Source organism: Nostoc sp. NOS(2021), from assembly GCF_017115025.1.
Lineage (GTDB): Bacteria > Cyanobacteriota > Cyanobacteriia > Cyanobacteriales > Nostocaceae > Nostoc.
Map to the genome: position 1 here is coordinate 1 of NZ_JABXKM010000088.1, position 57,671 is coordinate 57,671.

Annotated in this window: 49 protein-coding genes and 3 pseudogenes (1 of these 52 running past the window's edge); 18 read left to right on the forward strand and 34 right to left on the reverse strand. The window is 42.3% G+C overall.

Going from position 1 to position 57,671, the window contains the following annotated elements:
- The first annotated feature begins 432 nt into the window (after window positions 1–432).
- Window positions 433–1,374, forward strand: coding sequence for an N-acetylmuramoyl-L-alanine amidase (locus HWQ41_RS10790; RefSeq protein WP_292762391.1), 942 nt, complete (start codon window positions 433–435; stop codon window positions 1,372–1,374).
- A gap of 461 nt (window positions 1,375–1,835) precedes the next feature.
- Here HWQ41_RS10790 and HWQ41_RS10795 read toward each other — a convergent pair whose 3' ends face one another.
- The 18 genes from HWQ41_RS10795 to HWQ41_RS10880 all read right to left on the reverse strand — a co-directional run bounded on the left by HWQ41_RS10795 (window position 1,836) and on the right by HWQ41_RS10880 (window position 18,176).
- Window positions 1,836–3,485 carry a mechanosensitive ion channel domain-containing protein gene (locus tag HWQ41_RS10795; protein ID WP_292762394.1) on the reverse strand — a complete coding sequence of 550 codons (1,650 nt, stop codon included), beginning with the start codon at window positions 3,483–3,485 and terminating at the stop codon, window positions 1,836–1,838.
- 228 nt (window positions 3,486–3,713) lie between these two features.
- The gene (gene cas6 / locus HWQ41_RS10800) at window positions 3,714–4,859 is read right to left on the reverse strand and encodes a CRISPR-associated endoribonuclease Cas6 (protein ID WP_292762397.1); all 1,146 of its coding nucleotides are present in this window, start codon (window positions 4,857–4,859) and stop codon (window positions 3,714–3,716) included.
- Between the two features lie 330 nt (window positions 4,860–5,189).
- Complete coding sequence (locus HWQ41_RS10805) at window positions 5,190–5,585, reverse strand: hypothetical protein (protein ID WP_292762399.1); 396 nt, start codon at window positions 5,583–5,585, stop codon at window positions 5,190–5,192.
- Between the two features lie 25 nt (window positions 5,586–5,610).
- The gene (locus HWQ41_RS10810; protein ID WP_292762402.1) at window positions 5,611–6,090 is read right to left on the reverse strand and encodes a hypothetical protein; all 480 of its coding nucleotides are present in this window, start codon (window positions 6,088–6,090) and stop codon (window positions 5,611–5,613) included.
- A complete protein-coding gene (locus HWQ41_RS10815; protein ID WP_292762405.1) occupies window positions 6,087–6,311 on the reverse strand; it encodes a hypothetical protein in 225 nt (74 codons plus the stop codon). The genes HWQ41_RS10810 and HWQ41_RS10815 overlap by 4 nt, the downstream gene beginning before the upstream one ends.
- A gap of 414 nt (window positions 6,312–6,725) precedes the next feature.
- Complete coding sequence (locus tag HWQ41_RS10820; protein ID WP_292762408.1) at window positions 6,726–7,367, reverse strand: hypothetical protein; 642 nt, start codon at window positions 7,365–7,367, stop codon at window positions 6,726–6,728.
- Window positions 7,368–7,369: 2 nt separating this feature from the next.
- Window positions 7,370–8,434, reverse strand: a complete 1,065-nt coding sequence (locus HWQ41_RS10825; RefSeq protein WP_292762411.1) for an RAMP superfamily CRISPR-associated protein — start codon at window positions 8,432–8,434, stop codon at window positions 7,370–7,372.
- A gap of 2 nt (window positions 8,435–8,436) precedes the next feature.
- Window positions 8,437–8,874 carry a hypothetical protein gene (locus tag HWQ41_RS10830; protein WP_292762413.1) on the reverse strand — a complete coding sequence of 146 codons (438 nt, stop codon included), beginning with the start codon at window positions 8,872–8,874 and terminating at the stop codon, window positions 8,437–8,439.
- Window positions 8,871–9,845, reverse strand: a complete 975-nt coding sequence (locus tag HWQ41_RS10835) for an RAMP superfamily CRISPR-associated protein (protein ID WP_292762416.1) — start codon at window positions 9,843–9,845, stop codon at window positions 8,871–8,873. Before HWQ41_RS10835 ends, HWQ41_RS10830 begins: the two co-directional genes overlap by 4 nt.
- A 31-nt stretch (window positions 9,846–9,876) precedes the next feature.
- Window positions 9,877–10,497, reverse strand: a complete 621-nt coding sequence (locus HWQ41_RS10840) for a hypothetical protein (protein WP_292762419.1) — start codon at window positions 10,495–10,497, stop codon at window positions 9,877–9,879.
- Window positions 10,498–10,507: 10 nt separating this feature from the next.
- Entirely contained in the window at window positions 10,508–11,383 is an 876-nt protein-coding gene (gene csx7, locus HWQ41_RS10845; protein ID WP_292762422.1) for a CRISPR-associated RAMP protein Csx7, read from the reverse strand.
- Between the two features lie 2 nt (window positions 11,384–11,385).
- Complete coding sequence (locus HWQ41_RS10850; protein WP_292762425.1) at window positions 11,386–12,522, reverse strand: putative CRISPR-associated protein; 1,137 nt, start codon at window positions 12,520–12,522, stop codon at window positions 11,386–11,388.
- Between the two features lie 22 nt (window positions 12,523–12,544).
- Window positions 12,545–12,967 (reverse strand): hypothetical protein, encoded by a 423-nt coding sequence (locus tag HWQ41_RS10855; RefSeq protein WP_292762428.1) that lies wholly within the window; start codon window positions 12,965–12,967, stop codon window positions 12,545–12,547.
- Window positions 12,964–14,187, reverse strand: a complete 1,224-nt coding sequence (gene csx10 / locus HWQ41_RS10860; protein WP_292762431.1) for a CRISPR-associated RAMP protein Csx10 — start codon at window positions 14,185–14,187, stop codon at window positions 12,964–12,966. Before csx10 ends, HWQ41_RS10855 begins: the two co-directional genes overlap by 4 nt.
- Window positions 14,187–14,894: an RAMP superfamily CRISPR-associated protein gene (locus tag HWQ41_RS10865; protein ID WP_292762437.1), complete on the reverse strand. Its 708-nt coding sequence runs from the start codon at window positions 14,892–14,894 to the stop codon at window positions 14,187–14,189. Before HWQ41_RS10865 ends, csx10 begins: the two co-directional genes overlap by 1 nt.
- Window positions 14,891–17,260: a type III-B CRISPR-associated protein Cas10/Cmr2 gene (cas10, locus tag HWQ41_RS10870; protein WP_292762438.1), complete on the reverse strand. Its 2,370-nt coding sequence runs from the start codon at window positions 17,258–17,260 to the stop codon at window positions 14,891–14,893. The genes HWQ41_RS10865 and cas10 overlap by 4 nt, the downstream gene beginning before the upstream one ends.
- A gap of 2 nt (window positions 17,261–17,262) precedes the next feature.
- On the reverse strand, window positions 17,263–17,865 hold the full coding sequence (locus tag HWQ41_RS10875) for a hypothetical protein (protein ID WP_292762442.1): 603 nt from the start codon (window positions 17,863–17,865) through the stop codon (window positions 17,263–17,265).
- 5 nt (window positions 17,866–17,870) lie between these two features.
- Window positions 17,871–18,176, reverse strand: a complete 306-nt coding sequence (locus HWQ41_RS10880) for a CRISPR-associated protein Csx3 (protein ID WP_292762445.1) — start codon at window positions 18,174–18,176, stop codon at window positions 17,871–17,873.
- A 102-nt stretch (window positions 18,177–18,278) separates the two neighbouring features.
- Between HWQ41_RS10880 and HWQ41_RS10885 the strand changes: the two are divergent.
- Window positions 18,279–18,386 (forward strand): annotated as a pseudogene (locus tag HWQ41_RS10885) (NAD(P)-dependent alcohol dehydrogenase); the annotation flags it as partial.
- 356 nt (window positions 18,387–18,742) lie between these two features.
- Here HWQ41_RS10885 and HWQ41_RS10890 read toward each other — a convergent pair.
- The 3 genes from HWQ41_RS10890 to HWQ41_RS10900 form a co-directional block, all read right to left on the reverse strand.
- Window positions 18,743–20,974 (reverse strand): EAL domain-containing protein, encoded by a 2,232-nt coding sequence (locus tag HWQ41_RS10890; RefSeq protein ID WP_292762448.1) that lies wholly within the window; start codon window positions 20,972–20,974, stop codon window positions 18,743–18,745.
- A gap of 437 nt (window positions 20,975–21,411) precedes the next feature.
- Window positions 21,412–25,719: an ATP-binding protein gene (locus tag HWQ41_RS10895; protein ID WP_292762451.1), complete on the reverse strand. Its 4,308-nt coding sequence runs from the start codon at window positions 25,717–25,719 to the stop codon at window positions 21,412–21,414.
- A 355-nt stretch (window positions 25,720–26,074) separates the two neighbouring features.
- Entirely contained in the window at window positions 26,075–27,265 is a 1,191-nt protein-coding gene (locus HWQ41_RS10900) for a transposase (RefSeq protein ID WP_292762454.1), read from the reverse strand.
- Window positions 27,266–27,317: 52 nt separating this feature from the next.
- On the opposite strand from HWQ41_RS10900, the gene HWQ41_RS10905 reads away from it, so the two are divergent.
- On the forward strand, window positions 27,318–27,512 hold the full coding sequence (locus HWQ41_RS10905; protein WP_292762457.1) for a hypothetical protein: 195 nt from the start codon (window positions 27,318–27,320) through the stop codon (window positions 27,510–27,512).
- Between the two features lie 26 nt (window positions 27,513–27,538).
- Here the strand turns inward: HWQ41_RS10905 and HWQ41_RS10910 are convergent, their stop codons facing one another.
- The 3 genes and pseudogenes from HWQ41_RS10910 to HWQ41_RS10920 all read right to left on the reverse strand — a co-directional run bounded on the left by HWQ41_RS10910 (window position 27,539) and on the right by HWQ41_RS10920 (window position 29,132).
- On the reverse strand, window positions 27,539–27,802 hold the full coding sequence (locus HWQ41_RS10910; RefSeq protein WP_292762459.1) for a helix-turn-helix transcriptional regulator: 264 nt from the start codon (window positions 27,800–27,802) through the stop codon (window positions 27,539–27,541).
- A gap of 199 nt (window positions 27,803–28,001) precedes the next feature.
- On the reverse strand, window positions 28,002–28,577 hold the full coding sequence (locus HWQ41_RS10915) for a TMEM175 family protein (RefSeq protein ID WP_292762462.1): 576 nt from the start codon (window positions 28,575–28,577) through the stop codon (window positions 28,002–28,004).
- Window positions 28,578–28,796: 219 nt separating this feature from the next.
- Window positions 28,797–29,132, reverse strand: a pseudogene (locus HWQ41_RS10920) (XisI protein).
- A gap of 81 nt (window positions 29,133–29,213) precedes the next feature.
- On the opposite strand from HWQ41_RS10920, the gene HWQ41_RS10925 reads away from it, so the two are divergent.
- A complete protein-coding gene (locus HWQ41_RS10925; protein WP_292762465.1) occupies window positions 29,214–29,990 on the forward strand; it encodes a DUF1877 family protein in 777 nt (258 codons plus the stop codon).
- 133 nt (window positions 29,991–30,123) lie between these two features.
- Here the strand turns inward: HWQ41_RS10925 and HWQ41_RS10930 are convergent, their stop codons facing one another.
- Genes HWQ41_RS10930 through HWQ41_RS10940 form a run of 3 tightly spaced genes read right to left on the reverse strand, consistent with a single transcriptional unit; the run spans window position 30,124 to window position 31,375 of the window.
- Complete coding sequence (locus HWQ41_RS10930; protein WP_292762468.1) at window positions 30,124–30,759, reverse strand: transaldolase family protein; 636 nt, start codon at window positions 30,757–30,759, stop codon at window positions 30,124–30,126.
- 11 nt (window positions 30,760–30,770) lie between these two features.
- A complete protein-coding gene (locus HWQ41_RS10935) occupies window positions 30,771–31,091 on the reverse strand; it encodes a type II toxin-antitoxin system RelE/ParE family toxin (RefSeq protein ID WP_292762472.1) in 321 nt (106 codons plus the stop codon).
- Window positions 31,088–31,375, reverse strand: a complete 288-nt coding sequence (locus HWQ41_RS10940) for a type II toxin-antitoxin system Phd/YefM family antitoxin (RefSeq protein ID WP_292762475.1) — start codon at window positions 31,373–31,375, stop codon at window positions 31,088–31,090. The genes HWQ41_RS10935 and HWQ41_RS10940 overlap by 4 nt, the downstream gene beginning before the upstream one ends.
- 303 nt (window positions 31,376–31,678) lie before the next feature.
- Between HWQ41_RS10940 and HWQ41_RS10945 the strand changes: the two genes are divergently transcribed.
- Together HWQ41_RS10945 and HWQ41_RS10950 are read left to right on the forward strand one after the other, a co-directional pair.
- Window positions 31,679–34,204 carry a cyclic nucleotide-binding domain-containing protein gene (locus tag HWQ41_RS10945; RefSeq protein WP_292762477.1) on the forward strand — a complete coding sequence of 842 codons (2,526 nt, stop codon included), beginning with the start codon at window positions 31,679–31,681 and terminating at the stop codon, window positions 34,202–34,204.
- A 141-nt stretch (window positions 34,205–34,345) separates the two neighbouring features.
- Window positions 34,346–34,684, forward strand: a complete 339-nt coding sequence (locus tag HWQ41_RS10950; RefSeq protein ID WP_292762480.1) for a hypothetical protein — start codon at window positions 34,346–34,348, stop codon at window positions 34,682–34,684.
- A 166-nt stretch (window positions 34,685–34,850) separates the two neighbouring features.
- On the opposite strand, the gene HWQ41_RS10955 is transcribed toward HWQ41_RS10950, so the two are convergent.
- The gene (locus HWQ41_RS10955; protein WP_292762482.1) at window positions 34,851–35,720 is read right to left on the reverse strand and encodes an Rpn family recombination-promoting nuclease/putative transposase; all 870 of its coding nucleotides are present in this window, start codon (window positions 35,718–35,720) and stop codon (window positions 34,851–34,853) included.
- 312 nt (window positions 35,721–36,032) lie between these two features.
- Here HWQ41_RS10955 and HWQ41_RS10960 point away from each other — a divergent pair, with 312 nt between their 5' ends.
- Window positions 36,033–39,122, forward strand: coding sequence for a HEAT repeat domain-containing protein (locus tag HWQ41_RS10960; RefSeq protein WP_292762485.1), 3,090 nt, complete (start codon window positions 36,033–36,035; stop codon window positions 39,120–39,122).
- 601 nt (window positions 39,123–39,723) lie between these two features.
- Here HWQ41_RS10960 and thrS read toward each other — a convergent pair.
- Window positions 39,724–41,574 carry a threonine--tRNA ligase gene (thrS, locus tag HWQ41_RS10965; protein WP_292762523.1) on the reverse strand — a complete coding sequence of 617 codons (1,851 nt, stop codon included), beginning with the start codon at window positions 41,572–41,574 and terminating at the stop codon, window positions 39,724–39,726.
- A gap of 573 nt (window positions 41,575–42,147) precedes the next feature.
- On the opposite strand from thrS, the gene HWQ41_RS10970 reads away from it, so the two are divergent.
- The 6 genes from HWQ41_RS10970 (at window position 42,148) to HWQ41_RS10990 (ending at window position 44,379) form a co-directional block, all read left to right on the forward strand.
- Window positions 42,148–42,465, forward strand: a complete 318-nt coding sequence (locus HWQ41_RS10970; protein WP_292762487.1) for a DUF2605 domain-containing protein — start codon at window positions 42,148–42,150, stop codon at window positions 42,463–42,465.
- Between the two features lie 324 nt (window positions 42,466–42,789).
- Window positions 42,790–43,119: a DUF2973 domain-containing protein gene (locus tag HWQ41_RS10975; RefSeq protein WP_292762490.1), complete on the forward strand. Its 330-nt coding sequence runs from the start codon at window positions 42,790–42,792 to the stop codon at window positions 43,117–43,119.
- 163 nt (window positions 43,120–43,282) lie between these two features.
- The gene (locus tag HWQ41_RS10980) at window positions 43,283–43,507 is read left to right on the forward strand and encodes a hypothetical protein (RefSeq protein WP_292762493.1); all 225 of its coding nucleotides are present in this window, start codon (window positions 43,283–43,285) and stop codon (window positions 43,505–43,507) included.
- A 37-nt stretch (window positions 43,508–43,544) separates the two neighbouring features.
- Window positions 43,545–43,745 carry a type II toxin-antitoxin system RelE/ParE family toxin gene (locus tag HWQ41_RS34280; RefSeq protein ID WP_366931654.1) on the forward strand — a complete coding sequence of 67 codons (201 nt, stop codon included), beginning with the start codon at window positions 43,545–43,547 and terminating at the stop codon, window positions 43,743–43,745.
- 237 nt (window positions 43,746–43,982) lie between these two features.
- Window positions 43,983–44,105: a hypothetical protein gene (locus HWQ41_RS10985; protein WP_292762495.1), complete on the forward strand. Its 123-nt coding sequence runs from the start codon at window positions 43,983–43,985 to the stop codon at window positions 44,103–44,105.
- Window positions 44,095–44,379, forward strand: coding sequence for a hypothetical protein (locus tag HWQ41_RS10990; protein ID WP_292762497.1), 285 nt, complete (start codon window positions 44,095–44,097; stop codon window positions 44,377–44,379). The genes HWQ41_RS10985 and HWQ41_RS10990 overlap by 11 nt, the downstream gene beginning before the upstream one ends.
- A gap of 92 nt (window positions 44,380–44,471) precedes the next feature.
- Here the strand turns inward: HWQ41_RS10990 and HWQ41_RS10995 are convergent, their stop codons facing one another.
- The 3 genes from HWQ41_RS10995 to HWQ41_RS11005 form a co-directional block, all read right to left on the reverse strand.
- A complete protein-coding gene (locus HWQ41_RS10995; RefSeq protein ID WP_292762499.1) occupies window positions 44,472–45,215 on the reverse strand; it encodes a hypothetical protein in 744 nt (247 codons plus the stop codon).
- A 349-nt stretch (window positions 45,216–45,564) separates the two neighbouring features.
- On the reverse strand, window positions 45,565–45,762 hold the full coding sequence (locus HWQ41_RS11000; RefSeq protein ID WP_292762500.1) for a hypothetical protein: 198 nt from the start codon (window positions 45,760–45,762) through the stop codon (window positions 45,565–45,567).
- A gap of 637 nt (window positions 45,763–46,399) precedes the next feature.
- Complete coding sequence (locus HWQ41_RS11005; protein WP_292762501.1) at window positions 46,400–48,691, reverse strand: amylo-alpha-1,6-glucosidase; 2,292 nt, start codon at window positions 48,689–48,691, stop codon at window positions 46,400–46,402.
- An 882-nt stretch (window positions 48,692–49,573) separates the two neighbouring features.
- On the opposite strand from HWQ41_RS11005, the gene HWQ41_RS11010 reads away from it, so the two are divergent.
- The 3 genes from HWQ41_RS11010 (at window position 49,574) to trpE (ending at window position 53,969) form a co-directional block, all read left to right on the forward strand.
- The gene (locus tag HWQ41_RS11010) at window positions 49,574–51,583 is read left to right on the forward strand and encodes a DICT sensory domain-containing protein (RefSeq protein ID WP_292762502.1); all 2,010 of its coding nucleotides are present in this window, start codon (window positions 49,574–49,576) and stop codon (window positions 51,581–51,583) included.
- A 130-nt stretch (window positions 51,584–51,713) separates the two neighbouring features.
- Window positions 51,714–52,136, forward strand: coding sequence for a photosystem I reaction center subunit II PsaD (locus HWQ41_RS11015; RefSeq protein ID WP_292762503.1), 423 nt, complete (start codon window positions 51,714–51,716; stop codon window positions 52,134–52,136).
- A gap of 318 nt (window positions 52,137–52,454) precedes the next feature.
- Window positions 52,455–53,969: an anthranilate synthase component I gene (trpE, locus tag HWQ41_RS11020; RefSeq protein ID WP_292762525.1), complete on the forward strand. Its 1,515-nt coding sequence runs from the start codon at window positions 52,455–52,457 to the stop codon at window positions 53,967–53,969.
- Window positions 53,970–54,501: 532 nt separating this feature from the next.
- Here trpE and HWQ41_RS11025 read toward each other — a convergent pair.
- Window positions 54,502–54,741 (reverse strand): hypothetical protein, encoded by a 240-nt coding sequence (locus HWQ41_RS11025; protein ID WP_292762505.1) that lies wholly within the window; start codon window positions 54,739–54,741, stop codon window positions 54,502–54,504.
- A gap of 121 nt (window positions 54,742–54,862) precedes the next feature.
- Window positions 54,863–55,012 (reverse strand): annotated as a pseudogene (locus HWQ41_RS11030) (high light inducible protein); the annotation flags it as partial.
- A gap of 682 nt (window positions 55,013–55,694) precedes the next feature.
- Here HWQ41_RS11030 and HWQ41_RS11035 point away from each other — a divergent pair.
- Both HWQ41_RS11035 and HWQ41_RS11040 read left to right on the forward strand, forming a co-directional pair.
- On the forward strand, window positions 55,695–56,657 hold the full coding sequence (locus HWQ41_RS11035; RefSeq protein ID WP_292762507.1) for an orange carotenoid protein N-terminal domain-containing protein: 963 nt from the start codon (window positions 55,695–55,697) through the stop codon (window positions 56,655–56,657).
- Between the two features lie 507 nt (window positions 56,658–57,164).
- Window positions 57,165–57,671, forward strand: partial view of a hypothetical protein gene (locus HWQ41_RS11040; protein ID WP_292762509.1) — the 5' portion only. Its footprint extends 186 nt past the window's final position; 507 of the gene's 693 nt are visible here — the first part of the coding sequence; its start codon is at window positions 57,165–57,167; its stop codon lies beyond the right edge, outside the window.

Sequence of the window (57,671 nt, forward strand, 5' to 3'; positions counted from 1 at the left end):
TCTTGTACCTTACTCAAGCGAGAACCGCTATACCATCTCAATTAACCAGACAAGTAGCTCAGAGCAACTGGTTAAAGGTAGGCAAACTTCCCCCACAGTGTACTAGGTACATTTGTCAGCGTTATTATCTGAATAATGGAGGCAATTGCTGCATTTCAATTTATTGCAAAAATTAACTGGTTATTCCCGATTTTGATAAATTATAATGGTTGTGTTTTTGGTGACAATATACCTTTGAATTAGGGGATTTTACCACATGAAATTTGCTGTTCAGGTTCGCACAAAAACTTATTTTGTCTACCAGCGTAGTAATGCTTAAAATAATGCGGACATTGCCAACAAGTACTTCAACAAATTTATCAACAAAACTTTGTCTCTATAATTGAAAGAGATTGGAACTAGTGTAAAAATAAGTAAATTGAGGATGAAATCATGAAATTTGGAATTGATAGCGGGCATAATTGTCCACCAGACACAGGAGCCAACGGGATTAAATTTGAGGATAATTTAACTCTAGATGTCGGTAATAGAGTTATAGCCAAGTTAAGGGCTTTGGGAAACGAAGTCGTAGTATGTAGACCAAGTAGTGCTCGTACAGTAACTGAATCGCTTTCAAAAAGATGTTCTACAGCTAATGGGAGTAAAGTAGATATTTACGTCTCGATTCATTTTAACTGCTTTAACGGACAAGCTAACGGCACAGAAGTATATGCGAATAGCGATACTGGGAGAAAAATCGCTAAACCTGTACTAGATGAAATCATCAAGTTAGGATTTTTTAATCGCGGCGTTAAGAGTGGTTCCCACTTGTATGTTCTGAAAAACACAGATATGCCTGCGATTCTGGTAGAAGGTTGCTTTGTCGATTCGGCAAAAGATATGAATCTTTATAATCCAGAAGCAATAGCTAATGCGATCGTCAAAGGCTTAACTGGTAAAGTGCCAAGTGTTCCTGTTAACCCCGTACCAGATGAAGAGGAGAATGTAGATACCACTATTCTCAGACTGCAAAAAGCCTTAAATAGACTCAAAATAACTGATAAAAATGGTAAGCCATTAGTGGAAGATGGCTTCACCGGAGATAACACCAAATCTGCTGTAGGAAAATTTCAGACTATTGTCGCGGTTCAGGCGACTGGAATTGCTGATGATGCTACATGGAATGCCATAAATCTAATTTTGGCAAAACGAATTATCAGACCAAACCATGCTGGTGGTGCAGTTGTCAGATACTTGCAATACCGTTTAGGTGTTGATAATGATGGCGTATACGGGCCGCAAACAGAGGTTGCAATTAAGAACTTTCAAAAGCAAAATGCTTTAGATGCCGATGGGATTGTCGGGCCTACTAACTGGCAGAAATTAATTGGTTAGGTTGATAGAGAATTGCTCATCTGGATTATAAAACTATAGCGATCGCAGATGTAAATTTCTGCATCCTATAGCTATTTTTCAGATAGGGGGCCAACTGCACCAAGCAAAAAGCTCCCTCCCAGCATCTACATCTTGATGGTCAAAATTGCTCAAAAAAAATTTGATATTGACCTAAATAATTAAAACAAATAAGCAGGGCGTAGGAAGTCACCTATGCTGCTCACAGGAATATGTTCAGCTTAACCAGGTTGGCGTTTGATAAGTATCAATCGCACTTGGTCACAAGTAATTTCCTATCGCTCTGGTGCATTTTTGGCGGTGAAGTTTCGCCAAAAGTATAAAAGTAAAGGGCTTTTCAAGCCTATAACAATTGTTACTACTTAGTTGTATAAGTGGACACAATTTTTCTGGGTTTCAAATTTATTTCCGATGTCATCAAATTATTTGATACCTGAAATTCATCATCCTAGTGTGTAGATATAAGCTAGTCTTAACCGCCGTACCATCTCTCGACGCACCTCATTTTGGATGCGGTTTCCACGCCGCCAGTGTTCTAACTGAATATTATCAACGTAGAACCTCACAGAAAATTGCATACCAGAGCCTTGGATATCAGTTAGCTGAACTTGTGGTTCTTTCCAGGCAGTATTAGACTCTTTAAAACTATCATGTAGCCATTCAACAAATTTTAATGAGTAGTCATCTAATCTGGTTTCATCTACTCCTGGATTTGAGATTTTCTGAAATAATTTATTCAGTTTAATTTTCAAAAGTTCAATTTTTTGCTCCCATTCGTCTGGTAAAAGATGTTGGTCTTCAAGCACTAAATCAGGATCTTTTAACCAAGTTTTATACCATTGGCGAATCAAGCTAATCAGAGTTGGTTTCTCAGTTTGCTCTTGTTCTTCTAGCCGCGATCGCAGACGTTTACCCTTACGTTCTGTGATGACTACCAGCCCCACAATGTTCAATATTTCTAGATAGTTTTTCTGGAGAATTTTCAGTTCTTCTGAATTCAATCCACCCTTTTCTAGCTTCTTAATTTCTCTAATAAAATCTTCAAATGCTTGTTCAACTTTTTGCATTTGGCTGTTCACATCTTTTTCAACTAATAAACGCAACCGTCCAGCTTCTTTTTTTGACAGTTTATCACCCTGTGCTTCTCTCAATGCCGCAAAACTGTCCAAATACTGAATTTTTTCATCAATATCACCCAATGTGTCTGGATGTCCGACGATAATTTGTTGCAGAATGTTTGTTGCTACAACGGCATCAGCATCAACTCTAACTGATACTTGAATTGTATAAGCGTAGTGAGTTGTAGGACGACTGAGATTGACTATATTTTGACCTCCCAAAGTCGTGTTTGGTGTATACACCTCACAATGCTCGTTAATCAGATATAGTTTGGTTACTCGAATGCCAATGTGTTTGATAATTGCAATTGAACCATCTGGCATGGAGATGACATCTCCAAATCTAAAGGGTGTATCAACTAACAAAACCAACCCGCTGAAAAAATCACTTAAAATATCTTTTACTGCCAATCCCAACACTAGAGTAATGCTACCTATTGCTAACCCGATTCCTGTTAAATCAACCCCAAGGGTGCTGAAAAACAGGGATATTCCAATTAGGTAAGTAATGACTGGGATAAAATTTTGCAGGAGTGGAATTAATACGTCATCCCAGACAACCTCAGTTTTCCGGGCGTAGTCTTTTAAGTAGTAGACTGCTACTTCTGTAAACAATAAAGTGATGCCGTAAGTGAAAGTAGCAATTAGGAAAGCCGTGAGTCCTCGATCAATCCAATTAATAATTACCCCTGATCCTAGTTGAGTCAGCGAGAGTTTTAGACTGGCAAGGATAAAAATAGCGATCGCAGGGATTTGTAAGATACCAAGGATGAACAGGGCTGTATCTTTTTCTGTGCGGCGAAGAAACGATCGCAGTAGATAGAACAGTAATATGTAGAGTATGAAAACAACAACTATGGATGCGCCGAATGTATAGAAGAAAGAGCTAATTTGTGCGCTCGTTGGGAAAGTCGAAGGTGGTGGTACTACGGGAACTTTTGATGCAGATTCACCCAAAATAATTAAGATATTCATTTGTGAGCAGAAAGCGGAAGTAATTTAACGGTTGTATTGTCAAAACCTATTGAGAGTATCAAAATATCTCTATAAATAGATTACAATTATTTCATATAATGACAAATTGTCAAGCTATTAACACTTTGTGTTCTAAATTTGAGGCGATCGCGTTAATTTTTCGTGTGAATTGTATTGTCTGTATTTTGCCCAAGTAAACTTCGGTGCAGAAGAAAAGCGTACTTGCAATTAAGGTTGATTGACATTATCCTTGAGCGCCCGCCGAGCTAACTTTACGTAAGTTTTCACAGTAGCGTAGGGCATCTCTAAATCTTGGGATATAACCTGCAATGATTCTCCCATCTCCCGGCGTGCTAAGATAGTTGCCCAAGTAGAAGCAATTTTATCAGTGCGATCGCCTCCTGTGCGTTTTCGCTGTGCAGTGAATAGCGCTGTCAATTCATCAATGCGTTCTCCCAGCAGATTTGTTAGCACCTGAGTGGGTAAGCTTACCTCTGGTTCCACCCAATCTAAGCGAGTTTGTCCCAATCCAAAAGTAGTTTTGTGTCCCGTACCGCAGTAGGGAGCGAGTCGAGCCAAAGCATAAAACAACCGGGTAAACTCAGAGTTAGCCAAAGCTGCTTTACTCAAACCACAAGACATTGCCCCTGTGAACCCAGTCACCGAACCCCGCTTGCCAGCTGCTACCTTCACCGATTCCAAGCGATGCTGATGGATAATTACCCCTTCATCTATCCAGTCAAGAAAAGGTTCTTGTTCGATTGGGATTCCCGAAAAGTCATTCCAGCGACGCAGGTAGCTGTGAAAGAGATTAACTGGCACCGGGAGGGGAAAATGATGACCTTTGCGGCGAAAGCTGGTAGGCGAGACAAAGCTGAAATTGATGTTAGAGGGTTTCTCTGGTAGTAACTGCAATAGTTGCGCGTAGGTAGCGGGTGAATGGGCGATACTCACCTGTTTTATTTGCAGGGGAGCATCTCTTAAGTCCAAGGTTTGGGGCAATTGGGCTAACCATTGTTTGAGAAACTGCACCACTCTTGGAGACAAAGCATTGATGTGCCAACGGTAAATTTGCTTGGCTTCCAGTTGCAGTTGTCTACCACTGGCGAGGAGTTGACCTGACAGCGCCGAAATATTGAAGGGCTTTTCCGACTCCCCATCGTGCAGATATGCAGAAAGTTCTGGGTCAAATTGCCGTACTTGGTCAAGAAACCAGGCATGGAGTCCAATCGTGTACTGCGAGTATAGGGAAGTGGAAGTGGTTGGTTCAAGGTCAAACACCAATCCCACTAGTTCGGTGTCATCTGCCCATGTGGGAAGAGACTTTGACTGTGGCTCGGCTTTGCGCCTAGTAGATATAGCTGCTTTTGGCATCGCGGAATGTTATGCAAATGATTGTTGAATATTTTACTCAATTTCCATCCCCTTGGGGGGAAAGAGTTTAACACCTGTCCTGAGAGTTAAGAGAAGGAAAAGGCGATCGCAGTTTCTTCTTTACCTATATATATCTTCAGTAACAAGCTAAGTTTTCGTTTTAGTCCCCTTGCGGGGAAGAGAGATGAGAGGATTGAATAATTCAATTATCTAGCATCTCACGGATTAATGTTTCCGTCTCCTAATGGAGTCACCCTGGTAACAGTACTTGACTGTTAGTCAGCATATGACGGTTATTCGTTTCCGTCCCCTGGCGGGGAATTTTACAAGTTAGCTACCTAATACTTGCTTGATTTTTTGGAGGTTTTGAAAGGATTGAGTAACTGTAAATTTATTTTGAGTGTAATACAGTTTTGCATTGGTAGTTATATCTTGTAGATATCTAGCTTTACGGCTTTCACGCTCTAATTCTATATAAGCGTTACGTAAACTCTTGTTACCTAGTTGATTTGCTAATTCTCTTACGTAATCCTTACGAGAGTCATGGCGAGATGGGCATGGATATTCTTGCTCAATATTACATCCTGTCATACAGGCATAGTATTCTACCCAGTGCAGTGCTGTGTAAAAGCATATAGTGATAGCCCAATCTGGATAAGTTTTTTCAAGGCTACGTGCTGCTTGTTCATTGCTTCTAGCTTGCTCAAGGTAGTAGTCACAAGTCATTTTTGTGTAAAAAATTTAGAGGTAATTAACCCACCACTAAGTTAAGATGGGAGCTTGAAATTTGTCGCCCCGTTAGAGTTTGTTTATTGTCAGAATTATCAATTACTCTAGAACCCTCTCGAAGTTTGGAAAACCTATTGACTGGTTCCGCATGGAAATACCATTTTTCTCCAGAATCATCCCGTAACTTCCATTCACAGTCAATTACTAAATTTTGCACAATCTCCCAGAGTTCATGTGATAACTCAGTTTCGGATTGCAACTCTAGTTCAAAATCAATCCAATGGATATCTGGAAATCTTAGAGCTATAGCCCTTACCTTGTTGACATTAGCTACTTCAGTCAATTTTTGTACTAATTGTTTTACTCTAGGAATTGCATCAAAACTTGGTAATTCCTCCGTTTTAGTTAATACTATAAAACATTCATCAAAGTGACTCCAAGAAGTATCTGTCTTGTCTATATAATCCCAATGTTTTTTTGTGAAATTTACGTTTGAAATCATTCTTTTTCCCTTAAAAATTCATTTAGATGGTCTCTCAAGAAGGTAGCTTGTTGTCGACTAAATGCAAAGTTACCTATCAAATTTGCTGCTGATGCTGACTCTTGGTTATTAGTAAATGGACTATCTGAAAGTATTCCTGCTATTAAAATACCATCTTCACTATCAAGTGCTACCTTTATACCTGTAACTAAGTATACTTTTTCTTCTCTTTGCTCGCTCATGATTTGCTCTTTTACCGGATTTTCCTTTTGTATGTGAAAAAAAGGGGAGCAAAAATACAGCCACTAGGCAATCATTTTCGCAATCCCCCTTTATTTTAGATTAGCTTTTACATTAGATGGAGCTTATCCACAAGTTAGCTCGTAGACTACATCTCAAAAGGTATAATTTTTTACGTTTGAGTAGCTAATCTCTTCATATCTGATTTGGAATTCCGTGAAAGAATAATACTTTTTTTGGAAAGTATAGTTCTTTTGGGAAATGGAGATTTCGTCCATACAGATTAACAGGCTAGTACTGTGAAGGTTAACCTTCTTTGATTCATTCATAATGAATAAACTCCTTATGTTAGTTACCATACTGAGTGTAGCATTATTAACTCACTAAACAAGATAAGAAAAAATTATAGGTTTTTTTTAAGTTAAACATTTTACACTTTTAATACTCCCATCTTCCTTGAGAGAAACGATTTTTACTTTAACCGTCTGTCCTTCCTGAAGCAAACTAGCTTTCTTGGGTTCCTTTTCGGTAAGTTTAATTGCTCCCAGAATCTCATAGGTGACTTTGTTACCATTAATTTTAGTGACTGTTGCCTCTAATATCTGGTCAACTTTGAAGTCTTGGGATTTAGCAACTTTGCTAATTGCTGCTTGGCGGGGTGACTCTACAGCAGCTGCATTGGGAGTAGAAATTTCTCCAATTGGCCCTGCGTCTTTGTAGTAACGCATCAAGCGAGATACCCAGCCTAATATTTGCAATATCGTATAAGCATCTTCAATACCTTTGAGATAATCACTACAAGCTTTATCAATACTGCGGTAATAATCTGTGGTTCTACCACTGTGTCCAATTTGTCTACCATTACTAACTAGGGTTTTCAGATACTTGAAAAACCTGGAAGTAGTATCTGGTTGGTGAATGGATGCACGGAGGTAAGCAACCGTTTTACCTAACTCGTTAACATCTGTATTTTCTTTTACCAGGGTTTGAGCGATCGCATGGGCAATTTCCCACTGTGCATCTGTCAGAGATTCTGAAGAAATTTCAACTATAGTCATAATTAGTACATTCCAGATGGGGGTTCGCGATCGCTTGGATAGCGCAGCACTGCTGTAAGTTCGTCTAGTTGGGGTTGCTGAATCAGGCGCGAGTAAGCCGCTTGGATTTGTGTTTGCATAAACTGTTGCAAAGCATCTCCGATTAACTCATCAGATTCATTGAGTTTGTATGCAGAATATCGCTTTTGCAGACTTTGCGATCGCGCAATTTTATCTATAGTTACTGTCATCGTTCCCATCCCAATCGGTTTACCGCCACCTACTTTTAAAGCGATGGGACATTTAGAATCTTGTCCTAAGACAATCAACAAAGTTCCTAACTCTTCTGGTAGCAAATTCTTGAAGTTTAATTGAGTTTTGAAGATGTATTGTCTTCCCGCTTGCTGTACAGGAATACCAGAATTTTGCCCTTTATCAATTGCTCTAATAGTGTGGTAGTAAAATTTACGTCCTGCAACTCTACCTTGAATAAAGTATGCACTACGTTCATCTGGACGGGGACGATACAACGAAGGCATAAATCCTGTGGAAAAGCCCATACTTTCACATTTTGCTTCGTTGAAATCAAGCAATCCCTGCCAATCTAATGCACCAAATACCCGACTAGCTGGACAAAGTTGTTCTTTATTACGGCAAGGTAGCCGCCCGTCGGGAATCTGACTCCTATACTTATTAGTAATTACTGCCAAAGTGCTGTTAGTAATTGCTTCATATACAGACCTAATGCACCCTTTGAGAGAACTGCCACCAATTGAGAGTTTTTGGTCAACACCCTGTACCATCGTTTTGATTAAGGGAATGCGATCGCTGCCAATATCGCTACCCATGACAACTACTCCGGTGGAGACGTGGAGGGATGTCTGCACTTTTAGGGTAAGATAGAGGGTGCCATGTAGGCGATCGCTAAAATATTTGTGATGTCCAGCAGGACGCTGTAAGTTAGGGCGTTCTTTGGGAAAAGATACAAACTCATAAGGTTTCGGTGCAAGTTCAGGCGATGAACCTCCACCGCTAGAACGGTTAGGTCTACTTGGTGGCTGAGGTCTTTGAGGACGGTTACTAGTCATATTTATTTTTTAACTGTGAGAGCAACAAAGTGTACCGTTGCCGTTTTTTTATCAATAAAATAGCGCTGGGCGATATCCAATTTTTTAGAGGGAAAACCTTTAGGAAAACGGGTTTCAGTAGAAGAATATAAATGAGCATCTCGCTCTTGAGTCTGCCAATCCTCACCTACACTTGCAAAATCAGAATATTCACCAGCCACACTCAAAAGCAGCACTTCATAACTATCCTTGCGTTTTTGCTTCCACCTGAGTTCACACTTTTTATTAAACATTTGCCCTTCAATCATCGGGAAGTCAGTTTCTGTGGGTTCTATTTTCCAATCTTTACTAACTTCATGAGTCCAGCGTAAGAAGTAGTAGCTAGGTTCACTTGCCAATTTTGCAATTAAATCTAGCAATTCAGGTACTGATTTTTTGCTAACACCAACAAAAGGATTCATCTTGACCCCACAAGTAGACTACTCCAAGACCTAACGCCTCGCTCAAACAAATCATGAACTGTACCTTCTCGCCAAGTGAGTTGCACTCCAAAACCCAAATCCATTTCTTGTGCAGCAACAGGTGTATCTTGGCTATCTGGTTTGGGGAAACTATATAATTGTGCTTCTTCTGGTTCTAAAAATTCTCCAGCACCTAACAGGAAAGTATGATTCCATTGCTTTTGACTACCGAGAGCGTGAATTTGTCGTTTATCTTCCGACAAAACGCAACCAGAATATTGCACAACAGCTGAGTTTAATTTCACCTGCACAGTACCCAAACCGCGAGACTTAGCAAAACCCAAACCAAACCAGCCATCATCCAAATCTCGCAACACTAAACCAATTAAACCTAATTGTGCCAAAGTGAAGTTTTTCAGATGAATTTTTGTGTGGAATTCACCAGCAGTGCAAACTTGATAATTGAAAGGCCCAACTGCTACAGAACCAAACACTCTATCAATTGCCACACCATTACGTTCTTCAATTTTGATAGGCTGAGATTTATCAGGATAAGCATCTTCAATTGTGACTCGGCTAGCAATGGAAGTATTGCCAAACATCTGGTCTGTAAAACTGGAGTGTTTATATAACTTTGCTCCAATACTAGGATTATTTTGATTTTGTTTCTTCAAATTTTCTAGATAGCTATCATTATTTAAAGGGTTATTAGCCCAAAGCCTCTGAGTATTTTCTGGAGGACGTTCTTCACTACCCACCGTTCTAACAATTCGTTCTGCATGGGCACGGATTGCTCCTTTTAAACTGCTTCCTGGTAAATATATAGAACGTCCGCCAGCATGATAGGTTTCCACAAATTCCATATCAGGCTTAGTCGGATCGGCTCCTTCTTTACCTGATTTAATTAGAATTGGCCCGTCGGGAATTAAGGTTAAATAAATTGTGCAGTGATTAACAAATCGTTTGTGCATAACTAAATTTTCTTGATAAAAATTTTGAGGATTAAGCAGATACCAAATTATTTAGCTGCAATTCACACTGTTGAAATACATAATTGACAGCAGCAAAAAGTTTATCTAGCTCATAAATTGTGTAAGGTAGAATATTTCTAGTAAATGCTTCTCGCTCTAACTTACCAAATTGCCATGTTACTCCATTAGAAACAATACCGAAGATAATTATTGAAAATTCACCATTAAGCCTTTGAGCAGCAATCATTTCTGCTAAACATTGCGCCCAACCCGTTTCAAAACTATCTTGTTTTGCTTCTACTAAAATGAAGTATGGCTTGTCAAATACAACTTTCCCTAATGGAGAACGTTTAGCCAAAATATATTCAGGAAATCCTGACAGCTTTTCGTCATAATTCAGAGAATAATGACTCCACAAAATAAACTTGCTGCTATATAGTTTCCAAACTTGTTTTAACACTGGGGATATCAAATTTTCGCATATAGCAAACTCAGAACAGTCAACGGCTCCTTCTCGCATCGTAAATTCTAAATCTTCCCGGAAGTAGTCAGAGACATTAAACTCAGCTTCGCCTATGAAATTAGCTTCTGTATAGATAACCTGAAATGCTTTGAGGACTTCACCGATGGTTCTGTAACTGCTGAAAGCCATATTACCCTCCTCAAGAATTTTGTGTTGCTTCAACTATGGAAGTCTTATTCATATTGTCTCTTAAATAATTGATGAGAGCATGAGTCCAATCCTGCTTGAAGTGCTGACCATCTTCATAACTCGATATGTCATCAATTGTATTACTGCTGACTAATTCTTGTAGGTATGTGAGTAACTTTTCTGGGTCGTTGTTGACATCAAACCAGCGCATTTTGCCAATTTCTAGTTTAACTACACCCAAGCCACGCGATCGCCCCCCACCCAGAGGTATTTGTTCTGTTTCAAACTGGTGTAAGCCAATCATCAACAGTCCCAATTCCCAAGGTTCTGCATTTTCTACCACAGCCTTAAACTCAAACTGTGTTGCAGCCGGAACCACTTGGAAATCGTAAAGTTTACCATCTGCGGCTGTTTCGGTGTCTCGGTCAATTGCTACACCGTCTCTTTCTTGGTATTGTCCAAACCAGGTATCAGATACTACTGTTAAATCCCGCACTTGGAATTTACTAGCAATCCAGGGAGAACCAAATAAATGAGATACTAAATCTGTTTGTTTGAGAATTTCTTCAGTTAAAGCTTGGTCATTATTGTAACTATCTTTTAACTGCTTCATCTCCTGGGACGTGATTGACCATTCATTTTCAATTGCTGGATTTGCAACCAATTTGCGATTATTTCCTACAATACCTCTGAGGAAACTTTCGAGGCGCGATCGCAATGCACCTTTTAAGCTCGAACCCGGTATTAATGGATTACCCAAGGCATCTTTAATTACAGGTAAATCAGACCCTATAGGCTCACTTGAGCGACCTGCACTAATGCGTAATGCTGTAATTGTAGTGAGTGTGCCTGTGATTTCTAAGCGATTTTTGAATCTGTCAAACATATTTATTTACCTTTTATTCCTTCACTTCGCTCAACATGGTTATGAGTACCGTAATATCGCAATGACAAATTACTCCCTACGAATTTGCAACTAACTCGCAGGCTGAGAGTAACTCGAAAATGGTCAATAACTGTATTTTTGTAACTTTCTAATTGAACACCACCATCACCTTTAAGCGGAGCAACGTCACCATTATGTTTAACCAATAGATATGACACTTTAGCGATAGTTTCCTGCAATTTCAACCTTTCTTTTTTATCTTTTATATTCTCGTAGTCTTTTTGAAAAGAAGTTTCATACTTGATTTGGGGAAAGGTTAGCAAATCTCCTTTAAGGAAATCTTCTTTACTACGATTCCAAATGAGTCGCCCCCAGCTTGTTAATGTTGCTTTATCTTCAATTGGAAATATGAGAGTTTCAGGAACACCTTGAAGTTCAGATACCTTAATCCATGCTCCTTCTGCCATTAGTGCAAATTGAACAGGCTTAATTACTGAAGTATCAATTTTGATAGGCAAACGAGGAATAGTAATAATTTTATTACTACCTTCAAATATGTAAATAATTTTATCGGCATAGAACATACCTATAGTATTAGCAAAGCCTTGAATAGCTTTGAATCCACCAACTAAATTAAAATTAATTTCATAACCGCTATCTCGATAACCAGGAATTATATCCTCAAACCAGTTAAGAAGTTCATCGATACCATTTGTAAAAACTTCGTTGCTGCTTGTTGAAAAATTTTTAGGTGGTGTAAAAATAGAAATATTTAGACCGTTTTTACTTAAAAATAATTGTAATATTTCTGCTGATACCTTGTCTTGAGCAGTATCAGTAATAATTAACCAATGGATATCATTATTACCTTGGCTTAATTGATCATCATACAGTCCATAGATTCCATTTAGTTCTGCACTTGCTTCTCGAATATCTTCAATATCACCGTTAACTTTTGCATCTACTCTATTTTTTAATGTGGCAATGATATCTGCAACATCTTCATGATATTTATCAATTTCTTCAAGTGTACAATTTGCCGTATCTCGTAAACGAATAGCCCAATTGTCTTCATATTCTCTATCAATTTGATTGGTGAGCAGACTTGTTCCTACTGTTGAAATTACTAATTTAGGCATAGAATTACACTCCAATAATCCATTAAAGGTTAAATTCCCCGTCACGTTTATACTTTAAATAACGAGCGCCATAACCCAAATAACGGCGTGTTAGCTCTAGTAAAATTGTGTTAACATCTTCAGCCTTAGCTTGTTGGGCAATCTTATTAGCACATTCTTTAATTCTTGTGTCAATATCTTCAATTATTTTTGTAGCCAACGAATCTTTACCTCTACCCCATTTCTTATCACGTCCAACTTGATAGCGTAGGAAATTTTTGATAACTTCTGTGCTTTCAGTAATATCAGAAACCCGTAGTAAGTTACGAAACTGTGATTCTTCTAAGTCCCCATAGGATTTTTTGTCATCTAAAGCATCCTGAATCCAAGTTACTAATAAATCTTCAGCCTGACGGATGCCTTTTTGAATCTTCAGTTGTTTATGTTGCTCTGATAAATTGCTCATACTGCTTCCTCTCTCAATACTAGATGAAATTCATTGCAAATTTGCACACTTCCAAAGCCTTCAGAAGTGCGATCGCCTACTCCTTTTACTTCTAAATTTTCCCAGGTTTTTATCCATAAATCCTCATTGGATGTACTGAATAAATATACAGATCCTTTATTAGTAACTAACTCCACATCTTTCATAAGCCCCCAAGCAGAATTCCAGCCAGAACGATAATCATAACTGCTGTAAGCTGCATGAAGTTCTAGGGAAGAATCAGTAACGTCTGTTAATTCTTGAAGCATTTTTGATGAAATTACAGTAGTGCGTCGCCAGTTTTCAGTTAAGATGGCATCGGCTTGCAAATCAAGGGTAAAATATATGCGATTTTTTGCTAAATCTTCTACGGGATTACCAAAGATATTCTTCCATTCATGCCAGCGTTGATGTAATTTATCATTGAACTGTTTTATTTGATTAGTGACGCTTGGTTTAATTTCTACAGGTGGCTTTGCTTTAATCTTGACTCTTCCCAATCCGCGTGACGTTGCACCACCTAGACGTAAGTCTTCCTGATGATTATCAATAAAAACTTGTAGAGATTCTGCCAAATCATTTGGTACAAAGATTCCCCCTATATATATAATCGGTTTTTCTTTGTGATCTTGGGATTCATTTAAAACTTCAATACTGTAAAGAACCCGTTCTTCTGAAGTTGCTCTGCGTCGATTGATGCCTACTCGCGTTAACAGACGAGTAGTTGTAGAATTGCTGTAATATTTGCTCTGAATTTGATAAAAGCCAGTGAAAGCATCCACTCTACCTCCGTCAGCAGGGCAATTGGGATCGTAAAGATGTCCATAGCCTTCAGCACAGAAACGGTCAATCAAAGTATCAAAAACGCCATTATGTTTAGGATCATTGGGTTTTGATTTAAAACCTGACTTGTTTTTGGAACTTAAAGCAGTAGCGGGTAACACTCTGACTTCTGACTGAATTTTAATATTTGCAGGATAGGCGTTTTGGAAGATTGCCGGATTTTCACCTAAAAATAGCTCGTGAAAATTGTCACCATCACTAATAGATGTATTAGCCCACTTTAAGATTACAGCAGCAACTGCTCCTCGAATCACAGAACCAGGAATGTAGTTTTCGGCTTCAGTCACAGAACCACCTGGCTTCTGTCGCCCAATTGCTAAAGGTGACAGCGCTTTAATTTCCAAATTAATTCTTTTCACTACACACCTCCTTTTCCCAAAAAATCCCACGCCGCTTGTTCTAATGGTAAGTTAGGAAATTCCCAATGCAACCAGCCTAAACCTGCTGATTTACTACCACCTAAAGCATAAATGTGTCGCAGTCCAGCTAAAATTAATGCCCCTGTATAGACTGGTGTACCAGATAGATGAATATGTCCTTTAAATTTAAGTTGGGCATTAGCTGGCGAGGTTTCTAGAAAGTAGAGTTTTTCTTCTTCAGCAGTGTGGCGGCAGCGATTAATTGTGACACCCGGACGCAGTACTTCTGGTAAATTATCTGGTTCTTCTGTGCAGATTAAGTCATCAAATATCACACGAGATGATAAAACTGGATTCCCGAAGATTTGACAAATTAGGCAATGATGCTGTCCTTCGCAACCTGATACTTGATATTCTCTCCACTCAAAGTTTTCTGTTAACCCCGCTCTTTGAGGACACATGGTTTGCGGGTTAGGAGAAACACAAATCGCCCATTGCAAACCTCTCACAATCTTTTCGCACTCATGACGTAATCTACCCTTAAGTTGAGAAGCAGGAATCAGCAGGTTTCCTTCAGAGTTACGGACAATTGGCTTATCTGCTAGTGAACCAGAAGAACCACCCGCACCAACACATAAAGCAGTGTCAATTACAGCCGTAATTGGATATGAGGTGATAAAGTTTGATAATTGCTGGAGATAGATCATAAGTCACCCTCAGTAGTCGCCATTTGTGCTTCAATTGCATCAATATCATCATCTGGTGAAGCAATGAAATCATACAAGTCTACAACGTCTCGCCAAATAGTTTCAAAAAGAGGATAGTCTGATTTGTCATTCTCAAGCGCCCCATCGTCATACATCCACGGGGCTAAATTACCCCTATTTTTGGAATCTTTAGGCTGACACCAAGCTTCTTCAAATTCTGTTTGCAGTTCTGGTTTACCTTGCTTGAGTCGCACTCGAAAGTAACGATAGTTGAGAATGGCAGTCTGCTTACCTCTTTCTAACAAATTCCGAATTTGATAAAGTTGCGATTTGGGAAATTTTGCCTTTTGCAAAACTTCTATTACACTGATTAAACCTCCTAATTCATGTAATGTGTAAGGAGCGGCATAAAGCTTCAACTTTGGTTTTAGGTTTTTTGTCAATGCCTGTTTACGAAATTCTTTTATGTCGGATGAAATCATGGTGACAGATTTCATGGTTAAAAAATCTACCGTTCCACCACAGTATCCAGCTTTCTTCAACTTCTTGGCACGCTCTTTAGCTGATTTCAGCAACTGTTCAGTTAGGTCTTTGGCATAGTAAATAGGGGTATTATATGCCGTAATTAGCACACCAATTGAGGTGCTGAGTTGACATTGGGAAGGTGGAGCCTCTGTCGGTTTGTAGCGATGGCATTTTTTTAAGTCTATGGGCTTACTGTCTTGCTTGATTTTATAATCACCGATTATCTTTTCACTCTCTGTGCTTTCTCCCAATGGCACTTGTTTGAGGAGAATTTTTTCAAATATCTCTCCAATATTTTTAGCGATCGCCAGTGCTTTGTTAGCTGGTACAATCAAGATAATGTCATCACCACCAATGGTAATTATTTCAAACGGATGAACTAAATCACCATTCTCTAGTAACTTTTCCTCATCATTTAATTTATACAATTTATGAGGATGAAGATTCTTTGCTAACGCTTGGTAAACTGCATACTCTGTCGCTAATTCTACATCTTTACTAAACTCCTGATACTCTTGCGGAGTCCGAATTTTCTGGATATAACCGCCCAGATTATTGCCATCAGCATATATATAAGCAATGAAATCTTTACTGGCATTACTAATATGACTGAGATTTTGGGCAATTTCAATGTCATCAGGTTTGAGACCTGAGTAGTATTTCTGTTTTAAACTGGGATTATTATCCAAAAATGAATTGTATTTATCTACCCAGCCTTTCACTCTAAGATTTTGCCATTCCAATTGCGAGTTTTGATACCATTTTGGTACTATATTTGAACCCTTTTTTGCTCTGTTACCAACCAGATGCTTACGAGCTAAAGCTTCAGAAAAATGAGATTCTCTAGGCAATTCTGGAGGCTGGATAATCATCACTGCCGATCTGCGATCGCTTCCATCACGCATCAAGTATGGATGAGTTTCAAACATGGGAGGATATCGACGACTGGGGCGACTATAAAAGTCATGACCACTGCGACGCTGATTAAATAAAATTGCTAATTTTGTTGTCAGTTCATTAAAACTTTTACGGTCTGCGAAAGCCTCGTCAATAGATATAGCTAAATTAGTACATCTTTCTGTTTTAGCGTTTTCTATATTCTTCTCTAGATCGCCAAAGTAAGCCTGAACAAGTGGTTTTTTATATTCCTGACGATACCAATCTAACCAATGTGTATTTTCTATAGGTTCTCTTAGCAAACCAAAGCGAATTTCGATAAGTCTAAATGTATCTCCCACCGCACAGGAGTTAGCAGTTAAAGTTTCTTGAGTGTAGCGTTTTTCAATTGCATTTGCTAAATCATTAACAAATGCTGCTGGACAAAATGCTAGAACATTACCGCCCGTAGAGTAGATAATAAGTTCAGGAATTAATGCTATTTCCAAATCTGCAAAATGTTCATGTCGCCATTGATAAATTGAGATAGACTTTTTTTCTTGAGAAAATAGAATGGGTATATCATAGACGTTGATCCGCTCCAGTAAGGCAGATGCACCACGAATATCCTGAATTTTTGCTGACTCAAACACGTATGGCTTAATCTTGGTTGCACCACCATAAACTAGACCAATACGGATAATCTGATTCCATAAATCAGGATACTCGCTCTTTAATTCATCAAGGGTTTTTGGCAAGTAATCTTTATCTATGCCTTGTAATTTCTGCACTTGTTCGACAATGAATCGCACTTCTTCTGGCACATCTTCCCCATCCTTTAAAGCCTGTTGCATTTGCTGTAACACTTCCAGCTTATACTTAGGTTTTCGCTGATCTCCCCAAGCCAAACACCAAGCGATCGCAATCATAATAGAACTGGGATTTTCCATATTACTTGTTTTCATTTCTACATATTTCTGCAATTACTCAACCCCACCAACAACTGCGCCAAAGCCTGCACCATCGGACGCCCTGAAACATCCTCTCCTCTCTGCAAACGATGAACGCTACCTGTGAGTATGGGTGACTCAGAGTCAATTTGATCTACAACACCGTGATAATCACTGTAGATACAGGCAATGATTTGCAAATTCAGTTCCAAACAAAACTCCCGCCAAGGAGTAATTTGCGTAATATCCCTAAATAAAATTAACGCATGAGTAGCATAGGATGCAATTAATTTATTTTTGTCATCTATTTTGCCACCTAAATCAATCATATTCAGAGGCAAACACGTCTTTTTAACTTGTATTGCTTTTTGTTGAGCAAATTGTAAAGTAAATTTAGATTTGTACTCATCTTTTAACTGTTGCGCTAAAGCAGGATTATTGCGTACTGTTTCGGCAAACCATGCACCTTCCCCATCAGGACAAGCTGTAATAAAATGGGGATAGGGCGCTTTCCCGGCTCGATGCATTGACATCATCGCTTGCTTCAAACCGTCCCTTAAACAAGACTTTCCCGAATGGGGAGATCCGCAAAGAATAACTTTGATTGGTGATTGTTGCATATATCTTAATCAACTAAGTCACCCAGGTTGTATGCTGGATTATGGGTAATGCAGACAACGTACTTGCCTAACTTGGGGTCAAAAAATGCGATCGCACCGTAAAGATGTCCTACCTTATGTGCTAATACAAAAGCTACAGGCACAGACACCGGGCCATTAATCTTGAGTAATACTCCCCCTGCTAGCTCTCCTGTTTTGCTCATCTCATCTAGACGTACCGCCGCATCTTTGACAATTTGATCGTTTTGTGCTGGGTCAGCAAATCCAATTTTTAACACATCACCTTCAAAGGCGATTTTGTAAGTAGTCATTTTTTTAACACCTCCACGAATGGCTCTATCATACAGGTGATTGGAAGAAGGTACTTCCAAGCATGATAGTTATACTGTTCTCAATGTATAACTCTGGAGCGTGCAGGCATTCTACCAAAATCGCTGCAAGCAGTTCCAATTGCAGGACGTATTAGCTTGATTGGCATTTTATCAGACAGAGGAAATACGATTAACCCTATGCCAATACTTGCTCTGTACAGTGTCTTTAATTATGAATTAAGTAAGTCGGCAAAAAAATTTCAATGTATGTAAACAAATATGAATTAACGTCGGGTGTGTTAGACGAGAGTACGGCACCTTGAATTATGGATCGTGCGTTACGCTTTCAGCTAACGCACCCTACTGGCGTGGCAAGGCTAAAATGTTGCAAAAAAATTGTAGGTTGGGTGGAGGCTTTGCGTAACCCAACATCCTGACCAACATCCTGATATGTGTTGGGTTGCGCTCCGCTCCACCCAACCTACATCTAATGCACTATTTTAGCTGTGCCACGCCACTACAATTTAAATTTATTAACATAGTTATAAATATTCCCACTTACCTACTTATGAATTAGTAATTATTCGGTTAGCATCCTTACAATCTATCTGCACCACACAATTTCTTCCTTGTGCTTTTGCCTGGTAGAGTCCCTGGTCAGCAGCAGCAATTAAGGTTGCAGGAGATAATTGGCTATGAGGAGTGATAGTTGCCACACCAAGACTTAGGGTGATGAATTCACTGACCTGAGAATGGGGATGAGGCATTTTTAATGCACTAATATTAGTCTGAATATCTCTTGCAACTGCGATCGCCCCTTCGATATCAGTATTCGGCAAAATGACTGCAAACTCTTCTCCACCATAACGAGCAACTAAATCAGCGGGGTGTTTAACTGTCTGAGAGATGGCCTTAGCAACCTGTCTAAGTGCATCATCTCCTGCCAGATGTCCATGCGTATCGTTGTAAAGCTTAAAGTAATCGACATCACACAAAATCAAAGATAGCGAGCCTTGCTCTCGTGCCAACCGTTGCCACTCTGCGTTGAACGTGTCATCAAAGCAGCGTCGATTTCCCACTTGGGTTAGACCATCCGAACTGGCAAGGCGCTGTAATTCCTGGTTGGCTTGTTGTAATTGGTGGTAAAGTTCTGATTGCTGAATAGCGATCGCAGCTTGACCTGCTAACTGGTTAAACAAATTAACCTCAGATTGCTGCCATTGTCTGGGGTTACGGCATTGGTGAGCAATCAATAATCCCCACAAACGCTCTTGGTGCAAAATGGGTACGACAAGGTTTGCCCGGATTTGCAAACTTTGAAGCAGGTCAAGATGACACGGCGATAGTCCCGCAGTTTGAGTGTCTTCAATCGCTTTAGTATTGCCTTGTTGATAGTAAGTTGCACGGGTAGATTTAAAGCACGTGTCCATGACGTGAAATCCCAGAATGGATATGCACCCTTCTGCTAAAGATTCTACAGCAACTAACCCACTCCAGTCTGGCTTAAACTGATAAATCAGCACTCGGTCTACCTCAAACAGTTGTCGTACTTCGGCTGCTGTGGTTTGCAAAATCTCGTCTAACTCCAACGATTGTCGAATGTGCTGCGTCACACCCGCAACAATTCGCTCGGACTCGCTTTGGTGTTGAACCTGTTGCTCAACCAGCGGAGAATTTGCCGATGCTACAGTTAATGCGATCGCATCAAACTGAGGGGTTGTAGTGACGGGCACTGCACTGGGTTTAGCAATCAAATAGCCTTGAGCAAGATTTGCACCTCGTTCTCGCAGCCAATTCAGTTCCTCAATGCACTCAATTCCTTCAGCAACAGTCTGGATATTTAACTTTTGAGTAATCTCTAGAAGCTTCTCGGTAATCGAAGCTTTGTAAAGGTCTTGATGCACATCTCGAATTAACTCCATGTCCAGCTTGATAAAGTCTGGACGTAACTGATGCAGCAAGTTTAGGCTGGAATAGCCAGAACCGAGGTCATCAAGGGCGACTAAAAACCCAGTATCCCGGTAGTATTGCAGCACTGTCTTCAGGTGGTCTAAATCTTGAGGATTGTCTGACTCCACGACTTCAAAAACAACCCGATCATGGGGAATGCCGGCAGCATCAATTGCCTCTACCGTGCTACGTAGGCAAAAAGCTGGGTCATAAAGTGACGTTAGTGCAAAATTGATGAAGATGTGTCCACTCACTTGATAGCGACTGACTTGAGTAATTGTGCTGAGGCGAGCAACTTGGTCGAGTTGTGGTAGGAGTCCGGCTTCGGTTGCTAACTCCAGAATTGGCCCCGGTAACATTAAATTGCCTTGTTCATCTAGTCCCCGCAAGAGCGATTCATATCCAAAAATCTGCGATGTATCCTTAATTGAGACAATTGGTTGGAAGTAACTGGTGAATCGTTCCGTTGCCAGCATTTCAACCAGCCAGTCGGATTGGTTTAACTTAATGAAGCGTTGTAACGAGGCTATGTCACTAAAATCCTGGATTTGAGGTTGCATAGCGCCTCGAATGAAAAGGGCTTGCGTCTCTTTTAATTCTCTCGGTGCAAGTAATTTGGCCAGGTTACGGGCAATTTCTAGCGACTGTCCGGGTCTACAGTCCAAACTCAGACCTGGACGCTCGTGCATCAGTTCATACTTAAGGGTAAACTGCTGTAGGTAGGTGGTGACTTTTTTCAGGGTATGTGGAACGGGAAACCAGAGAAAGAGCCTACCTGCCTCCTTAGTCCGGCAGCGTGCAACATTACGACAAGCACAGGTTTTGGAGATAGGACATATTTGGCTCATAGCTAACTAATTTGCTTAATCTGATTTACTTTATTATTCCCACTATTTCTACTGTAAAAGATAAACTACACTTCAAATAGATGAAGATTTGATGAGTTCGGCAAACTGAATATTTTAATTTATCAGGTATAGCAACGGACAAGAAGGTTAGGACATTAACTGATGATAAAACCTATATACAAACAGACTTTCAACCCAGTCCCCAGTAAAGAGTCCCCAGTCTCCTGCTATAACTCACTTACACATACCCAAATTTCTAGTAAAACTCAAGTAAGTGCGAATATATTTTGTGCAATCAAGCAAACTAAAGAGGAGTTATATCAACAATTTAAGTTACAAAAAAAGGCAAAGATTAGCCATAGGATAAAGAACTTTTAGCTGGATTAATTAAGAGTAAATATATATAGGAATCCGGTTTATGCACAGCAGCTGAACACTCAGCCATTCTCACTTCTGCCAATCAGAGTTGCAATTGCCTTGACTAACTCCTCTGGTTCGACGGGTTTGGACAGATGCTTTTGAAACCCTGATTGGAGTGCTTGTTGCTGGTTGATTTCTCCTGCATAAGCAGTTAAAGCGATCGCGGGAATCTGTTTTCTTTGGTTTGCCTGCAATGCTTTAACTTGGCGCATCAGCATATAGCCATCTGTCTCTGGCATCCCAATATCACTTAGCAGAATATCTGGTTCTGATTCTACCAATGCTTGCAATGCTTCTTTTGCTGATGCTACAGCAATTACCGTTGCTCCAGCCTGCTCTAGCACGAATGTGTGAAACTCACGGGTATCATCGTCATCGTCCACAACTAAGATTTGGATGCCTGTAAGCATTTCAATACTAGGAGAAGCATTTAAGGCAGCAATGTTTATGTGTTGTTTTGGGGTTAACTCTTTTTTGATCAGCGGTAGCCTGACTGTGAAAATAGCTCCTTGCCCTTCACCTAAACTTTCTGCCCAAATCGTGCCGCCATGTAATTCTATCAGATGACGAACAATTGCTAATCCTAACCCCAAGCCACCAAATTTTCGGGTTATTGTGCTATCAGCCTGACGAAAATATTCAAACACATAAGGGACAAAATCAGGGCTGATCCCTTTGCCTGTATCGCTGACGGTAATCTGAGCTTGAGTGTCAATGCGCTCTAGTTGAATATCAATTTTTCCTCCTTCAGGAGTGAATTTGACGGCATTTGATAAGAGATTCCAAATCACTTGTTGTAAACGAGCGGAATCACCCAAAACTTGCCCTAAAGAAATATCCAGCATCGTCTGAATTTGAATATTTTTAGCCTCTGCTGCCAAACACACTGTCTCCAATGCCCCCTCAATCACAAGCACTAGGTTGACGGCAAACATGTTGAGGTTGAGCTTGCCTTGTAAGATGCGAGAGACATCCAGCAAATCTTCAATTAGTTGAGCTTGTAATTTAGCATTCCGCTCGATGGTTGCAATAGCTTTCTTCAACCCTGCTGCGTCAAACTCACGAGTCTGCAAGAGTCTTGCCCAACCGAGAATGGGATTGAGAGGCGATCGCAACTCATGGGAAAGCACCGCCAGAAACTCATCTTTAATCCGGTTGGCTCTTTCGGCTTCAGTTCTGGCAGTTTGCTCAAGTTCCAGCAGGCGATCGCGTTCGGCTTCTGCTACTTTGCGTTCTGTAATGTCAATCACTGAGCCAATATAACCTTTAAACTCACCGTCTACTCCAAACCAGGGATTAGCCGCGTCTATGCAAGAGCGATACTCACCGTCTTTGCGCCGCAAGCGGTACTCGATACGGAAAACCTCGCAGCCCCTATTAGCTGCCAAGAACATATTCTTAGTATAATTGCACTCCTCTGGATGCACGGCATTCAACCAGCCAAATCCCAGACCCGTTTCCTCACTTTGACCTGTAAAGTCGTACCAGCTTTTGCTGAGGTAGGTGCAGTAGCGATCTGTATCAGTTACCCAAACCATGAAGGGGGCATTGTCAGCCATGTTGCGGAACTGTTCTTCGCTTTCTAGAAGGGCTTTCTCTGCCTGTTTGCGATCGCTAATGTCTGTAACAAAAATGCTTACTCCTTCAACAAAGGGGTAGACGCGATTCTCAAACCAGCGCTGCCAAGCAGGATAAAAGTATTCAAACTGAATAACGGTCTGTTGTGCGATCGGCATTCGCGGAGTGTCCCTTAGAGAAGTCGATGGCAGAGCCAACGCCCGCTGAACCTGAGTATAAAACTCGCTTTGAAGCACATCTGGAAACACTTCCCAAATGATTCTACCTAGCAACTCTTCCTTTTGGATGCCAACAACTTCTGCTAGCCGATCATTGACAAAGGTATAACGCCACTCTCGATCCAACACAAAGAACTGGTCTTGGATGCCAGCTAGGACAGTCTCTAGGTGTGCTTTCGCCACCTCCGCTTCAATTCGCAACCCTTGCTCGCGTTGCATTGCCTCTTGGCGGAGACGCGCCATTTTTAGGGCTGCCTCTACCCGCGCCAACAATTCACGGGCAGAGAACGGTTTAATCAGATAATCATCGGCTCCCGCTTCTAACCCTTCCACCCGTGCCTCTTCCCCCGCCCGTGCCGACAACAGGATAATTGGAACTTTTTGCGTCTGCGGATCAGATCGTAATTCTTGCAGCAATCCAAAGCCATCTAATCCAGGCATCATCACATCTGTCAGTACCAAGTCTGGGACACGCCCACGAGCAGAATCCAAAGCAGCTAAACCGTCCGACACTGATTCCACCTCATACTGCTGACTTAATAGCCGCTTGACATAATCGCGCATATCTGCGTTGTCGTCAACCAGGAGAATTCGGGGGAGAGAGGGTGACAGGTAAGGTTCTTCCCTGTTCCCTGTTCCCTGTTTCTTGTTCCCTGTTTCTTGTTCCCTGTTCCCTGTTCCCTGTTCCCTGTTCCCTTCTTCGGGTAGCCAACGCTGGGCTTCTTCTAGATACGGTGTTGCACCTAATGCGGTTGAAGCTAAGGTTCGAGGGGCACTAATCCGGTCTGGAGGCAAATGAGCATATCCCGTCGGAATTGACACAGTAAAGCAACTGCCTGCTCCTAAAATACTGGTGACATGGACTGTTCCACTATGCATTTGCACCAATTCTTGCACCAGTGACAATCCAATTCCTGACCCTTCAAAAGTGCGTCCTTGCGCCCCTTTGACGCGGTGGAATCGTTCAAAAAGGTAGGGAATTTCTTCTGCGGGGATACCGATTCCTGTGTCTTTGACTGCGAACTCAATATGGTCATTTGACCACTGTAAGCTGACTGTAATTTCTCCAGCGATCGTGAACTTGAATGCATTCGAGAGCAGATTAAGAACAATCTTTTCCCACATCTCTCGATCTACATACACTGGTGCTGGAAGGGAAGGACAATTGACTGATAACTGCATCCCTGCCCGTTCTACTGCTGAACGAAATACACTAGCTAGTTCTGCGGTGAAGGTGGCAAGGTTTGTGGGTTCGTATGAAGCTTGAACCCGTCCGGCTTCAATGCGCGAGAAATCTAGCAGGCTGTTGACCAGTTTCAGCAGGCGGAGTCCATTGCGTTGCACCATTTCTAACTGCTCTCGTTCTTTGGCTGGAAGCAGAGTGGCACAATTGATTAAGGTTTCCTCTAGTGGCCCCAACATCAGGGTAAGTGGGGTACGGAACTCGTGGCTGACGTTGCTGAAAAAGACGGTTTTAGCGCGATCAATTTCTGCCAAGGCTTCAGCGCGTTTGCGTTCTTCTTCGTAAGCTTGGGCGTTAGCGATGCTGGCTGCAATTTGAGCCGCAACTAAATCGATGAATCCTTTATAATTATCGTCGAATAGCCTGAAGGGGTTCAAAGCAACAATCAATATACCAGCTTTTCCGGTCTGACCGGATGGGGCAATCGGTACTGCGATCGCTTGATGGGGCGATCGCTGCCAAACACCACAAGGTAGACTACTAAAAGACACTTCCAAATCGGAAATTAGTTTTGCCTGATGCGTTCTGATCACTTCCGCAAAGGGCCAAACCCAATCAGAATCGAAAGTCACTGTTTCAGGAACTGCTACGTGGTTTTGCCCGATGCCGCACGTTCCAGCCAGAAAAACTTGCTGCTTATCTTGATCAACCAGATAAATCATTGCGAAAGGGAGGTCGTAAGGGTTGCTTCCCAGACAACTCGCACTCAGCGTACAGGCTTGATCGAATGTCCGTGCGTCTGCCGTCCTAGCCGCTAGTTCACGCAAAAGTGCCAATTGACGCTCACCGATGATCCGCTGCGTGTCGTCCGTGTTGGCGCAGATGATCCCACCTGTGTCGCCCTGGTCATTAGGAACCGGGCTATATGAAAAAGTGTAATAGGTTTCCTCCGGGTAGCCGTTGCGCTCCATAATTAGCAGCAGCGCTTCGTCGTAAGTGCCCTCATTCTTCAGCATCGCTGATTCTGCTCTTGGCCCAACCTGATCCCATATTTCCCGCCACACCTCGGAAGCTGGCTGCCCAAGTGCTTCTGGATGTTTGCCGCCAATAATAGCCCTGTAAGCGTCATTGTAAAGGTTAATCAGTTCCTCGCCCCACCAAACAAACATGGGTTGACGGCAAGTCAGCATAATCCGCACAGCAGTCTTCAAACTCTGTGGCCACTGCTGTGTTGGGCCAAGGGAAGTTTTTGACCAGTCCCGTTCTCGCATCCTAGCACCCATTTCACCCCCGCCGAGAAGAAAATTTACGTCGGCGTTGCTTGCTGACGTTGACTCGTTCTTCATTGATTCCTCTCGATTGGTCATGCGTCGGTTACAGGCTACATCTGTGGTCGTCTTTTGGTCAATATCCTTTCTAAATCAGACGTTTACGCTCCTAAACAGTCATTTTTGAGGATATTCAAGGGCATATAGAGCGTGAAATACCAACTCTGCCGTGACTTTTAGCGGCAAGTTGTTGTTTTGGCTATTTTCTATTGTCAGCGTTATCTCACTGATATTCCAAGCTACTGCGGCCGATTGTCATTCAGAACTCACAAAGCTTACTGCTCTAAAAAACTTACCTAAACTTGCTTAAACCTAGTTTAGTGTTTTCTTCCTGCTTCGTCCAAGGTAGTCGGCTACTGCTTGTTCACAGGCGTTAAGTTCCGGTCAAGCCAACCGTACTTTGTCGAGAGAGGCAAATTCTATGGTTAGTTGCGGCGTTTTCGTCGCGGTCTTGAATATGCTTGCATTTTTGGCAATTAAATATTCGGTCTGACAACCTCATGTCTTGGATATGATTGCATTTAGAGCAAGTCTTAGAACTAGGAAACCACCGATCAACCAACTCAACCTTAGTACCGTAGTGAGATTGTTTGTAAGTTAACTGCCTACGAATCTCGTAGAAGCAGTTATTACTTACTGATTGTGCTAATTTATGGTTTGCAATCATCCCCTGGACATTCAGATCCTCAATCCTAATGACAGCAGCTTTGCGACTTAAGTCAGTCGTCATTTTTTGGGTGGTATCTTGCCGGATATTCGCAATTCTTGAGTGCTGCCTAGCTATTTGAGTGTAGTATCCCCTCGCGTTATTTGATGCTTTAATTTTTAGCTTGCTGTTCCCAACGACTTTATTACGATTGTGCCACTGTAGCTTACTCAGCTTGGTTTTCGCCGTTTTTGTTGAAGCTGGCATATCGTATTTTGTACCATCGGAACAAGTCGCTAGAACTTTCACACCAAGATCAACTCCGATTTTTTTAATTCGGTGAATTGTCGGCGGAAGCTTGTCGGCATCTAACATGAAGCAAACAAACCATTTATCAGCAGTTCTGGACACAGTAAATGTCTGAGAACTACACATAAAGTCAATTCGTTCCTTCAGTCGGAATGTTTTCAGTCCAGGTAATTTAATTTGTTTACCCGACTGAATAACAGCCCGATTAGTAAACGGCAATGCAGGCTTACCTTTTTCTAGATAGATGCCGGATGTTTTATAAACTGTAAATGAGTCTCCTTTTCTCTTTGTTTTCTTTTTCGGGAACCCGGATATACCTTTACGCCATCGCTCAAAAGCCTTTTTCAAGTCGATAAATGCAGACTGATAAACTGTGGATGGATATAATCTCATCCATGCATATTCAGGTTTGTGCATTGTCACTTGAGTAAATACTTTTCTGATAGCATCAATCCGCTTGGTGTCAGAAGCTTTTATATCTTCAAAATCCCAAGAGGATTGAATCAGGTCTAATCCATAGTTATACACCCAACGCTTAAAACCAGCATTGCCACGCATCAACGAGACTTCTCTGTTGTTTAGTTTTAATTCTCGCTTGATGGCAAACATGGATAGATATTCTATACTTATGTAAGTATACCAGCATAGAAAGGATTAAACAATGCCATTTAAAAAAAAGAATACTCTCGGTTTTCTGCCTAAAAATACTATTGCATTAGACCGCAAACCGTTAACCATAAAACTAGGTGTTGGTATTCGGGAACAAGTAATGTCAATCGATTTTTGGCAGGATGAGCTAAGGGAAGTCATTCAAACATGGCTTGAAGGTAAAGTTGATCAAGATGATAAAGTTTAAAGAAGTTCAAGCAAGAAATTGCCAATTTAAGAAAACTCCTCTTCTCGCAAGTATGTTGCCTTAATAATTTGACCACGTTCACCTAATTCATTGAGTAGGCTACTAATTCGCTGTATTGCTAAAGGAGAAGGTGTTACATGTCCATTTTCCCAACGGTTAATTGTTGGGAAAGTGACACCAAACTCGGCGGCAAATTTTTCTTGAGACAGATTTAACTCTTGCCGCAGCCCACGAACTAGTTTGCCAATATTAGGTTGCTTTGCCACAAGTAGGCTGATACTGTGAGGCATATAGATCAAAGTTTATAAAGCACTATATATCAATATGTACGACAGAGTGTTCTTTTGCGTCTATTACTCCTGAGATAGAGATTGTAAGCTAACCCCAGCCCTTTCAAGGCTTGTCATTACCAACATTTTTCAAAAGACTGAGTTGAAAAATCGATAGTCCAGCACATATCCTGACTCGCTAACGTAATTAGTAATTCGTTCAGGGAGTGAGAGTCTTCTCAATGCGACGGTCAGGGATCAGCCATATAATCGCAACTAAAACGTACAATGCACAGGCAAACCATGAGTTCACAAAGGCAAGTGGAATTGCCACAGCATAGAACACCACCGATATTTTTCCCTTGAAGTCTCCACCGACTGCGATCGCTAAAGTCGAATCTCTGCCGTGGTGAGAAATGAGGACGCGGGTAAGAATGAAGTAAGCGCTCGCAGACAACAACAATACCGTACCATAAAGGGCAACTGGCATGGCGGCAAAGTGATTCTCGCCCATCCAGCCAGTGACGAAGGGAATTAGCGACAACCAAAACAGCAGATGCAGATTAGCCCAAAGGATACGCCCATTAACGTGTCGGACTGCTTGTAGTAGGTGATGGTGATTGTTCCAGTAGATGCCGAGAAAAATAAAACTCAGCACATAGCTCAGAAATACCGGGATCAGTGGACGCAGCGCGGCTAAATCGAACCCATGCGGCACTTTAATTTCCAGCACCATAATGGTGATGATGATGGCAATCACCCCATCGCTGAATGCTTCTAACCTCCCTTTTCCCATGTACGCATTCCTTTTCTATTTACTTGAAAGTAAGTTATGAAACTCTGTACTTTATCCTACCAAGTAGCCGCCATCGATGAAGATTGTCTGCGCGATGATCCTTGATATGACCGAAGGAGGAAAGGATACAGAGCAACTAAATTGATTTATGGGAATTTGAATTTTGAATTTTGAATTTTGAATTTTGAATTTTGAATTCCCCGAAGGGCTTGACTTCCCTTAAGCTACTCCATACCCTGTATACGGAAGCTTATACGGCGGATGCAAACCCAGAATAATATCCTCCTTTGGCACACCAATTTCTACTAATTCCCGCGCAATATCTACATCAGTCATATTGCGCTGAATCCAAATTTTCCCATCTTTAATGTCCAAATGGATGATACAGTTGTAAACTCGCTTAAGTCCCTCCCAGCCAACTTCCAAAAGCTGGTAGTGGTCATGTTCTGTATCAAACACAAGTTGCGACTAAATGCCTGAATTGCTACTCTCAAAAGTAGCGTGAGACGTTAATAGTTGGCGGATGCTTTGGCGGTACTGTTCTACTCTTTCCATTCGACAATCACCTCAATGCTTTAGATAAACTGTAGCTATACTTCGAGGATAATAACTGTTAAGCGCTGCAACAAAAGCTTTATGGGAATTACAGGTGAGATTAAGCAGATTTCTGCATCGACACTTGAATTATTTAGAGAAGATCCACTTCTTATTGGGGTATTTCGTGATGCTCAATGGTTGCCAGAATCTGCTCTTTGGCAACGAGCAACTTATTGGAAAGGAGAGTCTGCTGAAAAAACCAAACAAGAAGTGAGAGCGCGGTTTGGTAAATTGCCTAAAAGTCAAGGTTTAAGCAGGTTCATTCCTGGAAATCGCAAACAGTGGAAAAAGACTTATGACTGGCAAACACTAGAACAACAGTTTCTCGCTGAATGGGAAAACCCCGAACTAGATTTACACAAATCTTGGCAGGAACTGACGTTTCTATTAGCTGGGTATATTCCAGGTTCTTATGCTACATCTCAAGGTAAAATTCCCGAATTGATAGTAGATAAAGGATATAAAAAAGATTTCCTGCCATTTTTAGTTATAGAAAATTCGGCGTGGGATGGTATGCCTTTGGTTAATGCCTTTGGTGCTGGTACAGAAATCGGTTATGAAACGGGTTATGGCCCTATTAGGTATTTATCGCCAGGTGATGAAGTTGGACAAATTCTTGATGGGTTATTAGAACTTTCACAAGAGGGTTTCCAGAATCGTTTCATCCGAGAATCACAGAAATCAGAACCACTACCCTGGATTGACTGGTCTGAAGAAGAAATGTTGGATTGGATGACAGATTACTACAACGAGATTGTTGATTACTACCAGAGTGCTGTCAGGCAGCAGAAGGCTCTCTTACTTTACCTTACTTAATTTCTGTAATCGTTTAAATATCAACTGCTGCGGCTGAAAAATACAGCAGCTATAACAATTAAACCTAAAAGTGCTAAAGGAACCCAGAGATTAGGGATATCTGACAAACTCATATTTAATTACGAATTACGAATTATTTTAAGCCGATGCCTGTTTTAGCGAATTCTTCAACCGTTTTCTGTGAGAATTCATGAGTAGCGATCGCCTGCAACATTGCCAATGGTAAAGTCAAATGATCCGCCCCGGCTTGCAATGAGGCAGCTGCTTCTTCAGGAGATTTGATACTAGCTGCCAAGATTTTAGTCTCACTGCCTTTGAGTACGCTAGCCATATCCCGCACTAACGCAATACCGTCACCTAACAACCGCGTAGCACGATTTACATAAGCTATGGCAATTTTAGCACCTGCCTCCCGTGCTACTGCTGCCTGTGCAGCACTGTAAATTGCTGTCACCGAACAGGTAATCTCCGGTGATAGACTCGCCACCACTTCAAAACCTAAGGGTGTTGCGGGAATCTTCAAAATTGTTTGCGAACCAATAATTTCAAAAGCTTTTCTACCTTCAGCTAGCATCCCAGCTTTGTCAGATGCCACAATTTGATAGTATAACGGGCCATTTGTCAAGGCAACCAATTTTTTGAGCGTGATTTCTGGTGGGGTATCGCTTTGAGCTAACAGCGTGGGATTTGTGGTAATGCCTTTCACCCATCCCCAAAGCTTAACAACTTCAGCTTCCGATGCGATCGCTGAGTCTAGATAAAGTGCCATAATTCTTCCCCTTAACTTGCTATAACTGCATTCATATCTCGTGCGCTGTGAAGCACACGAAGCACTACAACGGTTTCGTCTTGAATGGTAAAAAGAATGCGGTATACTCCCCTTCCCTTTCCATAAAGGAGTTGCCGTATTTCTTCTTCAAAGGCATCATCAATAGCAGCCAAGGCACATCTAGCCGGAAAGGTATCAAGGGATGCAACAGCGTCATTGATTTCATTTACCCACACTTTTGCATTCTCTGGTGAGTCGTTCTGACGAATCCACTTTGCTGCTGCGTTGATATCAGCCTTTGCCACTGGAAGAATAATAACTCGGTACTTCATTCCTCATCCAGCGATTTCATTATCTCCTGAAATACCTCATGAGCAGGCTCCCCTTTTCCTGCTTTCATCTCTTCGAGTGCCATCTTAACCGCATCAATGGTTTCAACCCTTTCAACAAGCTCTAGGAGTTTCTGGTATGACTTTACATCCTGCACAACAAGTTCGGCTTTACCGTTAACAGTCAGCACTATCGGCTGTCCACTCTCCCGTAGCTGCTCCATAAATTCTGTGGTGTTCCGCTTAAAGTTTGAGAGGGAATTAATACCCTTACTGATATTTAACATGAAACCTCCTATGCACAAAATTTAGTAAACATCACTAAATTTGCATCAAATTTAGTTTACGCTTAATAGGAGTGTAGTACAAAGGTTTTTAGATTACAGCTATTTTCAGGTAAATAGACCACGCAGGGGCACAGCATTGCTGTGCCCTTACGACAGATGTGGTTCAAATAGATGAAAACTGCTGGAAGCAAGAATAAACATTGCACATTGTGTATTAATGCACAACAACTGAACAGAGATATTTTGACATACCCTTTCAAGGGATAATTCCTTTTATACAGCAGCCTACACGGAGAACTTAAGATGACATCTCCAGAAACGGTTATATGGCTACAAGAACGCACGACTTTAGGAATTCTCTCGCCTGAAGTGTTAAATGCGATCGCACAATTAATTGAAGAACAAGTAGTGAGTGCCGAAACTGACTTAGTTAGCGAAGGCACTCCTCCAGAAGCCCTTTATATTCTCATAGAAGGTCAACTCGAAAGCAATAGCACCAATGAAACCAACCCAGCTTTAGCTTGTGGATTTCTTCCTGGAGCAGTGATTGAACTCAAAGAATTGCTGTTGGATGAATTAAGTCCATTCACAATTACTACGGTAACTGAGTGTCACTTGTGGGTTGTGCCTGCTGCTAAATTTCGTGAATTAGCCACCCAATACCCCGAAATTGCTCAGGCTTTTTCGCGTCAATTGGCTCAAGAATTAGCTCAGGTCACATCTGCACTTGGCTATGAACAAGAACGTTCCGTAGCTTTGCGACCATATTTAGTCACCAAGGCACAACGGGGAATTGTCGGTACAAGTCGCTATGCTGTGCGGCTGCGGGAGCAAATTCGAGAAGCTGCGGCTGACCGCAAATCAGTGGATATTTTCGGAGAACCAGGGTTAGAAAAAGATAATATAGCAGCCCTGATCCACTTTGGGTCTCCAAAACGGCGAGAACCAATTATTAAAGTAAATTGTGGTATTCTCCAAACTAGCGGTGCAGATTTATTCGGTCGCGCTGGCGGTAAACCAGGACTGTTGGAATGGTTGGGAGAAGGTACTCTGGTTCTCAACAACATCCAAGAATTGCCCGAAGAATTATTACCTCCCGTGACGCAGTTGCTCAAAACTGGCACATATACCCCCGTGGCTCGTTCTGGTGAACCAGCACCTGAACCTCGCCCTAGTAGAGCCAGAATTCTGATTGTCTCAGAAAAAACTCAGCCGACAATTGAACGCTCTGTTGGTCACATTATTAAAGTACCACCGCTACGGGTGCGGAAAGCCGATGTTCAGACACAGGTTGAATATTATACTAGTCTCTACATTCGGGCTAGAGGCGTTCCGAAACCGCATATCACCCCAGAAGCTCTGCGTCGCCTACAGTCCTATGATTTTCCTGGCAACCTCAAGGAATTGAAAAATCTCGTAGAAAGAGCGATCGTGCAAGCGGAGGGTGCCAATGAGTTAACAGAAGAAATTTTCTGGCCAGCCGAAACAAAGAAAAAACGATTTCGGGTAAATCTGTTAAATGCCTATCCTCCTTTACGGCGGTTTTTACGTAGTCCCTGGTGGCCCGATCGCATTAACTATGGCGTGACTGCAACGGCTTTTGCGATTATTGTTGCAGTGTTATTTATTGGCCCTCAAACCCGCGATCGCAATTTCGTATTAAATCTATTTTGGGCTTGGTGGTGGCCTTTCTTCTTATTTCTCTTTCCCTTTTTGGGTCGTGTGTGGTGTTCTGTTTGTCCCTTCATGATTTACGGAGAAATTACCCAAAAGTTATCTCTCTGGCTGTGGCCTCGAAAACTCAAGCGCTGGCCGAGAGAGGAAGCTGAGAAATGGGGCGGATGGTTCATGTTTGGTTTGTTCTCCCTAATTTTCTTATGGGAAGAACTCTGGCATTTAGAAAATACTGCCTACTTGAGCGCTTGTTTGCTGCTATTAATTACCGCCGGGGCGATGATTTTCTCGGCTCTTTTTGAGCGACGGTTTTGGTGTCGCTATCTCTGTCCCATCGGTGGGATGAATGGTTTATTTGCCAAACTCTCAATGACGGAACTCCGGGCACAGCAAGGTATTTGTTCTGCCAGTTGCACCACGTATCAGTGTTATAAAGGTGGGCCGCAAAAGGGCGAAGGGTTGGAAACGAATGGATGTCCTTTATATTCGCACCCAGCCCAGTTAGAAGATAACAGAGATTGCGTACTGTGCATGACTTGCCTCAAAGCCTGTCCCCATCGTTCCGTCGAATTCAACTTGCGTCCCCCTGGTATTGAATTGTGGACAACTCATGTACCCCGCAGCTATGAAGTAGCATTATTGTTTTTGCTGTTGGGTGGTATATATCTGCATCGCTTGCCAGAGTTGCTATCTTGGTTGGGGTTACAACTGGATTTAACTCAGTTTTGGCAGCACTTGGGATTATCGCTGCTAGTGTTAATTATCCCAGCGATTTTTACCTTTGCGGCTTATGGCTTGCTCCAAGTGTTCAACTTTAACCGTAAGTCTCGATCATTTGTAGAACTTGCCTATGGCTACCTACCATTAGTTTTGGGCGGAAACTTGGCTCACTATCTGCGTTTGGGATTAGGCGAAGGCGGGCGGATTTTACCCGTGACCTTTGCTACTCTTGGTTTGAGTGGTGAACAATTGCCAATATTGGTTGCTCATCCGGCTGTAATTGCCTTTTTGCAAGGTGCAACAATAATTTTCTCAGTGTTGCTGACTATATTGTTAACGCAAAAGATTGCCAAGCAACCAATAAAATCGCTCATGCCGCAACACTTAGCAGCGATCGCTTTGGGAGTTAGTATGTGGGCGATTATCGTCTTTTGAGCTTCACGTCTTCCACCAGGCGGTTTCTAATCGCCTGGGCTAGGTGCAAAATGTGAGTTAAGAACATTCTTCCCTACGAACGTGATACAAAATACTCATATGATTTATGATTTTTCCCTCATAGTGTAAGGATTACAGATAATGCACGTTCTAAAAAGATCCATCAAACCAGCAACCTATATATCGTTCCTCCACATTTACCAAACTACTTGGGGGACTGCTGGTGATATTTGTTTAATCCGTGAATCTGTAGCTAATGATAGTACAGCGAAGTTTGTGGGTCATAAAATCGAACTAGCAATACCAAAAGGGTTGGAGCGCGATCGCATCGCCAACTGTCCGATCATCAAAGTTGCAGGTAATGTCGGCGATGGACATCCTAAAGAGCATCCGTTGGAATGGGAAGCTTATGAGGGTGTAGATCCAGAAATAGCTCTAGCTGCTCTCAAACCTTGGGGCTTCAAGTTAATTGAACTCTAATGTGGCGATTTGATCGGCTCAACTCGCTTTCGTTCTTCTGAAACTATTTTTTCCCCTAGCGCCATCAGACATTGGCTCAAATGGAAAAATTCATCTAATAGACATAGGAGTGAAATTAATTATGGGTTGCCCGAAATCCTTGGTAGGCATAATTCATAAATTGTACCTACGTCATTTTCACTCCTACGTCTAATATACTAAACCAGGTTTCTAAATCCGCGATCGCCTGAAAATCCAACAATGCTTCACCGAGATTTTCTAATTGTTCTAAGGAGAGAGTTTCAATACGGTCTAGCATCTCTTGGGGTAATTCTCCCACCTGTCGAGTAAGCAGACGGAGAATCAGCAATTGCCCTTCTGCTTTTCGTCCTTCTTCCCGTCCTCGTTGTTCTCCTCGTTGTTCCCCTTCTCTTAGAATTTCTTGATAAATCACTGACTCGCGCATCATACCCTCCCGAAATAATTGTCGAATCAAGTCTTGATTGTATTTTAACCCCGCTAAGATTTGGGTGTAAGTAGAAATTTCTGGTCTTTGTCTTGGCTCAAGTTGATTAACTTTTCCCACAATTTGTTGCAACAAGGCTTGAGGTTGCGTGGTTGCGGTCAGTGGTGCTAATGGTAACAAAGCTGGGTCATTGAGGAATAGTTCGGGATTTTCTGACCATAAGCGAATCACGCGATATTCGTGATGAGTAGTTTCGACTGTAAAGGCAGTTTCAATTACTGTTTCTGATGCAGGCGGAAGCAATAATACGACAACTTGCGTTATTGGTAGGCGGTACAAACGATATAAGCGTACCCAATAATCTAGCATCCGCAAGGGTAGGGGTGGCGTAGATTCTAGTTTGGTTTGAAATTCCAGATGGAGAATGCGTCCTTCTAATTGTAAGAATGTTACATAATCAGCGCGAATTGGTTCAATGCTCAATTCGGTTTTGAGGACTTTGACGGAAGTTTGGGGTGTTCCTAATACCCAACTGGCAAAGGTAGCAGGATGTTTTTCGGACAGGAGTTTGCAGAGGTTATCAAAGGACATTGACGATCGCCAACAATTGAACGAGGTATTGTTATTATCTCGTGCAGTGGTTTGAGTAGGCGATGTCTACGACGGGCGTAGCTGCGGCACCATCGCTCAAGCAAGCTCATTATTATACTCTGGGCGTATCTTTTTAAATTCCTGTAGTATTTACATTAATATTCTATTTCTAGCTAGGTTGAGTTATCAGACGGTAAAAAGATAACTGTAGCGGTTCCTGATTTACTAGTAAAAACCTAACTACCTTCTCTTTCCCTACCAAGGAAAGGGCAGAAACAGCCTTTATTACTAAAGAAATTACGAATTATACAAATGTATCTGCACATAATTAAAAAGCGATCGTCACCCTTTTTTCTTTTTTCCTTTACCCTGCTGTTGACACTCCTCCTCGCCCTACCTTGGGTAAGCGCGAAAGAACAGCCTAAGCCGAAGCCAGAAGCGTGGCAGATTAACGGTATCATTGCTGCCCTTGATGATGGATATGACGGAGTAAAGAGCAATGCATTCAACAAATTAGCTGAATATGATCTGAAAGATTTAAAATCTCTGGGGAAGAAACCAGAAGATATTGCTCAAAAAGCTGCCAAAATCCTCAAGGATAAAACTGTTAACCCCTCTGCTCGTTCCAGTGCAGCATCGGCATTAGGAAATCTGGGGGAGGCAGCCAAACCCTACATCAAAGACATCGTTGACATCCTCAAGGATAAAACCGTTGACTCCTATCTTCGTTACAATGCAGCATCGGCATTAGGAAATCTGGGGGAGGCAGCCAAACCCTACATCAAAGACATCGTTGACATCCTCAAGGATAAAACCGTTGACCCCGTTGTTCGTAGAGGTGCAGCATCGGCATTGGGAAATCTGGGGGAAGCAGCCAAACCCTACATCAAAGACATTGCTGACATCCTCAAGGATAAAACCGTTGACTCCTATCTTCGTTCCGATGCAGCAGAGGCATTGGGAAATCTGGGGGAGGCAGCCAAACCCTACGTTAAAGATATCGCTGACATCCTCAAGGATAAAACCGTTGACCCCAAGGTTCGTAGAGGTGCAGCATCGGCATTGGGAAATCTGGGGGAGGCAGCCAAACCCTACGTCAAAGACATCCTCGACTTCCTCAAGGATAAAACCGTTGACAATCTTGTTCGTAGAGATGCGGCATCGGCATTAGGAAATCTGGGGGAGGCAGCCAAACTCTACGTCAAAGACATTGCTGACATCCTCAAGGATAAATCCGTTGACTCCTTTGTTCGTGGAGGTGCAGCAGAGGCATTGGGAAAACTGGGGGAGGTAGCCAAACCCTACGTCAAAGATATTGCTGACATCCTCAAGGATAAAACCCTTGAATCCTATCTTCGTTCCGATGCAGCAAAGGCATTGAGCAATCTGGGGGAGGTAGCCGACATCGTTGACATCCTCAAGGATAAAACCCTTGAATCCTCTGCTCGTTCCGGTGCAGCAGAGGCATTGAGCAATCTGGGGGAGGTAGCCAAACCCTACGTCAAAGACATCTTCGACATTCTCAAGGATAAAACCCTTGAATCCTATGTTCGTTCCGGTGCAGCAGAGGCATTGGGAAAGATAGAACAATTCAACCTGAATAATATTGTTGTAATTCTGGATAGCATCTATTACGCAAATTCTAAGGAACTTAAAGAGTGGCGATTTTTAACATATTTTCTGGGTCGCGGCACTGATGAAGTAAAAACACTGCTTACATGGTTAGGTTTTCCTAAACCTAAAACAGTTCCTGTTTCATTAAACCACGATCGCGGTGATAAAACTCTCAAAATCTTTGCCCAAGTCTGGGAACCAAGTCAAGATTTTGAACGATTACGCGAAGACTTAGCAAAGCAAATTGCTGTAGTTGCCAGAAAAGTCTTTTGGGAACCGCAAGATATTGTGATTTTAGAAACTCACTACAATAACCTCAAAAACGCTGGCTACAACGAAGCTGATTCGCTGCAATCAGTAATAGTTAATCTTAAAGGTTGGCAGTGGTTTTTTAACGCCATAACTACTATTTTGATTCACGCTACCTTTTGGCTTGCCCTCATCTTCGCTTATCCCAAGTTTCCCCAAGTTCAAGCCATCTTCTTCTGGAACCCTTGGGTAAGGCGCATCTTAGGCGTGGGCTACGTCGGCTTTCTCCTCGCCTGGATTCCCTTTTTCCGCCGCAAGTTATTTGAACCCTTTAAACCTTCCCTACTAGCCGATGCCGGGTTAGATGATTTTAACCCCGAAGCATACTTTCCAGAATCTAAAGTGAAAGTTCCCAGTGCCGAAGAACCCCAAGCAATTACCCAGGTGCTACCCAGCATCACAGGGCAAATAGTCTTAGAAGGTGATTCTGGTTTGGGTAAGTCGATGTTTCTCCGCCATCTGGTGAAAACCTCCCCGCGCATAGTGGTTTATTTACCCGCCCGCAAGTGTGACAAAGGGGTAATTGAAGCAATTCAAGCCAAGCTGCACGGGCAAGCACAAGATGCTGATTTTCTCAAGAATTTAATTTATAGTGGTGCGTTAGATATCTGCATTGACGGACTCAACGAAGTCACAGCTGACACTAGGGCAAAAATCTGCCAGTTTGTCGAAAGCTATTTCCGGGGTAACATCATCATGACTACCCAGCCCCTAGAGTGGACACCACCCTCAACAGCCAAGATATATAAATTACAGCCCCTTGAGCAAACACAAATTCAGCAATTTTTGATTTCCCGTCAGCCACGACTGCCCAAAGATGCCAAAGTTCAGGGTAATAATTACGAGCAAGCCTGTATTAGCTATCTAGCAACAGCCCTCAGCAACCAGCAATCAGCAGAGGAATTAACGCCTAACCAAAGGGTTCTCTCTAACCCAATGGATTTAACTGTTGTGGCCTTAATGATCTCCCAAGGTGAATACCCCGATTTGTTTCACCTGCAACAACAGCAATATAATTTGATGGCAGCCGAATACCTGCAAGAGTGGAACCAGGAATTTCCCTTAAAAAAATTCTCCGATGCAGTCTATCAAATGCGGCTAAACGATGAGCAGGCGCTACCTGGAGATGAATTTTACCAGGTAGTACAGTCTTTAGAAGATGAGAAATATAAAATGGTCGTCAGCCGTCAGTGGCAAAACGAAGAAGGTGCAGCCAAGAGAGAATGGCATTTCCGCCACGATAAGATTATGGATTTCTTTTTGGTGCCGAACTTTCTGGGCGAGAAAGATGAAGCTAAAAATCGGCTGATTGACCACATGGGCGACCCCCGTTTTCGCGGTGTATACTTTTTGCTAGTAAACTTACTGCCTTTAGATGCTGCCAAAGAACTGAAGGAAAAATTAATTCAATACGCCGCCGATACCAAAGACCATACTGTGAGTGATACCTTCGTGCAATTATTGCGGCCAAGGTCGTGAGATGAATTCGTAATTAAGAAAGAGACTTATAGTCTGAAGGGAAATTTTTGATTTAATTAAAATGAGTCTTTGAACTGGATGAATCCACCTCTGAACTCCGTTAACGAGTATTTGAACTGGATGAATCCACCTCTGAACTCCGTTAACGAGTGTTTGAACTGGATGAATCCACCTCTGAACTCCGTCAACGAGTGTTTGAACTGGATGAATCCACCTTTGAACTCCGTTAACGAGTCTTTGATACTCGTGAATAGACCATGCGGTAGGGGCACAGCATTGCTGTGCCCCTACGACAGATGTGGTTCAAATACATGAAAACTGCTGTAAATACGTTACGTAAGCGAAGCTCGTCGTAGGGGACTGACAAGAAATAGATTATCCATCTTGTGGGGTGGGCATCCTGCCCGCCCTGGATATGGGACGGGTGTTCGCGTAGCGGCACGTAGTGCGGACACCCATCCCACAAGAAAATTTGGAATGTTTTTTTATTTGGAAGTCCCTAGATATCGCACTTTTGCCAAAACCTACCAGCTAGCCAATAATCTGATCTACTAGACAAAACGCACACCAATTGTGATTAGTGTGCGTCTGCCGTTAGATTTTAAAAGTTCTCGAATTTAGCGATCGCATCCTTTATCTTATCCACCACCTCATCTACAGGTATAACTCCCAATTCCCCAGAGGCGCGGGTACGGATACTCAAAGTGTTAGTTTCCACTTCCTTAGCTCCCACCACAGCCATCACGGGTATTTTTTCTTTCTCTGCATTGCGAATCTGTTTACCCAAGCGATCGCCACTGGTATCAACTTCTGCACGGATGCCCAACGCTCTCATTTTCGCCACCACATCTTTAGCAAAGTCTAGCTGTGTATCACCCACTGGCAATAATCTAGCTTGCACTGGCGCTAACCACAAAGGGAAATCACCTGCATATTCTTCAATTAAAATCCCAATCAACCTTTCCAGTGAACCAAAAGGCGCACGGTGAATCATCACAGGGCGTTTGCGAACCCCATCTTCGGCGACGTACTCCAAATCAAAGCGTTCAGGCAAATTGTAATCTACCTGCACAGTTCCTAATTGCCACTCCCGATCTAGGGCATCACTAAAGATAAAGTCAAGTTTTGGCCCATAAAATGCCGCCTCTCCAATACCTTCAAAGTGTTCCATCCCCAAGGTTTCAACTGCGCGGCGAATCGCACCTTCGGCTTTGTCCCAAACTTCATCTGAACCGATGTACTTATCACTAGCAGGATCGCGGAAACTCAGCCTAGCTTTAAAGTTCTTCAGTTGTAGACTATTGAACACCGACAAAATCAAATCCACCACACTGAGGAATTCACTATCCAGCTGTTCTGGGGTAACGAACAGGTGAGAATCATCCACAGTAAAACCGCGCACCCGCGTTAAACCGCCCAATTCCCCTGATTGTTCGTAGCGGTAAACAGTACCAAATTCTGCCAGTCGCATTGGTAGTTCCCGATAAGAGCGCAACTCACTTTGATATATTTGGATATGGAAGGGACAGTTCATTGGCTTGAGGACAAAGCCCTCTTCTTTGGCGGCGGCTTCCTCGTCATCCGCCATCAAAGGGAACATATCTTCTTTATATTTCTGCCAGTGTCCAGATTTTTTAAATAAATCGACTTTAGCAAGATGGGGAGTCACCACAGGCAGATAACCCCGTTTTAACTGTTCTTGCTTGAGGAAGTCTTCTAAAATACTCCGTAACAGAGTACCCTTTGGCGTCCACAAAGGTAAACCCGGCCCGACTAGATCAGAAAATATAAATAATCCCAGTTCCTTACCCAGTTTCCGATGATCTCGCCGCAGCGCTTCTTCTTTGCGTCGCTTATATTCAGTGAGTTGTTCTGGACTTTCCCAAGCGGTGGCATAGATGCGTTGTAATTGGGCTTTGGTTTCATCCCCACGCCAATAAGCACCAGCAACGCTTTCTAGTTCAATTGCTTTCGGGTTTAATTCACTAGTATTTTCCAGATGAGGCCCCGCACACAAATCCCACCATTCATTCCCCAGGTGGTAAATCGTGATTGGCTCCTCTTTGATATCTGCCAGAATTTCTAGCTTGTAAGGTTCCTTAATTTCCTGAATCCGGCGTTCGGCTTCTTCGCGGCTGACTTCTTCCCGAATTACTGCCAGTTTGCGATTGATAATTTTCGCCATCTCTTTCTTGATGGCTTTGAGATCATTTTCGCTAAATGGTTCTGGATTGTCGAAGTCATAGTAAAAACCGTTTTCAATCCAAGGGCCGATTGTAACTTGTGCCTTGGGAAACAGCTTTTGTACTGCCATTGCCATTACATGGGAAGCAGTGTGGCGAATCTTTTTTAAGTTCTCCGATTCGCTGGTACGCGGTAAATAAATTTTTTCAACTTGTTCTGGCTGTTCTGACGGATTCGATGATTTTAGCGACATTGGCTGCTGAACCATTGGGGAAGTGATTACAAAAGGTGATTTATTGAAATCGGCGGGAAACTCCATCCCCTCGTGGGTGGAGAGGGATAGCCGCCCCGCCGCTTGGGGCATTGGGCATTGGGCATTGGCAACTTCTTCGCCATGCCCCATGCCCCATTCCCCATGCCCAAAAACTCCATCCCCTTGTGGGTGGAGTTTTTTATCTGAATCTGTAGGCTTATTCAACTATAACGACTTTGATTTTTGCCAGTTTGGCTTCATGTTCCCACTACTAGATTAATTTTTAGTCGAGGATAAAAATAAATTTTTGATTGCTTACCTGAGTCTCAAATTCAGGATTGCACGCGTAGGCGTAGCCCGTCGTAGACATCGCTAAATTATCTGATGAATTGCAACTCGCTGTCATTTATACCTATAGACGCCTCTCCCAAGGAACTGTACAAACCCGATATCAAGACTATATAATAAATTTTGTGTTCTTTGTTACATATTTTTACATCCTCGGAATTATGAGAGAAATCAGATAAATGTTAAGAAACATAAATAACGTTAATATTAGTAAGCAAGTTTGAAATATGCTTATCATTTATGTCAGACTCAAATTTACCAGGGACTGAGTTGCTGAAAACGGTTTTAGAACCCCTACTGGAAGATTTTCAGCATTGGTTTACGCGATCGCGCCATTTACTCGAAACTGAGCAACTATCATTTATGAGTCACCAAGAGCAATCTGACTTGCTCTCGCGGGTTAAGCAAGCGCAGGATGAACTAAATACCGTGAAGATGCTGTTTGCTGCTACTGATAAACAAGTCGGGATTGAGATGGCAACGTTAATGCCTTGGCATCAATTAGTAACAGAATGTTGGAATGTTGCAATGCGGTTTCGTCAAGGGCGTGAAGTCTAAGCAGCAGTTGAGAGCATCCGCTAAGTTTCGGCAGACTACTTAGCGATGTCTAACGACAAGCCAAGGATGCGTCTACGCAAGACGGTAGACCAGTTGTCGAGGAAATAGTACAAAATTCTTAACATTTTCTTAACATTATTTGGATTAACAAAATAATGTATCCTATGTTACCGTAAGTGGAATAACGGTTGACAAATAGCTTCATATAAAGGTAGTAGCACCAAGAGTGCGTCAAATAATCGTCTTAACTGTGAGTCACAGTATCGACGAAGCAAAGCGTTACAAAATAAAGTTTTAAAAATCGCTGCTCTGGAGGAAAATCCAATGTTACATCTGCTTTACATTCTGGCTTTTACAATCCTTGCATTTATAGCTGTTGGCAACTTAATTCGTAACCTGATCATGTTCAGTTTTGATCGGGAGCGAACTTACCCGGCGAATTCCTCGCAAATGAATAATCAAGGCAACTATGGTTATTATTCATCAAAAAAACAGTTTGTACCCCATCCAGAGTTATTAGATAGCGCGGGCAACTTAATTAAAGAGCCACTTTTGGTAATGCGTTCGATTAACGTTGAAGATGCGCGTCAACATCTCGATGCACTTTACGAAGCATCTCCAGGACATAAAAGTGAAAATTCCGAGGAAGCGTAAAAAAGTTAGGAGTTTGGGTGTAAATTATTGATTGATTGTTGTTTTTACATCCTTAACTTTTCCCCTAGCAGAAATTTATTACCATCCTTGAATTTGAGGCGATCGCGTCGGTAGGTTGGTAAGTTAACATTGTGTTGTCCACTTGAGACAGGTTTAAGTTGCTATGAGTGACAAAGAAGCCGTTATTGAGTTGGTGAAACATTTACCCCAGGATGTAACCCTACGAGAAATTGTTCAGAAAATTGAGTTTATTGCAGCTATACGGGAAGGGTTTGACCAAATTGACCAAGGGCAAGGCATTCCAGTTGAGCAGGTTGAGCAGATAATCGATGGACTACCAAGTAATTCTCTCACCAAGAGCAGTTGGAGATTTATAAACCATCATTAGGTACATCGCTCAGGACAATCCTGAAGCAGCCAGAAAAATTGGTCAGAGGTTATTAGAGAAAACGAAAGAACTAAGCCAATTTCCATTTCAGGGACAAAAGGTTTCTGAATTTGATGAACGTAACATTCGCCAGTTAATTCTAAAGCCCTACCGCATTATTTATCGGGTTGAGCAAAACAAGAAACAGGTGAGCATTACAAGGTTCTGGCACGCATCAAGATTCAGCCCTGAATTGTAATTGTAAACTTTTACAACAAAATGTATTGACAACGTAAATACATCTTGCCTAGACTATGAGGTATGGATGTGTTTTTCGTGCTTAATGGTGTCACCTTCGTTTGAAACGAGGAGAAAGCTCGGATTAATCCCAGCAATCATGATGGCATAACATTTCAGCAAGCCGTAGAAGCTTTCTTCGATCCGTTTCTAGTGGTGGTTGATGCAAGCCGCAATGATCAGGAGCAAGATGCTGTGATTGGCTTGGACACACGATGGAATCATTCTGTACGTCGTCTACATTGAGCGTGAAAACGACATGATTCGGATCATCTCGGCTTGGAAAGCGACGCGCAAGGAACGTGAATACTATGAAAGCTGAAGTTTTAAGAAAGCGACTCGATAAAAGTCGTCCAATGACGACAATTACAATTCGCATTCCCGAAGATGTGATTGAGGATTTGAAGCGAGTCGCACCATTGTTAGGGTTTTCTGGTTATCAGCCATTAGTTCGTGCTTACATCGGCCAAGAACTCCGAGTTGATCTTGAGCGACTTGATGGTGATACTGTTTCTACATTGATTGCGAGCCTGAAACGGCATGGTGTAAGTGATGAGATAATTCGTGAAGCACTCAGCGAAGTTACTGGGCAGTAGTTTTCAATCTCTAGTCGCAGTTAGCAGTTCAACAAGTAAATTGCCCCTATAGCGTGTAGTTTTGCGTAAGTCTTAGTCTTATAGCCACATCTTCAAAAACAAATGGTATTAGATGAAAGTTGCCTACGAATAAGAAATTGTGACAATGTACGAGTTATGGGCATACCCGTAGCATATTCCATCCACAAATATTTACCAAAGGGATTAATGTCTAGTAACCAATATTGTTCTGATGAATCAACACACATATCGATACAAGCGTATTCAAGATATATAGCTTGGCATAGAGAAACGATTTTATGCTTTATTTCCAAAGGAACCTCTACATGATAATGAGGAGTATTTGGCAAATCATACGCTCGATAGTCAACCCTTCCTATTTGTGATCTACTTGCGTCAATTTTACAAGCCATAACCTCTAAACCTATAACAACTAGCCTAATATCGTAAAGTTTATCAATGTAGTCCTGCAAAAATAAAGGGCTTTCATTCTGCTGAGAGTAATTAAAGAAATCCTGTTCACTAACCTTCTGAGTTAAAAGCATTGTAGGCTCATTCTCAAGATTCAGTGACATTTGATGTAGTGTTTTAAGGACAACTTGAGAATTTTGATTGAAAAATGAGTTAATTGCAAGTTTAGAATTGCTGATCAAAGAGTTTGGAATTTTTAGCCCAACCTTATGGGCGATCGGAAAAGTTAAGATTTTACTTTGGCAGGCTAAACAGTTTTCAACCGACTTATTAATAAATCTATTGTTCAAAGCTAGAAGGGAGTAAACTCCATATAGGGATTCCTTCCAAGAAAAGTACCAAAATCTTGCTTCTTGTGTTTGCACTTTTCCTTCCAACCTGAAAAGTGGAGATAAACAGAAAGCCAAACTGACATCGGCCAAATTTATTTCTATATCTACTTGCCTAATAAAACATGAATATGTGCCATCTACTTGAGAATAGAAAGAGAACTGTGTATTAAGTAAGTGGTCATGTAAGGTAGACAAAATCTCGCACGGCTGAGTCTGTCTTAGCTCAACACACAGTTGTTGTAAATGGGGATCATCGTGATCTCCGATAAGAAGTAACATTCTTCTAGCCTGGACTTCAAGTACTGAAATTAAACCGTTAAATTTCTCAGATTACTAACACTTCTCCATAGAAGTAAAAGTGTTAGTAATCTGAGAAAGAAACTTATTCGTTTGTGTAGTCGTCTGCTTGGTTCTTGCCGCTGAAAGTTGCGGTTTTAATGTTGAGAATCATTGGTTTTTCAGGATCCCATATCCAAAATTCCTGCTCGTCAGAAGATGGAGATGGTTTCAGGAAGCGCAACGTAAAAGCTTTCTCAACTTGAGAATCAGATACTTTATGTTCTGTTGTTGTAGTTGACATGAGTGTTTTTACTCTAATGAAAAATTAAGTTGCGATTCGAGAACTACTTTAGGGCATTAAGCGAAGCAGCTTTGCTAACCTAAACCTTACCCAAGAACATTATCTGAAATTGGATAATAAAACCTAACAGATTGCATCACCCACCCAGTAGCAGCTTTCAAAAACGCTCTAGGTCTATGATTCACACAATCATGATGGAACTAACATCACTTAATATGACTTAATAAAGTAAAATATCCCATCACTATTCCCTAGCTATGGGTTTATTGTCACAGGTTAATAACCTCTCAGTTGAGGCATTGATGTTTTGAGGCATCTAGCAGAGTTCAGTTACTCAGAAGCTTGTCCGTTGAAGCTTCGCTATTTCGAGGTTATTGGTGAGAGATGCGATCGCTCAGACGCTTATTAGTTGTCGCAATCGTTTTGGGGTTATCGGTCAGAGTTCCTTCACTTACAAGGTTGTCAGTAGAGGCGATCACAGTTGAAAGGTGATTGTGAGTTGCAGACTAACACTTAGTTGGAGTAGTGAGAGCAGTTGGTGGGGACACAAAGCTCTCTGCTACCGTTCACTGCACTGTTCTACTGCGCCGATCGCACTAAGCATAAAATAGGGAGTGCTAAACTCCCTACTCCCTTCCTATGCTTCAATAACTACCCGCAAATTACCCCGTTTTTTCGCAACGCGACAAGCAGTCGTAGTCCCAGAACGCTCGAATTCCAAATCGAGGATGGTGGGGCCGACTCGCAAATTATGAAATGACAGGCGATTAATCGATTCTGGCAAAGCGGGGTCGATTATTCGCAAGCAGTTATTTTGAGCGTCAGGCACCAAGTTGACCATCATTTGCAGTAGTTGGAAGATACTACCAGTAGCCCAAGCTTGGGGAGTGCAGGCAACTGGATACTGCACAGGGGCATTATCACCGTTCCGTTCGTAGCCGCAGAAAAGTTCTGGAGGACGTTGATAGGGTTGCTGTTCAGTCATATCGAATAAACCTTGGAATATTTCCAGGGCTTGATCGATCAGACCGAGCGATCGCAATCCCATCGCAATCAGAGCGTTATCATGGGGCCAAACCGAACCAGTGTGATAGCCCATTGGATTGTAAGCGGGTGACAAACTACTCAGAGTCCGAACGCCCCAACCATTAAACATATCTGGTGCCCGCAACCGTTCTGCCACACTATAGGCTTTTTCGGGTGTGAAGAGGCCCAAATTCAGACAATGACCGGGATTTGAGGTAATACTGTCTACTGGCTTGCCATCTCCATTCAAAGCTAAAGCGCAGAAATCCTGGTCTTCTACCCAAAAATCTCGATTAAAACGAACCTTAAGACTTCTGGCCTCTTCTTGCCAACGATCTGCCAAATCAAGCCGCTTCTTCATCCTAGCTATTTCTGCTAGGCGCATTTTTGCAGCATAGACGTAAGCTTGCACCTCACAGAGGGCAATTGGGCCGTTGGCTAATTCTCCCTTGTGGTCTACGATACAGTCACCAGAATCTTTCCAACCTTGGTTAACAAGACCGCGTTTCGATTTACGGAAGTAACTCAGGTAGCTGGTTTGTTTGCTATTGCGATCGATCCACTCCATTGCTGCTAAAGCATTCGGCCAAAGTTGCTCTAGGAGTTCTTGATCGTGAGTCCAAGCATAATGTTCGGCATAGAGCATCAGCCACAGGGGAGTCGCATCAACTGTACCGTAGTAAGGTGTATGGGGAATTTCTTGACAACGAGCCATTTCTCCCAAACGTAACTCGTGCAAAATCTTACCCGGTTCTTCTTCGCGCCATTCGTCGTCGATTTTACCTTGGTATGTCGCCAGTAATATCAGAGTTTCTTTGGCGATTTGCGAGTTTAACATCAGGGTTTGAGAAGCTGTAACCAGCGAATCTCGGCCAAATAGTGTCGAAAACCACGGCACTCCGGCGGAAACAGTTTTATGCTTCCCAAAAGATTGGCGCAACAAATACATATCTTGTTCAGCCCGCTCAATCACTCGATTGAAGGTATTCTTATCTGAGCTAATGCGTGTAATTTGTTGTACCCAGTTTTGCTCCTCCATCAACTCAGCAGCTTTCGCCTGTCCTAAAGTGAAAGCGGCGCTCACAGTTGAACTGGATTGGTTGTTTCTCAACATATTCACTCGGTAGCCCAGCTTTTGAGTTTCGTGAGAAGCCAACTCTAGCTGCCAAACCGCAGTGTAACCCTTGAAAGAGTCTGGTTGCCGATGTTGAAATAGAATCCGGGATTCCATCACCGAACCATCCAGACCTTGATAGGCGAGTGTTAAGGATTCTTCCCTAGATGCGGATGGCTCTTTAGGTACAGCCGTAACGCCATCGACGAGAGAAAATGTTCCTTCCTCAGCCGTCAGTTCTACTAGGCGTAAAAGCCGACCTCGCTTTTCTCTGTCATAGCCCCGGACTTCAAATAAATCAACAAAATCTGCATCAAAGCTGATGCTTAGTTCAAAACTGACGGTTGTTGTGCTGTAGTTAGATATTTCTATTTCTTCAAATAATGCCCCATTCAGCACGATTTCCCGGCGAATTCCGATAGTATCAGCTTTCAGCCGTTCGTCAATTCTGGGGTTGGTACACAAAGCTGAGAGTGAAAACCCTTTCTGGGCAGTACTACTGAGCAGTACAGGCGATCGCCCTTCAATTTGCAACTCCAAACGATTCAGAAATCTCGTATCACAACAAAACAGTCCCATGCTGGGATTGCCATCGTTGAGGGAACAGCCAGAAATATTCCCGATAGTATCTGTCACAAAAAATAAATCATCATCTTTAACCGTCAGTGTCGGTTGTGGTCTTTCACTCACAACGCAAGGCCACTCCGGGATCGGTAATTGTTCGGCAGGAATAAAAGTTTTTCCATCCAGGAAAATTTTTTCCGGGGTCATTAGCGTATCCGGTGTCATTAGTCAAAGTTCCGTGTACAGGTCTATATTTTTGTGGTCTTCCGAGTAGAGGTCGCTGACCCTCACAACATTCGGAAAAAAGAGGCTCTCTAAAACTCGTTTGAGCCATTCGAGCCAAAGTAATCCTTACATATTGCTGACAAAATAGCAGCACTCAAATCCATATAAGCAAATCTTGATAAATTTGTATTTTATAAGGCTAAAGTCAAGACTGAAAACTAAGGATTTTGAGATAATTCATTAGTCATTCAACTTTCAGAGAGACAAGATTATAGTATACTCAGCAAAAATGCCAGAATACCAGTTTTTGTTGGGTATAGAGAGCATTTGTTTTCTCCTATTATACAATTTTGTCTTAAATATCTTTGGTATTTGATTAGACAAATTTATGATAATTAATTAATTGATTAAATTTAATCACTAATTATGGATTAAATTATGTGAATGTAGCAGTAATGATTTTTGGGTAAGAAAATTTCTTTAGTGGGCATAAATCAACGTAGGCAAAGTAGGCGATATCTACGACGGGCTACGCCAATGGGTGGACTATCAATCAATGATCAGTGGTTATTAGGGAACAGAATAGTTTAAACAATACAATAATTAGTGTTTTAGTACTTAGTGCTGAAAGATTTTACCTATGCAAGCAAAAGCATAAGTTGGTCGAGAATGTATATTGGGCGTAGTAGGTTGTCAATCAACAAATCAAGTTGTACGCACTCCTCCTAGTTAGTAACAAAGTGTTGCGCCTGCTTTGGCGAAAAGCGCTTTTTAGTGTTCTTTACATATTGCAACTGTCTGTTTAACTTGAGAGTCCCTTGGAATTTGTACAATGCAGCTGTGACGTGGATCTTGTCGAGGTTGAGCGTTTAACAATAATTCATGAGCATTTCGACTTCTGTGCTGAGTGATCTGCTAAAGTCCCTACCCTACTTGCGGCCCCAGCTATATTTTAAGGCTTCACTAACGGCACTCTCCCACGCGATGGAAGATCAAGTTTTGGCTGCGACTTTAGCCCAACCCCTTGTCATTGCTAGTTTCCAGCGAGAGCGATTCTACCGCCAAGAAGCTCATCGCTACCAGCGACTTGCCTTGCGAAGTAATCAAATATACGTATTATCTGCTCCAGAAACGGATTTCACCAACAGTTCGGAACACTACGAAAAGATCGCTTTTGATCCAAAGGATGGCTTAAGTCAAGAGTGGCATTTAGTAGTGATTGCTGACAATTATGCAACTTGTCTGGTTTGCCGGGAAAGCCTTGGTTCTATTGCCAAAAACAAGCAACTACCAGAACTAAGCCCTAATCTGGATATAGACACAGCGCGAAGATTTGAGGGAATTTGGACATCGGAAAGGGGAGTTAGCCTGAAAGCAGCCGAATTGCTGTTAGACAGGATTTTAGTTTACAGACCAGAACTGGCAAGTAAAATTGAGGAGGCACATCAGAGGTTTGGCATCGGACAGCCGCGAAACCACTCTGGAGCCGAACACGGCAACGAATATGCTTGTGACATCGATACAGATCCCTTTGTGCAGCGCTTAGTAACTTATTTACAAGCTAGCCAGTACAAATTGCACAAAGCCTACCGTTCAATTGCTGCCCAAGCACGAAAAGAGCGATTAGTCAACTCCATTAGCACTGCCATTCGGCGATCGCTCGATCCTCACGAAGTTCTCCAGGTGGCGGCGCAAGAATTAGGACAACACCTACAAGCTTGTCGCTGTTTAATTTACCGCGCTCAAGCCTCAGATAGCCAAGCCATAATTGAACACGAGTTTTTGACTCCCGGTATTTTATCTGTTTCTGGGCAAACCTGGGAGTTAGAGAACAATTCTCTATTTCGGGACATAGTGGAACAAGGCGAAGGGGTTTGTGTAAGCGATACGCTGAGTGACCCTCGCGTTACCAATTCGCCAGGACTTTCATTGATCGCCAAAAAGTTTGCCATTCGTTCTTGGCTGATGGAACCAGTGTTCTATCAGGGGCGATTATTGGGCATTGTGGAGTTGCACTATTGCCGGATGCCACCGCACGAGTGCCAACCTGGGGAATTGGATCTGGTAGAAGCGATCGCCACCCAAGTAGGAGCAGCTCTGATCCAAGCGGAAGCTTACGCTAACCTAGAAGAACTTAACCAGCAACTAGAAGCCCTAGACCGCACCCGCAGCAACCTCATAGCCATTACCGGACATGAACTGCGTACCCCCCTATCTACAATTCAAGTGTGCCTGGAAAGTCTCGCTAGTGAGCCGGATATGCCCTTGGAGTTGCAGCAGATCATGCTCAACACTGCTCTTTCTGACTCAGAGCGGATGCGAAAACTGGTACAAGATTTCCTCACACTTTCCAACTTGGAAAGCGGTCGGGTGCAATGGCATCCAGAATCCCTCACCTTCCAAGAGTGTGTGGATTTAGCACTCAGCCGAAATCGCACGCGCTCCTCAACGGAAAAGCCGCCCCAAATCAAAACTGAAATTGCCCAAAACCTACCTTTGGTAAGAGCTGATGGTGATTGGCTAGTAGAGGTACTGGCAAAACTTATGGACAATGCTTATAAATTTACGCCACCGGAAGGAGAAATCACCATTAAAGCGATTCAGAACAGCCGTCAAATGGTCGAGGTGACTGTGGCTGACACTGGACGTGGTATTGAACCGAATCGTTTAGAAGTAGTTTTTGACCGGTTCTATCAAGAAGAGGGAGCGCTACGCCGCACCACTGGCGGGACTGGACTTGGTTTAGCAATTTGCCGTCAAATTGTTAATGGCTGGGGTGGGGAAATTTGGGCAGAGTCAACTGGCAAAGACCAGGGTAGTCAGTTTCACTTCACCATCCCAATTGTTCAGAGTAGCTATGAGGAAAAGCGGACAAAAGTCAAGAGTAAATAGGCATGGGGCATTGGTTTTTGACTAATGACTAATGACTAATGACTAAAAACTGTTACAGTCTATGACGCGATCGCAATATAATCCTGGTTGCGGTGTTAGGATTCCCTAAAAACGTTGAGAGAAATAACTTATGGCAGAAACACTCTCTGGACAAACTCCGCTATTCGGTGGCAGCACCGGTGGCTTGCTAAACAAAGCACAAGTGGAAGAAAAGTACGCTATCACTTGGACTAGCCCGAAAGAGCAAGTATTTGAATTGCCTACAGGTGGTGCTGCTACTATGCGGAAAGGTGAAAACCTGCTGTATATAGCTCGTAAAGAATATGGCATCTTTTTGGGCGGTCAGCAACTCCGGAAACTAAAAATTACAGATTACAAAGTTTACCGGATTTTACCCAACGGAGAAACTACTTTACTTCACCCAGCTGATGGTGTCTTCCCTGAGAAGGTGAATGAAGGTCGTGGAAAAGTGGGCTATGTCCCACGCGGCATTGGGCAAAACCCCAATCCATCACAACTCAAGTTCAGTGGTAAAGCTACCTACGAGCCATAGGGACTAGGGGCTGGGGACTGGGGAGTAAGAATTTTAGATTTTGAATTTTAGATTGAAGTTTAATCCAAAAGACGCTCTCTACGCGACCAAGGCGTAGCTTGCTTCTGGGCAGGAGTACGCGGACTCGCTCTAAGCGAACGCGAGTGCGTCTGGTAGAGTTGCTATGCCGAAGGCGTTGCCTCTCGAACGCAAGTGCGTCTCCCTTTGGGAGAAGAGAAGGCTTTACGCTCCGCTATCGTCAATCCAAAATCCAAAATTCAATTGCCCCATGCCCCATGCCCCATGCCCAATGCCCCATGCCCTATCCCTAAGCAATTTATGGTATTCCCCGATTTCTCCGAATTTTCTCAGCTAGCTCTACAAGGCAACTTCGTCCCGGTATATCAAGAATGGGTAGCGGACTTAGATACGCCCGTGTCTGCTTGGTATAAAGTCTGTGCAGGTCAGCCCTATAGCTTTTTGTTGGAATCGATAGAAGGCGGGGAAAAACTGGGACGTTATAGTTTAGTGGGCTGCGATCCTCTGTGGGTTTTGGAAGCAAGGGGCGATCGCACGACCCAGTTAAACCGCGATGGTTCGCAGGTCATTTTTGCAGGCGACCCTTTTACAGCTTTAGCCGAATGTTTAGCACCTTATCACCCAGTCAAGTTACCACAGTTACCACCAGGAATTGGTGGTTTATTTGGGTTTTGGGGCTATGAATTAATTCGCTGGATTGAGCCGCGTGTGCCAATTCATCCACCAGATGAGCGAAATATCCCTGATGGGTTGTGGATGCAGGTAGACCATCTATTGATTTTTGACCAGGTAAAGCGGAAAATTTGGGCGATCGCTTATGCTGATTTACGTGAAGAGAAAGTAGATTTGAAAGCAGCCTATCAACAAGCGTGCGATCGCGTCACCCAAATGCTCGAAAAGCTATCTCTACCTGTATCGCCGCAAAAAACCAGATTGGAATGGAAACCGCCTGCAAGTAGGGGATCTGGAGAAGCAGAGGAATACACCAGTAACTTTACTCGCCCTGATTTTTGTGCCAGCGTCCAAAAAGCAAAAGCTCGTATCAAAGCAGGGGATATTTTTCAAGTAGTAATTTCTCAGCGACTATCAACAGCATACACAGGCGACCCCTTTGCCCTTTACCGCTCCCTACGCCAGATAAATCCCTCGCCTTACATGGCTTACTTTAACTTCCAAGATTGGCAAATCATCGGTTCCAGTCCCGAAGTGATGGTGAAAGCCGAAACAGATCCAGATGGTGGAGTGATCGCAACAGTACGCCCAATTGCCGGGACGCGTCCACGGGGTAAAACCACCCAGGAAGATGCAGCCTTAGCTCAGGATTTACTGCAAGACCCTAAAGAAATTGCCGAACATGTAATGCTTGTGGATTTAGGGCGGAATGATTTGGGGCGTGTTTGTCAAAGTGGTAGCGTCAAAGTTGATGAATTAATGGTAGTTGAGCGCTACTCCCATGTAATGCACATTGTCAGCAATGTTGTGGGTAAATTAGCAGTTGGTAAAACAGCATGGGATTTATTGAAAGCTTGTTTCCCAGCAGGTACGGTAAGCGGCGCACCCAAGATTAAGGCGATGGAGATTATCCACGAGTTAGAGTCTAGTCGTCGGGGAGTTTATTCCGGTGTGTATGGATATTACGATTTTGAAGGACAATTAAATACTGCGATCGCTATTCGCACAATGGTAGTGCATGATAATACCGTGAGCGTACAAGCCGGCGCAGGTTTGGTGGCTGATTCTGAGCCAGAGAAAGAATACGAAGAGACGCTGAATAAAGCTAGAGGTTTATTAGAGGCGATTCGTTGTTTGCGTTGAACTGGGGACTGGGTACTGGGTACTGGGTACTGGGAAATTTGTTCCAAAATTTGGGATGAGTCAGAGCAAATTTTATAATTTTTCCGCTCTTTACCCAATCCCCAGTCCCTAATCCCCAATACCCAATCCCTTTTAATGCCTGTATAGTTACTTTCACCTATAATTAATTGCACACTGGTTTTTGTTGGTTAATTCTAAAACCGGGCTTGATATAAGCATAGTAACAGTTCGATTTGCTGTATGAGAATCCAGACCAGATATTAAAAGTTGATGTATTAATAACCTTCTATTTTGAATTACATAGGTTTTACTTTGAATTGCAAGATGTTTAGAAACAATTTGTGCTACTTCTAAGCCCACGTATCCACAATACCGTGACAAATTGGGAAGCTTTATAAATCCAATCAACATCAAACTTTTTCCAAACCTAAACAGAGTTTTTTAGACAAGAGTGAAAACTGAAAAGAAGTCCTGGTATCCAAATCCAAGACCTCCATTGAAGTTACTACACACTAGAAATGAACAAACTTGCTCATCCCAATTGGCTGAAGTAAATCGCCCAAAGAATTCCAGTTACTCCAATAGCAATTAAAAGGTTAGTGAAAAATCTGCCGATTTCAATTTCTTGTCCCAGTCCCTTGTCCTCTTGACCGACTGTGAAAAACAATGACCAGGCTTGATTTGCATTGATAATCTCAAAGTTGTTGAAATCAGGTCTAAAAACAACGGGCCCAATTAAATCTTTTTTAGGGTAATCAAAATCAGTTTTCATAGTTTGCCTCTAATTATTTGTCAAGTAAGGAAAATTCGTAAATCTCAAAGTGTCTTCTCTAAAAGCTGGTTAGCCATCTAATCAAACCGTGTCCGGTGAGAACTTCCAAAACTATAAATCAGACAAAACCAATCATTGCCAAACGGCCATTGAGTTTTTCGGCATATTCGGTGAAGCCTGTCCGTAGGGTTTCATCAACATAAACCTTGGGTTCAATCGCAAATCTATTGAGTTGACCGCGTTCGTTAATGGTAAAGCCTCTATTTGTGATCTTTTACTCCCTGTTTTTGTTATCTGTAAATGAATATTAACTATTATTAAGATTTTTTACAAGTGCTTGACATAAAGGTAAAGGTAGTAGAATCCGTACTAAACAAGTAGGGTATTTTGGATTTGTGCGAGAAAGTAGGCATCGCAATATAGCGATTCTTACCTGAATTCTGGCTTCTGACTCCCCAATAAGCGGGAGTATTGCACCCAACTGAGAACCGCTATAGGTTCAATTAAGGATTGTTTACGGAAATTTGATGCGTGTAGAGATGTGCTATATCTATGCTTTTAGAAGTGAATACGCACAAAGGCATCAATTGCGTTTAATGTGACTTCAGAAAAACTTATAAGTTCTATAAACAGAAATTATCAGGGTATAACTGAGAGGGTATTGCTTATTTGTAACGAACTTGTTATGTTTCTTTACATAAAGATACAGAACCAGATAAATGCGTTAAACCACTGTTGATTAAGGCTTTCTAAATAACTATGCAGTTAAGCCTGCAATGTGCTTTGCCAAGTATCCAAACTCAACGGCAACAGAATCGCTATGCCCTTTGGTAAAGCAATCGTAAAAACTGCTGAGTGCCTTTATTAACAGCTAAACGCATTTCTCCTCCGTCTTTGCACATTTGATTTTTCACATTCGATAGAACTGTAATTTTCTTTTGGGAATTTCTGCTATGTCTTTTACCATCCAGTCGGCTCAAAGTATTTTTCCCGGCACCCTAATTGCTGACGTTGTTCCAACTGTTGTCGAATCATTCTCTCAGCTCAATGCCGAAGATCAACTAGCATTACTCTGGTTTGCCTATACCGAGATGGGTAGAAGTATTACGGTTGCTGCTCCTGGGGCAGCCAACATGATCCTGGCGCAAGGCTTACTCGAACAAATTAAGCAGATGCCTTTTGAGGCTCAAACGCAAGTCATGTACGATTTGGCCAACCGTGCTGACACTCCTCTGTGCCGTTCTTATGCATCCTTTACCGTGAACATCAAGTTGGGCTTCTGGTATCAGTTAGGAGAATGGATGGCTCAGGGAATCGTTGCTCCGATCCCAGAAGGTTACAAGCTTTCTCCGAAAGCTGCCGATGTGTTGCAAGCCATCCGCAATGCAGATTCCGGTCAACAAATTACCATCCTACGCAATACTGTAATTAGCATGGGATTTGACCCGAACGCTCCCGGTAGTTACAAAAAAGTCTCAGAGCCGGTGTCTCCTCCCACTGCACAAGCATTTCGGACTAAAGTCACTATCGAGGGCATCAACAATCCTACGGTGCTGGGCTATATCAACAACATGAATGCCAATGACTTTGATGCAGCTGTTGCTCTGTTTACCTCTGAAGGTGCTTTGCAACCTCCCTTTGAAAGACCGATTGTTAGTCAAGAGGCAATCCGCGCTTATATGCGTGAAGAGTGCCAGGGATTGAAGATGATCCCAGAGCGCGGTGTATCTGAGCCAGTGGAAGATGGGTATACACAAGTTAAAGTCACAGGTAAAGTTCAAAGCCCTTGGTTCGGTGCCAGCGTGGGGATGAATATTGCATGGCGGTTTTTGCTAGATCCCCAAGGCAAAATCTTCTTTGTAGCGATTGACTTGCTCGCTTCTCCTAAAGAACTGCTCAACCTAGCACGTAAATAGAGGGCTAGATTAGTCGCTGCTTAAGCGTGGATGAGTGAAGGAGCCGCAGCTACGCCCGTCGTAGGCATCGCCACTCTACCACGCTTATTTGATATCTTCGTGCTGCGATCGCCAAAAGGTAGTTGAAAAATCTAGCTAAAAGCCTTGAAAAGCATATCTGTCATTTAGGCTTTTCTGTCAATGCATAAGTCTAGGACTTACGCATTGACAGAGACAACTAACTGTGAATTACGTCTCGTTACAAGGCTCTAGCCTTGTAATGCTCTTGTGTCCGGCTCTGCCTCCTGGTTTGACGGGAGGCAGAGCCTAGTTGATCGCATTCCCAGGCGGCAGCCCAGGAACGAGGCAGGGCAAGACTTTTAGCTTAAAAAGCCTACTATTCACATGATGGTCAATCTGTAAAGTGCGTAAGTTCTAAAGTCTTATTTAGTTGTTAATATTTAAATAACAATATCTCTTTAGATAGAGTAACAATTTTTTCCATCTACCGATAGTAAGAGATTATCAATGACTTTTTTCAATTCCTCTGAGCCGCTCCTTCGTGAAAAACAGCCAGAGCTAGATTTTCAAGATATTCAAGGTCTAGTGTGTCTAAACTACCAAATTGGAAATTTCACCCTCTTTTCAAAGTTTTATACTCAGGTAGATCAAGCATTTATTCTCTGGGGACTAATTTCATCTGGGATTTTCGTAACCGCCCAGTTTCTACCCATTAGCTGGAGTGACCAAGCGATTTTGTGGTCAGTGCTTACCTTATTCGGTGCAGTCGGCATGGTAAGTTTAACTTGGTTTTGGGCAACTGTAGAACAGCTACGCTGGGTTGTTTATTGCTGGGCGATTTTAATCTTAGCGGGTTTAATCCTGACTGATCTGAGCATTTTTTTGGGATGGGGAGAGGTGTTGATGCGTCTGTGTCCACTGTGGTTAGGATTAAGTGCTATCGGCTACCTTTGCACTGGGGTAGGAATGCGTTCACGCACATTTGTTTTGATGGGGTTTATTCATTTGCTGGGA

Excerpts from the sequence above, each read along its gene's own strand:
- HWQ41_RS10790 (WP_292762391.1), top strand. The coding sequence starts at position 433 with ATGAAATTTGGAATTGATAGCGGGCATAATTGTCCACCAGACACAGGA.
- HWQ41_RS10795 (WP_292762394.1), bottom strand. The coding sequence starts at position 3,485 with ATGAATATCTTAATTATTTTGGGTGAATCTGCATCAAAAGTTCCCGTA.
- cas6 (WP_292762397.1), bottom strand. The coding sequence starts at position 4,859 with ATGCCAAAAGCAGCTATATCTACTAGGCGCAAAGCCGAGCCACAGTCA.
- HWQ41_RS10805 (WP_292762399.1), bottom strand. The coding sequence starts at position 5,585 with ATGACTTGTGACTACTACCTTGAGCAAGCTAGAAGCAATGAACAAGCA.
- HWQ41_RS10810 (WP_292762402.1), bottom strand. The coding sequence starts at position 6,090 with ATGATTTCAAACGTAAATTTCACAAAAAAACATTGGGATTATATAGAC.
- HWQ41_RS10815 (WP_292762405.1), bottom strand. The coding sequence starts at position 6,311 with ATGAGCGAGCAAAGAGAAGAAAAAGTATACTTAGTTACAGGTATAAAG.
- HWQ41_RS10820 (WP_292762408.1), bottom strand. The coding sequence starts at position 7,367 with ATGACTATAGTTGAAATTTCTTCAGAATCTCTGACAGATGCACAGTGG.
- HWQ41_RS10825 (WP_292762411.1), bottom strand. The coding sequence starts at position 8,434 with ATGACTAGTAACCGTCCTCAAAGACCTCAGCCACCAAGTAGACCTAAC.
- HWQ41_RS10830 (WP_292762413.1), bottom strand. The coding sequence starts at position 8,874 with ATGAATCCTTTTGTTGGTGTTAGCAAAAAATCAGTACCTGAATTGCTA.
- HWQ41_RS10835 (WP_292762416.1), bottom strand. The coding sequence starts at position 9,845 with ATGCACAAACGATTTGTTAATCACTGCACAATTTATTTAACCTTAATT.
- HWQ41_RS10840 (WP_292762419.1), bottom strand. The coding sequence starts at position 10,497 with ATGGCTTTCAGCAGTTACAGAACCATCGGTGAAGTCCTCAAAGCATTT.
- csx7 (WP_292762422.1), bottom strand. The coding sequence starts at position 11,383 with ATGTTTGACAGATTCAAAAATCGCTTAGAAATCACAGGCACACTCACT.
- HWQ41_RS10850 (WP_292762425.1), bottom strand. The coding sequence starts at position 12,522 with ATGCCTAAATTAGTAATTTCAACAGTAGGAACAAGTCTGCTCACCAAT.
- HWQ41_RS10855 (WP_292762428.1), bottom strand. The coding sequence starts at position 12,967 with ATGAGCAATTTATCAGAGCAACATAAACAACTGAAGATTCAAAAAGGC.
- HWQ41_RS10865 (WP_292762437.1), bottom strand. The coding sequence starts at position 14,894 with ATGATCTATCTCCAGCAATTATCAAACTTTATCACCTCATATCCAATT.
- cas10 (WP_292762438.1), bottom strand. The coding sequence starts at position 17,260 with ATGAAAACAAGTAATATGGAAAATCCCAGTTCTATTATGATTGCGATC.
- HWQ41_RS10875 (WP_292762442.1), bottom strand. The coding sequence starts at position 17,865 with ATGCAACAATCACCAATCAAAGTTATTCTTTGCGGATCTCCCCATTCG.
- HWQ41_RS10880 (WP_292762445.1), bottom strand. The coding sequence starts at position 18,176 with ATGACTACTTACAAAATCGCCTTTGAAGGTGATGTGTTAAAAATTGGA.
- HWQ41_RS10890 (WP_292762448.1), bottom strand. The coding sequence starts at position 20,974 with ATGAGCCAAATATGTCCTATCTCCAAAACCTGTGCTTGTCGTAATGTT.
- HWQ41_RS10895 (WP_292762451.1), bottom strand. The coding sequence starts at position 25,719 with ATGAAGAACGAGTCAACGTCAGCAAGCAACGCCGACGTAAATTTTCTT.
- HWQ41_RS10900 (WP_292762454.1), bottom strand. The coding sequence starts at position 27,265 with ATGTTTGCCATCAAGCGAGAATTAAAACTAAACAACAGAGAAGTCTCG.
- HWQ41_RS10905 (WP_292762457.1), top strand. The coding sequence starts at position 27,318 with ATGCCATTTAAAAAAAAGAATACTCTCGGTTTTCTGCCTAAAAATACT.
- HWQ41_RS10910 (WP_292762459.1), bottom strand. The coding sequence starts at position 27,802 with ATGCCTCACAGTATCAGCCTACTTGTGGCAAAGCAACCTAATATTGGC.
- HWQ41_RS10915 (WP_292762462.1), bottom strand. The coding sequence starts at position 28,577 with ATGGGAAAAGGGAGGTTAGAAGCATTCAGCGATGGGGTGATTGCCATC.
- HWQ41_RS10925 (WP_292762465.1), top strand. The coding sequence starts at position 29,214 with ATGGGAATTACAGGTGAGATTAAGCAGATTTCTGCATCGACACTTGAA.
- HWQ41_RS10930 (WP_292762468.1), bottom strand. The coding sequence starts at position 30,759 with ATGGCACTTTATCTAGACTCAGCGATCGCATCGGAAGCTGAAGTTGTT.
- HWQ41_RS10935 (WP_292762472.1), bottom strand. The coding sequence starts at position 31,091 with ATGAAGTACCGAGTTATTATTCTTCCAGTGGCAAAGGCTGATATCAAC.
- HWQ41_RS10940 (WP_292762475.1), bottom strand. The coding sequence starts at position 31,375 with ATGTTAAATATCAGTAAGGGTATTAATTCCCTCTCAAACTTTAAGCGG.
- HWQ41_RS10945 (WP_292762477.1), top strand. The coding sequence starts at position 31,679 with ATGACATCTCCAGAAACGGTTATATGGCTACAAGAACGCACGACTTTA.
- HWQ41_RS10950 (WP_292762480.1), top strand. The coding sequence starts at position 34,346 with ATGCACGTTCTAAAAAGATCCATCAAACCAGCAACCTATATATCGTTC.
- HWQ41_RS10955 (WP_292762482.1), bottom strand. The coding sequence starts at position 35,720 with ATGTCCTTTGATAACCTCTGCAAACTCCTGTCCGAAAAACATCCTGCT.
- HWQ41_RS10960 (WP_292762485.1), top strand. The coding sequence starts at position 36,033 with ATGTATCTGCACATAATTAAAAAGCGATCGTCACCCTTTTTTCTTTTT.
- thrS (WP_292762523.1), bottom strand. The coding sequence starts at position 41,574 with ATGGTTCAGCAGCCAATGTCGCTAAAATCATCGAATCCGTCAGAACAG.
- HWQ41_RS10970 (WP_292762487.1), top strand. The coding sequence starts at position 42,148 with ATGTCAGACTCAAATTTACCAGGGACTGAGTTGCTGAAAACGGTTTTA.
- HWQ41_RS10975 (WP_292762490.1), top strand. The coding sequence starts at position 42,790 with ATGTTACATCTGCTTTACATTCTGGCTTTTACAATCCTTGCATTTATA.
- HWQ41_RS10980 (WP_292762493.1), top strand. The coding sequence starts at position 43,283 with ATGAGTGACAAAGAAGCCGTTATTGAGTTGGTGAAACATTTACCCCAG.
- HWQ41_RS10990 (WP_292762497.1), top strand. The coding sequence starts at position 44,095 with ATGAAAGCTGAAGTTTTAAGAAAGCGACTCGATAAAAGTCGTCCAATG.
- HWQ41_RS11000 (WP_292762500.1), bottom strand. The coding sequence starts at position 45,762 with ATGTCAACTACAACAACAGAACATAAAGTATCTGATTCTCAAGTTGAG.
- HWQ41_RS11005 (WP_292762501.1), bottom strand. The coding sequence starts at position 48,691 with ATGACACCGGATACGCTAATGACCCCGGAAAAAATTTTCCTGGATGGA.
- HWQ41_RS11010 (WP_292762502.1), top strand. The coding sequence starts at position 49,574 with ATGAGCATTTCGACTTCTGTGCTGAGTGATCTGCTAAAGTCCCTACCC.
- HWQ41_RS11015 (WP_292762503.1), top strand. The coding sequence starts at position 51,714 with ATGGCAGAAACACTCTCTGGACAAACTCCGCTATTCGGTGGCAGCACC.
- trpE (WP_292762525.1), top strand. The coding sequence starts at position 52,455 with ATGGTATTCCCCGATTTCTCCGAATTTTCTCAGCTAGCTCTACAAGGC.
- HWQ41_RS11025 (WP_292762505.1), bottom strand. The coding sequence starts at position 54,741 with ATGAAAACTGATTTTGATTACCCTAAAAAAGATTTAATTGGGCCCGTT.
- HWQ41_RS11035 (WP_292762507.1), top strand. The coding sequence starts at position 55,695 with ATGTCTTTTACCATCCAGTCGGCTCAAAGTATTTTTCCCGGCACCCTA.